The sequence below is a fragment of the Caenimonas sedimenti genome, from assembly GCF_007833165.1.
GTDB lineage: Bacteria > Pseudomonadota > Gammaproteobacteria > Burkholderiales > Burkholderiaceae_C > Ramlibacter > Ramlibacter sedimenti.
Genome location: NZ_VOBQ01000009.1, coordinates 163,801 through 219,730, shown reverse-complemented (window position 1 = coordinate 219,730; position 55,930 = coordinate 163,801). Strand labels below are relative to the sequence as shown.

Annotated in this window: 52 protein-coding genes and 3 pseudogenes (1 of these 55 cut by a window edge); 14 read left to right on the top strand and 41 right to left on the bottom strand. The window is 66.8% G+C overall.

What is annotated here, in order from left to right; genetic code table 11:
* A protein-coding gene (locus tag FN976_RS12665) for a KpsF/GutQ family sugar-phosphate isomerase (RefSeq protein WP_145893385.1) crosses the window boundary here: on the bottom strand, positions 1-920 show its 5' portion. The gene continues 73 nt to the left of window position 1, outside the view; only the first 920 of its 993 coding nucleotides appear in the window; it begins with the start codon at positions 918-920; the stop codon falls past the left edge of the window.
* A 48-nt stretch (positions 921-968) separates the two neighbouring features.
* Between FN976_RS12665 and FN976_RS12660 the strand changes: the two genes are divergently transcribed.
* Positions 969-2,954, top strand: a complete 1,986-nt coding sequence (locus FN976_RS12660) for a monovalent cation:proton antiporter family protein (RefSeq protein WP_145893384.1) — start codon at positions 969-971, stop codon at positions 2,952-2,954.
* 95 nt (positions 2,955-3,049) lie between these two features.
* Here the strand turns inward: FN976_RS12660 and FN976_RS12655 are convergent, their stop codons facing one another.
* The 18 genes and pseudogenes from FN976_RS12655 to FN976_RS12575 form a co-directional block, all read right to left on the bottom strand.
* Positions 3,050-3,499 carry a Crp/Fnr family transcriptional regulator gene (locus FN976_RS12655; protein WP_145893383.1) on the bottom strand — a complete coding sequence of 150 codons (450 nt, stop codon included), beginning with the start codon at positions 3,497-3,499 and terminating at the stop codon, positions 3,050-3,052.
* A gap of 78 nt (positions 3,500-3,577) precedes the next feature.
* Positions 3,578-4,513, bottom strand: a complete 936-nt coding sequence (locus tag FN976_RS12650) for a hypothetical protein (RefSeq protein WP_145893382.1) — start codon at positions 4,511-4,513, stop codon at positions 3,578-3,580.
* A 169-nt stretch (positions 4,514-4,682) separates the two neighbouring features.
* Complete coding sequence (locus FN976_RS12645; protein ID WP_145893381.1) at positions 4,683-5,171, bottom strand: Crp/Fnr family transcriptional regulator; 489 nt, start codon at positions 5,169-5,171, stop codon at positions 4,683-4,685.
* Positions 5,172-5,266: 95 nt separating this feature from the next.
* A complete protein-coding gene (locus FN976_RS12640; protein ID WP_222432808.1) occupies positions 5,267-5,635 on the bottom strand; it encodes a VOC family protein in 369 nt (122 codons plus the stop codon).
* Between the two features lie 32 nt (positions 5,636-5,667).
* On the bottom strand, positions 5,668-7,143 hold the full coding sequence (locus tag FN976_RS12635) for an SRPBCC family protein (protein WP_145893379.1): 1,476 nt from the start codon (positions 7,141-7,143) through the stop codon (positions 5,668-5,670).
* Positions 7,144-7,156: 13 nt separating this feature from the next.
* Entirely contained in the window at positions 7,157-7,597 is a 441-nt protein-coding gene (locus tag FN976_RS12630; protein ID WP_145893378.1) for an SRPBCC family protein, read from the bottom strand.
* 4 nt (positions 7,598-7,601) lie between these two features.
* Positions 7,602-9,311 carry a flotillin family protein gene (locus FN976_RS12625; protein WP_145893377.1) on the bottom strand — a complete coding sequence of 570 codons (1,710 nt, stop codon included), beginning with the start codon at positions 9,309-9,311 and terminating at the stop codon, positions 7,602-7,604.
* Positions 9,312-9,336: 25 nt separating this feature from the next.
* Positions 9,337-10,167: a phosphoenolpyruvate hydrolase family protein gene (locus FN976_RS12620; RefSeq protein WP_145893376.1), complete on the bottom strand. Its 831-nt coding sequence runs from the start codon at positions 10,165-10,167 to the stop codon at positions 9,337-9,339.
* 17 nt (positions 10,168-10,184) lie between these two features.
* A pseudogene (locus FN976_RS29465) lies at positions 10,185-11,408 on the bottom strand (Tm-1-like ATP-binding domain-containing protein); the annotation flags it as partial.
* Between the two features lie 549 nt (positions 11,409-11,957).
* Positions 11,958-12,458 (bottom strand): annotated as a pseudogene (locus FN976_RS29460) (ABC transporter ATP-binding protein); the annotation flags it as partial.
* Positions 12,458-13,276 carry an ABC transporter ATP-binding protein gene (locus tag FN976_RS12610; protein WP_222432807.1) on the bottom strand — a complete coding sequence of 273 codons (819 nt, stop codon included), beginning with the start codon at positions 13,274-13,276 and terminating at the stop codon, positions 12,458-12,460. The pseudogene FN976_RS29460 and the gene FN976_RS12610, both read right to left, overlap by 1 nt.
* 18 nt (positions 13,277-13,294) lie before the next feature.
* Positions 13,295-14,545: an ABC transporter substrate-binding protein gene (locus FN976_RS12605; RefSeq protein ID WP_222432806.1), complete on the bottom strand. Its 1,251-nt coding sequence runs from the start codon at positions 14,543-14,545 to the stop codon at positions 13,295-13,297.
* Between the two features lie 25 nt (positions 14,546-14,570).
* On the bottom strand, positions 14,571-15,740 hold the full coding sequence (locus FN976_RS12600; RefSeq protein ID WP_222432805.1) for a branched-chain amino acid ABC transporter permease: 1,170 nt from the start codon (positions 15,738-15,740) through the stop codon (positions 14,571-14,573).
* Positions 15,737-16,729 (bottom strand): branched-chain amino acid ABC transporter permease, encoded by a 993-nt coding sequence (locus FN976_RS12595; protein WP_145893373.1) that lies wholly within the window; start codon positions 16,727-16,729, stop codon positions 15,737-15,739. Before FN976_RS12595 ends, FN976_RS12600 begins: the two co-directional genes overlap by 4 nt.
* A gap of 103 nt (positions 16,730-16,832) precedes the next feature.
* Entirely contained in the window at positions 16,833-18,119 is a 1,287-nt protein-coding gene (locus tag FN976_RS12590; RefSeq protein ID WP_145893372.1) for a metal-dependent hydrolase family protein, read from the bottom strand.
* Between the two features lie 14 nt (positions 18,120-18,133).
* Entirely contained in the window at positions 18,134-19,447 is a 1,314-nt protein-coding gene (locus FN976_RS12585) for a metal-dependent hydrolase family protein (protein WP_145893371.1), read from the bottom strand.
* 16 nt (positions 19,448-19,463) lie between these two features.
* Positions 19,464-20,258: an alpha/beta fold hydrolase gene (locus tag FN976_RS12580; protein ID WP_145893370.1), complete on the bottom strand. Its 795-nt coding sequence runs from the start codon at positions 20,256-20,258 to the stop codon at positions 19,464-19,466.
* Positions 20,259-20,269: 11 nt separating this feature from the next.
* The gene (locus FN976_RS12575) at positions 20,270-21,166 is read right to left on the bottom strand and encodes a fumarylacetoacetate hydrolase family protein (RefSeq protein ID WP_145893369.1); all 897 of its coding nucleotides are present in this window, start codon (positions 21,164-21,166) and stop codon (positions 20,270-20,272) included.
* Between the two features lie 143 nt (positions 21,167-21,309).
* Here FN976_RS12575 and FN976_RS12570 point away from each other — a divergent pair, with 143 nt between their 5' ends.
* Positions 21,310-21,975: a TetR/AcrR family transcriptional regulator gene (locus FN976_RS12570; protein WP_145893368.1), complete on the top strand. Its 666-nt coding sequence runs from the start codon at positions 21,310-21,312 to the stop codon at positions 21,973-21,975.
* A gap of 72 nt (positions 21,976-22,047) precedes the next feature.
* Here the strand turns inward: FN976_RS12570 and mnmE are convergent, their stop codons facing one another.
* The 10 genes from mnmE to rpmH form a co-directional block, all read right to left on the bottom strand.
* Positions 22,048-23,499: a tRNA uridine-5-carboxymethylaminomethyl(34) synthesis GTPase MnmE gene (gene mnmE / locus FN976_RS12565; RefSeq protein ID WP_145893367.1), complete on the bottom strand. Its 1,452-nt coding sequence runs from the start codon at positions 23,497-23,499 to the stop codon at positions 22,048-22,050.
* Positions 23,500-23,512: 13 nt separating this feature from the next.
* The gene (locus FN976_RS12560; RefSeq protein WP_145893366.1) at positions 23,513-23,893 is read right to left on the bottom strand and encodes a type II toxin-antitoxin system RelE/ParE family toxin; all 381 of its coding nucleotides are present in this window, start codon (positions 23,891-23,893) and stop codon (positions 23,513-23,515) included.
* 6 nt (positions 23,894-23,899) lie between these two features.
* Positions 23,900-24,208 carry a type II toxin-antitoxin system Phd/YefM family antitoxin gene (locus tag FN976_RS12555; protein ID WP_145893365.1) on the bottom strand — a complete coding sequence of 103 codons (309 nt, stop codon included), beginning with the start codon at positions 24,206-24,208 and terminating at the stop codon, positions 23,900-23,902.
* Between the two features lie 51 nt (positions 24,209-24,259).
* Positions 24,260-25,327 (bottom strand): alpha/beta fold hydrolase, encoded by a 1,068-nt coding sequence (locus tag FN976_RS12550; RefSeq protein WP_145893364.1) that lies wholly within the window; start codon positions 25,325-25,327, stop codon positions 24,260-24,262.
* 94 nt (positions 25,328-25,421) lie between these two features.
* Positions 25,422-25,736, bottom strand: coding sequence for a DUF2917 domain-containing protein (locus FN976_RS12545; protein WP_145893363.1), 315 nt, complete (start codon positions 25,734-25,736; stop codon positions 25,422-25,424).
* 121 nt (positions 25,737-25,857) lie between these two features.
* Complete coding sequence (locus FN976_RS12540; protein WP_145893362.1) at positions 25,858-26,916, bottom strand: alpha/beta fold hydrolase; 1,059 nt, start codon at positions 26,914-26,916, stop codon at positions 25,858-25,860.
* A gap of 37 nt (positions 26,917-26,953) precedes the next feature.
* Positions 26,954-28,681, bottom strand: coding sequence for a membrane protein insertase YidC (gene yidC / locus FN976_RS12535; RefSeq protein WP_145893361.1), 1,728 nt, complete (start codon positions 28,679-28,681; stop codon positions 26,954-26,956).
* Complete coding sequence (yidD, locus tag FN976_RS12530) at positions 28,678-28,950, bottom strand: membrane protein insertion efficiency factor YidD (protein WP_145893413.1); 273 nt, start codon at positions 28,948-28,950, stop codon at positions 28,678-28,680. Before yidD ends, yidC begins: the two co-directional genes overlap by 4 nt.
* 2 nt (positions 28,951-28,952) lie before the next feature.
* Entirely contained in the window at positions 28,953-29,357 is a 405-nt protein-coding gene (locus tag FN976_RS12525) for a ribonuclease P protein component (RefSeq protein WP_145893360.1), read from the bottom strand.
* 34 nt (positions 29,358-29,391) lie between these two features.
* The gene (gene rpmH, locus FN976_RS12520) at positions 29,392-29,526 is read right to left on the bottom strand and encodes a 50S ribosomal protein L34 (RefSeq protein ID WP_145893359.1); all 135 of its coding nucleotides are present in this window, start codon (positions 29,524-29,526) and stop codon (positions 29,392-29,394) included.
* Positions 29,527-29,752: 226 nt separating this feature from the next.
* Between rpmH and dnaA the strand changes: the two genes are divergently transcribed.
* From dnaA to FN976_RS12495, 5 genes are all read left to right on the top strand, one after another.
* Positions 29,753-31,165: a chromosomal replication initiator protein DnaA gene (gene dnaA, locus FN976_RS12515; RefSeq protein WP_145893358.1), complete on the top strand. Its 1,413-nt coding sequence runs from the start codon at positions 29,753-29,755 to the stop codon at positions 31,163-31,165.
* A gap of 91 nt (positions 31,166-31,256) precedes the next feature.
* Positions 31,257-32,363: a DNA polymerase III subunit beta gene (gene dnaN, locus FN976_RS12510; RefSeq protein WP_145893357.1), complete on the top strand. Its 1,107-nt coding sequence runs from the start codon at positions 31,257-31,259 to the stop codon at positions 32,361-32,363.
* Between the two features lie 173 nt (positions 32,364-32,536).
* Positions 32,537-35,146: a DNA topoisomerase (ATP-hydrolyzing) subunit B gene (gyrB, locus tag FN976_RS12505; protein WP_145893356.1), complete on the top strand. Its 2,610-nt coding sequence runs from the start codon at positions 32,537-32,539 to the stop codon at positions 35,144-35,146.
* Between the two features lie 93 nt (positions 35,147-35,239).
* The gene (locus FN976_RS12500; RefSeq protein WP_186510865.1) at positions 35,240-36,118 is read left to right on the top strand and encodes an HNH endonuclease; all 879 of its coding nucleotides are present in this window, start codon (positions 35,240-35,242) and stop codon (positions 36,116-36,118) included.
* A 61-nt stretch (positions 36,119-36,179) separates the two neighbouring features.
* Positions 36,180-38,159, top strand: a complete 1,980-nt coding sequence (locus FN976_RS12495) for a DUF2075 domain-containing protein (RefSeq protein WP_145893354.1) — start codon at positions 36,180-36,182, stop codon at positions 38,157-38,159.
* Between the two features lie 66 nt (positions 38,160-38,225).
* On the opposite strand, the gene FN976_RS12490 is transcribed toward FN976_RS12495, so the two are convergent.
* Positions 38,226-40,037: a DEAD/DEAH box helicase gene (locus FN976_RS12490; RefSeq protein WP_145893353.1), complete on the bottom strand. Its 1,812-nt coding sequence runs from the start codon at positions 40,035-40,037 to the stop codon at positions 38,226-38,228.
* Positions 40,038-40,324: 287 nt separating this feature from the next.
* Positions 40,325-40,663 (bottom strand): hypothetical protein, encoded by a 339-nt coding sequence (locus FN976_RS29845; protein WP_186510864.1) that lies wholly within the window; start codon positions 40,661-40,663, stop codon positions 40,325-40,327.
* Between FN976_RS29845 and FN976_RS29840 the strand changes: the two are divergent.
* Positions 40,544-40,795, top strand: a pseudogene (locus FN976_RS29840) (PIN domain-containing protein); the annotation flags it as partial. The gene FN976_RS29845 and the pseudogene FN976_RS29840 sit on opposite strands and share 120 nt — an antisense overlap.
* Here the strand turns inward: FN976_RS29840 and FN976_RS28865 are convergent.
* The 7 genes from FN976_RS28865 to FN976_RS12435 form a co-directional block, all read right to left on the bottom strand.
* Positions 40,691-43,063, bottom strand: coding sequence for an NERD domain-containing protein (locus FN976_RS28865; RefSeq protein ID WP_186510863.1), 2,373 nt, complete (start codon positions 43,061-43,063; stop codon positions 40,691-40,693). The pseudogene FN976_RS29840 and the gene FN976_RS28865 overlap by 105 nt on opposite strands.
* 577 nt (positions 43,064-43,640) lie before the next feature.
* A complete protein-coding gene (locus FN976_RS12460; protein WP_145893352.1) occupies positions 43,641-45,008 on the bottom strand; it encodes an NYN domain-containing protein in 1,368 nt (455 codons plus the stop codon).
* Positions 45,009-45,078: 70 nt separating this feature from the next.
* Positions 45,079-46,038, bottom strand: coding sequence for an NAD(P)-dependent oxidoreductase (locus tag FN976_RS12455; protein ID WP_145893351.1), 960 nt, complete (start codon positions 46,036-46,038; stop codon positions 45,079-45,081).
* A 12-nt stretch (positions 46,039-46,050) separates the two neighbouring features.
* Positions 46,051-46,488 carry a DNA-binding protein gene (locus tag FN976_RS12450; RefSeq protein WP_145893350.1) on the bottom strand — a complete coding sequence of 146 codons (438 nt, stop codon included), beginning with the start codon at positions 46,486-46,488 and terminating at the stop codon, positions 46,051-46,053.
* Positions 46,454-47,074 (bottom strand): nucleotidyltransferase domain-containing protein, encoded by a 621-nt coding sequence (locus FN976_RS12445; RefSeq protein WP_255440364.1) that lies wholly within the window; start codon positions 47,072-47,074, stop codon positions 46,454-46,456. The genes FN976_RS12450 and FN976_RS12445 overlap by 35 nt, the downstream gene beginning before the upstream one ends.
* 186 nt (positions 47,075-47,260) lie before the next feature.
* Complete coding sequence (locus FN976_RS12440; RefSeq protein WP_145893349.1) at positions 47,261-47,974, bottom strand: SDR family NAD(P)-dependent oxidoreductase; 714 nt, start codon at positions 47,972-47,974, stop codon at positions 47,261-47,263.
* Positions 47,975-47,980: 6 nt separating this feature from the next.
* Positions 47,981-48,937: a Bug family tripartite tricarboxylate transporter substrate binding protein gene (locus tag FN976_RS12435; protein WP_145893348.1), complete on the bottom strand. Its 957-nt coding sequence runs from the start codon at positions 48,935-48,937 to the stop codon at positions 47,981-47,983.
* Positions 48,938-49,048: 111 nt separating this feature from the next.
* Between FN976_RS12435 and FN976_RS12430 the strand changes: the two genes are divergently transcribed.
* The 4 genes from FN976_RS12430 to FN976_RS12415 are packed head-to-tail and all read left to right on the top strand — an operon-like array spanning position 49,049 to position 51,657.
* On the top strand, positions 49,049-49,936 hold the full coding sequence (locus tag FN976_RS12430; RefSeq protein WP_145893347.1) for a LysR family transcriptional regulator: 888 nt from the start codon (positions 49,049-49,051) through the stop codon (positions 49,934-49,936).
* 39 nt (positions 49,937-49,975) lie between these two features.
* Positions 49,976-50,884, top strand: coding sequence for a M90 family metallopeptidase (locus tag FN976_RS12425; protein ID WP_145893346.1), 909 nt, complete (start codon positions 49,976-49,978; stop codon positions 50,882-50,884).
* A gap of 33 nt (positions 50,885-50,917) precedes the next feature.
* Positions 50,918-51,229 (top strand): AbrB/MazE/SpoVT family DNA-binding domain-containing protein, encoded by a 312-nt coding sequence (locus FN976_RS12420; RefSeq protein WP_255440363.1) that lies wholly within the window; start codon positions 50,918-50,920, stop codon positions 51,227-51,229.
* The gene (locus FN976_RS12415; RefSeq protein ID WP_145893345.1) at positions 51,226-51,657 is read left to right on the top strand and encodes a putative toxin-antitoxin system toxin component, PIN family; all 432 of its coding nucleotides are present in this window, start codon (positions 51,226-51,228) and stop codon (positions 51,655-51,657) included. The genes FN976_RS12420 and FN976_RS12415 overlap by 4 nt, the downstream gene beginning before the upstream one ends.
* A gap of 25 nt (positions 51,658-51,682) precedes the next feature.
* Here FN976_RS12415 and FN976_RS12410 read toward each other — a convergent pair whose 3' ends face one another.
* Together FN976_RS12410 and FN976_RS12405 are read right to left on the bottom strand one after the other, a co-directional pair.
* Positions 51,683-52,375, bottom strand: coding sequence for a nuclear transport factor 2 family protein (locus FN976_RS12410; protein ID WP_145893344.1), 693 nt, complete (start codon positions 52,373-52,375; stop codon positions 51,683-51,685).
* Positions 52,376-52,377: 2 nt separating this feature from the next.
* Entirely contained in the window at positions 52,378-53,388 is a 1,011-nt protein-coding gene (locus tag FN976_RS12405) for a Bug family tripartite tricarboxylate transporter substrate binding protein (RefSeq protein WP_186510861.1), read from the bottom strand.
* A gap of 106 nt (positions 53,389-53,494) precedes the next feature.
* Here FN976_RS12405 and FN976_RS12400 point away from each other — a divergent pair, with 106 nt between their 5' ends.
* Positions 53,495-54,445 (top strand): LysR family transcriptional regulator, encoded by a 951-nt coding sequence (locus FN976_RS12400; protein ID WP_145893342.1) that lies wholly within the window; start codon positions 53,495-53,497, stop codon positions 54,443-54,445.
* A 22-nt stretch (positions 54,446-54,467) separates the two neighbouring features.
* On the top strand, positions 54,468-54,839 hold the full coding sequence (locus FN976_RS12395; protein WP_145893341.1) for a YbaN family protein: 372 nt from the start codon (positions 54,468-54,470) through the stop codon (positions 54,837-54,839).
* 15 nt (positions 54,840-54,854) lie between these two features.
* Here FN976_RS12395 and FN976_RS12390 read toward each other — a convergent pair whose 3' ends face one another.
* On the bottom strand, positions 54,855-55,859 hold the full coding sequence (locus tag FN976_RS12390) for a hypothetical protein (protein ID WP_145893340.1): 1,005 nt from the start codon (positions 55,857-55,859) through the stop codon (positions 54,855-54,857).
* Between the last annotated feature and the right edge of the window lie 71 nt (positions 55,860-55,930).

The window sequence follows — 55,930 nt, the reverse complement described above, 5'->3', positions numbered from 1 at the left end:
AGCAGCCGCGTGATGCCGAACTGCTCCATCATCTGCGCCGCTTCGACCGCCAGCGCGTCCGAGCGGATCGTGCGCGGGCCGGCATGCATCACGTCAGCGGCGGTCTTGCCGCGCAAGTCGGTCCCGGCCTCGACGAGGCGCCGCAGGTCACCGTCGGTGAAGATGCCCAGCACCTGGCCCGCGCTGTCGACCACCGCGGTTGCGCCGAAGCCGTGCAGGCTCATGCTGCGCATCACGTCGACCAGCACGGCACCTGGCGCGACGCGAGGCACGGCGTCGCCGGTGCGCATGACGTCGCTCAGGTGCGTCAGCAGCTTGCGGCCGAGCGCGCCGCCCGGATGCGAACGCGCGAAGTCTTCCTCGCGGAAGCCACGCGCGTCGAGCAGCGCGACGGCCAGCGCATCGCCCAGCGCCAGCTGCGCCGTGGTGCTCGCTGTCGGCGCCAGGTTCAGCGGGCAAGCTTCCTTCTCGACCCCGCTGTCCAGCACGATGTCGGCGTGCCGGCCCAGGGTGGAAAGGGCATTGCCCGTCATGGCCACCAGCGGCACCCCCAGCCGCTTGAGCACGGGCAGGATCACGGTGATCTCGTCGCTTTCGCCACCATTGGAGATCGCCAGCACCAGGTCGATCGGCTTGATCATGCCGAGGTCGCCGTGGCTGGCCTCGGCGGGGTGCACGAACATGGCGGGCGTGCCGGTCGAGGCCAGCGTGGCCGCCACCTTGCGGCCGACATGGCCGCTCTTGCCCATGCCCATGACGACCACGCGCCCGCGCACCTGCAGCATCGCCTGGACGGCGCGGGCGAATCCCTCGCCGGTGCGTGCCTTCAGGCCCAGCACGGCAGCGGCTTCGATGTCGAACGTTTCCTGCGCCAACCGCAGTGCGCGCGCGGCGTCGAAAGGCTCCGGGGCGGCGGTCATCAGCCGGATTCTATCGGTCCGTCATTCGCGCGAGATAGCATAGGGCCGATGTCCTCCCTGGAACTCACGCTGCTCTACCTGCTGGCCGCCGTGCTGGGGGTGGTGGTGTGCCGCTTCCTGAAGTTGCCGGCGATGCTCGGTTACCTGGCCGTCGGCGTGGTGATCGGCCCCAACGCGCTGGCGCTGGCGCAGGATTCCGAGAGCGTGCGCCACCTGGGCGAGTTCGGCGTGGTGTTCCTGATGTTCGTGATCGGGCTGGAGTTCAACATCTCCAAGCTGCGCGCCATGCGGACGCACGTGTTCGGGCTCGGGCTGTTCCAGGTGGTGGTGACCATCGCCGTCGGCATGGCCGGTTCGCTGTTCCTAGCCGCGCTGGCGCCCCGCCTCTGGAACATGAGCTGGCAGACGGCGCTGGCGCTGTCGGGCGCTTTGGCCATGAGCAGCACCGCGATCGTGGTGAAGATGATGTCCGACCGGCTGGAGCTGGAGTCGGAGCACGGCAAGCGGGTGATGGGCGTGCTGCTGTTCCAGGACTTGGCCGTGGTGCCGCTGCTGGTGCTGATCCCGGCGCTGGGCAGTCCGCCGGAGGCGCTGCTGGGGGCCATCGGCTTGGCCTCGCTGAAGGCGACGGTCCTGGTGGGCCTGCTGCTCACGGGCGGACAGGCCGCCATGCGCTGGTGGCTGACGCTGGTGGCCCGGCGCAAGAGCGAAGAACTGTTCGTGCTGAACCTGCTGCTGGTGACGCTGGGGCTGGCCTGGCTGACGGAGCTGGCCGGGCTGTCGCTGGCGCTGGGCGCCTTCATCGCCGGCATGCTGATCTCGGAGACGGAATACAAGCATCAGGTGGAGACCGACATCCGGCCGTTCCACGACGTGCTGCTCGGGTTGTTCTTCATCACCATCGGCATGCTGCTGGACTGGCGGCCGGTGGTGGAGCATTGGGCGCTGGTGCTGCTGCTGGTGACGGGCCCCGTGCTGTTCAAGCTGGGCCTGGTCACGGTGCTGGCGCGCATGTTCGGCGCGAGCATGGGCGTCTCGCTGCGGACCGGCCTCCACCTGGCGCAGGCCGGCGAGTTCGGCTTCGTGCTGCTGACGCTGGCGCAGAACGAGAAGCTGGTGCCGCCGGCGCTGCTCAACCCCATCCTCGCCAGCATGGTGCTGTCGATGCTGGCCACGCCCTTCATCATCCAGTGGAGCAACCGCATCGTGATGAAGCTGGTGGCCAGCGACTGGATGCTGCAGTCGCTGCAGATGACCAGCATCGCCCGCAAGTCGATCAACGCCAACAAGCACGTGATCATCTGCGGCTACGGCCGCTGCGGCCAGAACCTGGCGCGCATGCTGGAGCAGGAAGGCATCCCCTACATGGCGCTCGACCTCGACCCGGACCGCGTGCGGCAGGCGGCCGCGGCCGGCCATTCGGTGGTCTTCGGCGATGCCTCGCGCCTGCAGGCGCTCGTGGCCGCGGGCCTGGCCCGCGCCAGCGCCGTGGTCGTGACCTACCTGGACGTCGCCGGTGCGATCAAGGTGCTGGCGCGCGCGCGCGAGCACGCGCCGCAGGTGCCGGTGATTGTGCGCACCCAGGACGACCTGGACCTGGAAAAGCTGATGGCCGCCGGCGCCACCGAGGTGGTGCCGGAAACGCTGGAAAGCTCGCTGATGCTGGCCAGCCACGCGCTGGCGCTGGTGGGCGTGCCGATGCGGCGGGTGATCCGCATCGTGCAGGACCAGCGCGACGCCCGCTACAACCTGCTGCGCGGCTACTTCCACGGCGCCGACGACGACACCGTGCAGGAACTGGAGCAGGAGCGCCTGTCGTCCATCACCCTGCCGCTGGGCGCGCGCGCGCTCGGCCGTGCGCTCAGCCAGTTCGCGCTGCACGCGCAAGGCGTGCGGGTGGTCAGCCTGCGGCGCAGCAATGGCAAGGCGGTGGATCCGGACACCGACCCGCCGCTGGAAGACGGCGACACGCTGGTGCTCTCGGGCCGGCCGGAGCCGCTGGCGATGGCGGAGGAGATCCTGTTGCGAGGGTAGGTGCGCTGGGGTTCGCCTGCGGGCTCACCACCAGCCTACGCGTAGTTCGCAGCCCCTCGTAGGCTGGGGTGAGCCCGCAGGCGAACCCCAGCTTTCTAGCTGAAGTGACCGACCAGCACCGCTTCGCGCATGCGAATCGCCAACACCGCCGCCAAGCCCTTGATCAGGTCCACTGCCAGCCGCGGCTGCTTGTTGGCCAGCGCGTTGAAGCGGTCCCACTTCAGCCCCCAGGCCACACCGGCCTGCGAAGGCACGACGGTGGCGCTGCGCGGCTGGCCCGAGAAGAAAGTGCCTTCGCCGACCACGCTGCCCGGTTTGATGGTGGCCAGCACGTGGCCCTGGGCCCGGACTTCGAGTTCGCCGTCGGCCAGGATGAACAGTTCGCGGTCGCTGTCGCCCTCGTGCATCAGGGGTTCGCCGGCGCGCAGGAAGCGCACCGACAGGTAAGGCGCGATCGCCTTCCATTCGTCAGCCGTCAGCTTGCAGGGCAAGGCGTCCTGCGCTTCCAGAGCGCCGATCGCCTGCGCGAGTTGTTGTACGTTCATGCCACCTCCAGCCCGGGCGGGCGCCCAGGGGCGGGAGTGTAAGCGAAAAGTAAGCTCGCGACCGTGCGCGAGACGGCGCTAACGTAACTCGCCGTATTGCGTGGCGCTGAGGCCGGTGGGTTCGGGCTGCTCCGGCATCTCGGTGTCTTCGAAGCCGGTCAGCAGCGTGTAGCTTTGCGGGCCGCTCTTGGCGGAGCCGTCGAAGGTGCGGGCGGTGGCATGGGCGGCTGTCGTGGCGAGCCCGATCTCCGGCTTGGCGGCGGAAGCGGCGGCCGGGCGGGCGGCGGCCGGCTGCGGACGCGCCGCAGGTGTCGCGGGCGTGGCGACCGCCGCCGGCAGCGGCTGGTTGCGCACCGCCGCCGTGGCCAGAGCGCGCTTGAAGGCCTCGACTTCGTCGGGGTGGAGCGGGTCGAATTGCGCCCGGCCGCGTTCGGGCGCCGGCGCCAGTTCGGCGGGCTGGGAGACGCTTTCGGGCTGCGCGACGGGCGGCAGCGAATCGGCGAACGGCATCGAATCCAGCGCGGCCGGCCGTGATGTCGGCCCATGCGAATGCGTGTGGATGGGAGAACGTGACGCCGGGTCGCCGACGGCCACATGCTCGTTGGAGCGCCAGTACACCGCGGTCACGAGGATGTCGTAGCGCGACTTGGCGCCCTGGGCGATCAGCGCTTCGATCTCGGCGAGCCGGCCGGTCTCACCGCCCGCGCCGCGCGACAGGTCGATCATCACCAGGAACTGGCGGCCCCTCGCATCGAGCGACAGCACCTTGAACTTGTAGCTGGAAGACAGCACGCCAGCCCGGACCATGGCCTCGCGGACCACACCGTAAAGCAGTTCGCGGCGCGCCATCCGTTCGTTCTTGCGGTTGGCGGGCTGGGCGTTCGGCTGCAGCATCTGCGCCTGCTTGCTGCCGCTGAACGGCTTGGTGGAATCCATGCGCGAGAGGCCCGAGCTGGAAGGCGGCGGAGCCACCTTGGCGGGCTTTTTGGGCATCAACCAGCTGAAAATGGACATGAGCGGGCTCTCCGGCAACGGCGCCTTTGATAACTTTGGTGTTCGGGCGCCGGAAACTCCAGTGTAAGTGCCGCACTGCGACATTTCAGGGAGATATTTCACGTTGCCTGGCGCCGGGCGCGCGTTGGCGCCCCGTAATGTGAAAAAGTTGCCAGCCGGAGCGGGCCGATCACGTCACCGCGACGCGCTTGGGCCGGTTGGCCAGACGGCGCGACACCAGCGACCCCAGCGCCATGGCGACTTCCAGCGCCAGGGCGGGTTGCCGGTTGCTCAATTCGGTGAAGCGGATGGGCGGCAGCGACCAGACTTTGGCCTGCCCGGCCGCCTGCACGGTGGCCGTGCGCTGCTGGCGGCTGAAGAAAGCGCCTTCGCCGACCGCGGACCCAGGCCCGACGGACGCCAGCCGCAGCCGGCCCTTGTCGTCCTCGTAGTGCACCGTGAGCGTGCCGGTCTCGACGAAGTACACCGTGCGGTCCGTCCCGCCTTGTTCGATCAGCACCTGCCCCTGCTTCATGGCGAACGGCTGGAGATAGGTGCCCAGCAGCTCCCATTGCGTCTGCGTCAGGTTGGGCTGGAACGCGTCGGGCGAATGGTTGTGCGACGCGGCCTGCATCAGGCCATGGATGTCGAAACGGGAGGGAGTGGCGACAGCGTTCATGAGGCGCTAAGGTACGTGTGCGCGCGAACGCCCACAAGCGCTGTTTACTTAGCTTACAGCTGATACGCCGCAGCCACGGTTGTAACCGGGTGCGCTCAGGCTTCGAGCGTCTCGGCCGGGTCGAAGTCCAGCTCGACCTTGGCGCCATTCGGGTCGTGGCAGAACAACTGCCAAGTGAGCGCGCCGGCCTGCCGCTTCAGCTGGTAGGGCACACCGCTGGCGTCGAACCGGGCTTTCGTCTCGGGCAGTCCACGCGCCGAAAACGCCATGTGGTCGATCACGCCGGCCCGTCCCGCGGGCACGGGCCGGTCGCCGTACACATGCAGGATGGGCCGCCCGTCCGCGTACAGCCAGGCGCCGGCGAAGCCCAGGTCCGGCCGGGGCCCCTGCTGCAAGCCGATGAGATCGACGTAGAACTTCACGGTCTCGTCCAGGTTCTCGGCGATCACGGTGAAGTGGTTCATGCCATGGATCATTTTTCTTCTTTCGATTTGCTTCAGGTCACCAGCACCAGCGAGCCCGTGCTTTCCCGCGATTCCAGCCGCCGGTGCGCCTGGCCGGCCGCGTCCAGCGAAAACCGCTCGATGGCGGGCGGCCGGACGGCGCCGCTGCGCAGGGCGTCCCAGACACGCTGCGCGCGCTGCTGCAATTCTCCGCGCCGCGTGACGAAGTCGAACACCACGGGCCGGGTGAAGGTCATCGACTTGGCCAGCAGCCGGTCCACCTCCAGCGGCGGCAACGGTCCGCCCGCCTGGCCGAGGCTGACCCAATGGCAGCGCCGGTCGGCGGCCGCCAGGTTCTCCGCGACGGCCGGCCCGCCCAGGCCATCGACGATGAAGTCGGCGCCGCCGCAGTGGGCCTGCACCGCATCCGCGAAGCGGCCATCGCGCGCGACGATCACGTGCTCGCAGCCGTGGTCGCGGGCGAAGCGCGCTTTCGCTTCGCTGGACACCGTGCCGACGACCGTCGCGCCGAGCGAGCGCGCCCAGCCGCACAGCAGGGAGCCCACGCCGCCCGCCGCCGCGTGCACCAGCATCCGCGTCCCCGGCCCGACGCGGCCCAGGTCGCGCAGCAGGTAGTCCGCCGTCACGCCCTTCAGCAGGATGGCCGCGGCGGTTTCGTCGTCCACCTCGGCCGGCAGCCGCACCACATGCGAGGCCGGCAGCGTGCGGATGCTGCGGTAGGCGCCCGGCTCGGGGCACAGGTAGGCCACGCGATCCCCTGGCAGGAGGCCGCCAACGCCGGTGCCGGCGTCTTCCACCGTACCCGCCGCTTCCATGCCCAGCACGCCGGGCAAAGGCAGCAGGCCGGGGATCCAACCGCGCCGCAGGTAGACATCGATGAAGTTCAGGCCGATGGCGCGCTGGCGGATGCGCACCTCGCCCACGCCCGGCGGCGGGCAGCTGCCGGCGCTCGCTTCCAGCTCCGCGGGGCCGCCGTAGCGGGCCAGCCGCACTTCGCGGCTGGGGAGTGCCATGCCGGCCGCACCCGCCGCGCTGCCGGTGGCGGCGCCGGCGCCCCGGCTAGCAGGCGTGGCTTGCAGGTAGCGCCGCAAGTTCGCGAAGCCGGCCTCGTACACGCCTTCGGCCACCATGTCGCGCAGCTCGCGTTCCTGCCCGGGCGGCGTCGCGAAGCTGGACTCCCAATGCCAGAACGTCCGGTCGCCGTCGGTGACCGGCTTGAGCGTGACCGTCGCCACGTAGCGCAGCAAGGGCACGGTGGCCTCGACGATGGTGTAGGTCGACTTGTATTCGGTATCCGACAACGCCAGCAGCTGCTCGCGGATGCGGTTGCCGTCCTTCAGCGAGAAGCTCCGCACGCAGCCCACCTGGGCGGAGGACTCGCCGTTCTCGATGCAGCTCGCGTCGACCACGTCGTGCCACTGGTCATGGCTGTTGAAGTCGCGCAGCACCGCCCACACGCGCTCGATCGGCGCGTCGATGATGGTGGAGCGGACGACCTTCTGCAGCATCGCGATGCGCTCCTCAGCGGCCGCGGAAGTGCTTCTTGAGCGCGTCGAAGCCGCCCTGGAACACCTGGCCGCCGATCAGGTCCGACAACTCGCGCTCACGCGCCTCGTCGCAATCGAACTCCGCGCTCCACTCGGCGAAGGTGCGGCCGCCATCGGTAACCGGCGTGAGCTTCAGCGTGGCGGTGTAGTTGTCGACGCCCATCGGACTCTCGAGGATGGCGTAGCTGCAGCTGTATTCGAAGTCCGAGAGCGCCAGCAGCCGCTCGCGGATCATGCCGCCGTCGCGCGTGTGGAAATTGCGCACGCATCCCACCTTGTCGGGCGCCTCGCCGTTCTCGATGCGGCTGTCGGCGATGCCCGGGTGCCATTGCGGCAGCGCATTGAAGTCGCGGATGCGCTGCCAGACCGCATCGGCCGGCGCTTCGATCACGCTGGAGACGTAGACGCGGATCATGCGCTCAGCCCTTCTTGGGCGCGTCGGCCGGCGGCAGGGCCGCGCCGTTCGGCGCAACGCCGGTGGCACCGCTCACCAGCTGGTTGATGTTGGCCCCATCGAGCCCGATCTCCTTCAGCAACTGGTCGACGATGGGCGCCTGGGCCCGGAAGCGCAGCGCCGAGTTGACGACACCGTCGGCGAAGTTGTTCTGCGCGCCCACCGGCACGACGCCGCCACCGCCGCCACCGCCCAGCAGGCCATCCACCTGCAGGATCTTGATGCCTTCGATGCGCTCCATCGGCTTGACGGATTCGCGGATGATGCCCTCGGCCTTGTCGACCACGCGCAGGCGCAGTGCCGACGCGCGGGCGTCCGGCGACAGCACGTTCTGCGCCTCGTTCATCAGGCGCACGGCCTCGGCCTCGACCTCGGAGCGCACGCGGATCGCGATCGAGCGGATCTTGTCGGCGCCGGCGTCGGCTTCCGCCTGTGCCAGCACCGCCGCGCCACGGTCGATGCTCGCGGCCTTCTCGGCGCCGGCCGCGCTGGTGAGGCGCAGGGCCTCCCGTTCCGCCGCCTGGGCTGCGCTGATGAGGTCGATGGCCTTGCGGCGCTCGGCCACTTCGACTTCGCGTGTGGTGAACACGCGTTCCTCCGCCGACACAGCAGCGGCGCGCGCGATGTCGGCTGCCGCCTGGGCCTCGCTCTGGTTCTTGCTTTCCAGGGCGACCGCGATCGCGCGCTGCTGCTCGGCGAGGTCCATCGCCTGGCGCCGCAGGATCTCGGCGGCCTGCAGCGCCTTCTCCTTGGCGATGCGCTCCTCCTCCAGCGACTGCTCGGAGCGGATGCGGGCCTGCTCGATGGCCTGGCGGGCGGAAATCTGAACGGTCTCGGCGTCCTGCTCGCGCTCGGCCCGCTCGGTGGCGAGGTCGGCGCGCTGGCGCGCCCGCGCCACTTCCACCTCGCGCTGCTGCGACAGCCGCGCGTACTCGCTCTCTCGGTCGATCTCCAGCGAGAGCTTCTCGGCTTCCAGGTTCTTGTTGCGGATGGCGACCAGCGTGTCCTGCTCGACGTCGTTGCGCTGCTTCTTGCGGTGCTCGATCTGCTCGGTCAGCCGGGTCAGGCCTTCCGCGTCGAAAGCATTGCTGGGGTTGAAGTACTCCATCGAGGTCTGGTCCAGCTGCGTCAGCGAGGCCGCTTCCAGCTCCAGCCCGTTCTTGGTGAGGTCACCGGCGACGGCTTCGCGCACGCGCTTCACGAACTGGCCGCGCTTCTCGTGCAGTTCCTCCATCGTCATCTCGGCCGCCGCGGTGCGCAGGGCGTCGACGAACTTGCCTTCCACCAATTCCTTCAGCTGCTCCGGCGCCAGCGTGCGCATGCCGAGCGTCTGCGCCGCCGCGGCGACGGCCACCGGATCGGCCGCGACCCGCACGTAGAACTCGGACACCACGTCCACTCGCATGCGGTCCTTGGTGATGAGCGCCTTGTCGCGCCCGCGCGCCACCTCCAGCCGCAAGGTGTTCATGTTGACGGGGATCACCTCGTGCAGGATCGGCAGCACGAAGGCGCCGCCGTCGAGCACCACGCGCTGCCCGCCGAGGCCGGTGCGCACGAAGGCGCGCTCCTTGCTGCTGCGCAGGTACAGCCAGTGCAGCAGCCACACCGCGATGCCGACCACGATGGCCGCCACGATGAGTCCCAGGATGAAGGTCCCGAATTGGGCGCCGGTCATGGTTGTCTCCTTGTCATTCAGTTCGTTAGCGCTTGATCTCGACGAAGCGCCGGACGTTGTCGGTGAGGGCCACCTCGGTGGGCAGCCGCTCCATGGAACTCGCGCCGTAGAAGCCGTCGCACTCCAGGCAGCGCTCCAGGATCCAGCGGGCGTCGGCCGGCTCGGCGATCGGGCCGCCGTGGCACAGCACCAGCACGTCCGGGTTGACGGCCCGCGCCGCGGCCGCGTAGGCGTTGATCGGCTCCACGCAGTCGGCAAGCTTCAGTGCGGTCTCCGCGCCGATGGCGCCGCCGGTGGTCAGGCCCAGGTGGGCCACGATGATGTCCGCACCCGCCGCCGCCATGTCGCGCGCGTTCTGTTCGCTGAAGACATAGGGCGTGGTCAGCAGATCCAGCGCGCGCGCCTTGGCGACCAGCTCCACCTCCAGGCCGTAGCCCATGCCGGTCTCTTCGAGGTTGGCGCGGAAGGTGCCATCGATCAGGCCGACCGTGGGGAAGTTCTGGATGCCGGAGAAGCCCAGCGAGATCAGCCGCTGCAGGAAGTCGTCGGCGATCATGAACGGGTCGGTCCCGTTCACACCCGCCAGCACCGGCGTGTGCTTCACCACCGGCAGCACCTCGTGCGCCATCTCGCAGACGATCTCGTTGGCGTTGCCGTAAGCCAGCAGGCCGGCCAGCGAGCCGCGGCCCGCCATCCGGTAGCGGCCCGAGTTGTAGATGACGATCAGGTCCAGGCCGCCCGCTTCCTCGCACTTGGCCGACAGCCCGGTGCCGGCGCCGCCGCCGATGATGGGTTGGCGCGCCTGCACCTTGGTGCGCAGGCGGTCGAGGATGGCTTGGCGGGAGATGCGGGGCATGGGTGCTCCTCTTGGTTTCAGGCCCTGAAGGTGCTCGAGATGGGCCGGGCGGGCTCGCGCGGCGTGGCGACTTCGCGCCAGGCGGCGACCAGCGCGTCGGCGAACGCCTCGTCGTTGATGTGCAGGGGCAGCCGCAGCAGCTTGCGGTCGGGGCCCGGGCGGAAACCCGCTTCGATGGCGGAGAACAGCGCGCGGTCGGCGTCCGGGTTGTGGAACGGCTGTCCCGGCTTGTCGATGGCCGACACGCCGGCCTCGGGAATCAGGAAGCGCACCGGCCCGGTCATCGCGTTCAGCTTGCGGGCGATGAATTCGCCGATCGCCTTGCATTCCTCGGGCGTGGTGCGCATCAGCGTCACCACCGGGTTGTGGCGGTACAGGTTGCGGCCGCGGAAGCGCTCGGGCACCGTGTCGATGGCGCCCCAATTGACCATGTCGAGCGCGCCGCAGGAGCCGACGTAGGGCAGTGCGCGGCGCGCGAACACGTCCATGCGGCCGGGGCCGGCGGACAGCGTGCCGCCGACAATCTCGTCGGCCACTTCCGTGGTGGAGACGTCGATCGCGCCGGCCAGCAAGCCCGAATCGGCCAGCTTCTCCATCGACTGGCCGCCGACCCCGGTGGCGTGGAAGACCAGGCAGTCGTAGGCCTCGCTCAGGCGACGGGTGACGGCCTGGACACAAGGTGTCGTCACCCCGAACATCGTGAGCCCCAGCGCCGGCTTGGTTTCGCTCACCTCGTTGCTGGTGTGCGCCATCATCCCTGCCAGCGCGTGCGCCGCGTTGGACAGCACCTTCTCGCTGATGCGGTTGATGCCGGACACGTCCGTGACCGAATACATCATGCAGATGTCGCTGGGGCCCACGTACGGCCGGGTGTCACCCGAAGCCATGGTGGACACCATCACCTTGGGCAGGCCGACCGGCATGGCGCGCATGCCGGGCGTGACGAGGGCCGTCCCGCCGGAGCCACCCGCCCCGAGCACGCCGCCGACGTCGCGCCGCGCCAGCAGGAAGCGTTCGAACGCCACGGCCATCGCAGTCACGGCGCTGCCGCGGTCGTTGGTGAAGACGGCCGATTCGCCCTGCGGGTGGTGCCGCGCGACCTCGCGCGGGTGGACGCTGGCGGCCGACGGCTTGCCCGAGGTCGACAAGTCCACCGTGACGACGCGCAGGCCCAGCTTCTCCAGGCGCTGGCGCAGGAAGAACAGTTCGCGGCCCTTGGTGTCGAAGGTACCGGCGACGTAGGCGGCGCGGCCGGCGCTGGCGGCGACGGGGAACTCGAAGACTTCGGCGGACTTCGGCCCGTCGGCCTCTTGGGTAGGCTGGGGTGAGCGCGCAGCCGAACCCCAGCGGTGCGGCTCGTCAAGCTGGGGTTCGCGCGGCTCACCCCAGCCTACGGGTGGCGAGCGTTGATCCCACCGGTTCACACCACCCACACTTCGCAATGGCACCACCGGCACCGCATCCGCCTCCGCATGCGCCCGTCGCACCGTGAACACCCGTCCCGGCGATGCCGGCGCCTCAGGAACCGGCGCGGCCTCTTCCTCCTCATCGTTCGAGCGGATCCCCAGCAGCTTCTCCTGCAAGCCCTTGTCCGCCGCCAATTCGTGCGAGGGCAGTTCATGCGCGATGCGCCCGTTCACCATCACGCCGATGCGGTCGGCCACCGCGATGGCCACGCCGAGGTTCTGCTCGATCAGCAGGATGCCGATGCCGCTGTCGGCCGCCAGCTTGCGCAGGGCCTCGGCCACCTGTTCGACGATCACCGGGGCCAGGCCCTCGGTGGGCTCGTCCATCACCAGCAGGCGCGGCTCCAGCAGCAAAGCGCGGCCGATCGCCAGCATCTGCTGTTCGCCGCCGGACAACTGCGCCCCGCCGTTGGCCTTGCGCTCGGCCAGCCGCGGGAACATCGTGTAGACCCGCTCGACCTCGCGCTTGTGCTTTGCCACCAGGCGCAGCGTTTCGTCCACCGTCAGCGACGGCCAGACGCGCCGGCCCTGCGGCACGTAGCCGATGCCGCGCTTCGTGATCTCGTTGGGGTTGCGGCCGAGGATCTCCTCGCCCGCGAGCTGCACGCTGCCGCCGCTGGCGCGCACCAGGCCCGTCACGGCGTTGCACAGCGTCGTCTTGCCCATGCCGTTGCGGCCGACCAGGCCGTACACGCCGTGGTCCAGCGTGAACGTCACGCCTTGCAGCGCGTGGGCGCGGCCGTAGTACACGTCCAGCTCGCGCACGGCCAGCAGCGGCGCGCCGTTCGCCAGGGGTCCGGGGGCGTCTTTCTTGAAGAGGGCCATCAGTGCTTGCCCCCCATGTAAATGGCTTGCACCTGCGCGTCGTTCTCGATCTCGTGGGGCGTGCCATGCCGCAGCACGCGCCCGTTGTGCATCACGGTGACCTGCTCGACCACGCGCAGCGCGATGTCCAGGTCGTGCTCGATCAGCACGTAGCTCATGTGGGCGGGCAGCGAGGTGAGAAGGCTCACCAGCTCGCGCCGCTCGGCCGGCGACAAGCCCGCGGCCGGTTCGTCGAACAGGATCAGCCGCGGCGCGCCGGCCAGCGCCATGCCGATCTCCAGCTGCCGCTGCTGGCCATGCGCCAGGTTCGCGACGAATTCGTCGGCGATGTGGCTGAGGCGGGCGCGTTCCAGCAGCTCCTCGGTGGCGGCGCGGGACGCATGGGCGGCCCCGGGCCGCAGGAAGCTGTAGCGGCCGCCGGCCTGCCCGCGCACCGCGAGGAACAGGTTGTCGCGCACCGACAGCTCACGAAAAAGAAGGGAGGACTGGTACGTGCGCCGGAGCCCCTTGCGGATGCGCTCGTAGGGCGGCAGCTGCGTGATGTCCTCGCCGAAGAAACGGATCCTTCCCGCCGTGGGCGGGAAGTCCCCGGTGATGGCGTTGAACAGCGTGGTCTTGCCCGCGCCGTTCGCGCCCAGGATCGCGCGCTTCTCGCCCGCGGCCACCGTCAGCGTCACCCCGTCGACGGCACGCAGCGCGCCGAAGCTGCGCGTCACGTCGTCGAGCACCAGGGCGTCGTTCGACGCCAGCGCCACCGGCGGCAGCGGGCGCGCCGCGCGCGCACCGGCCGCCGGCCGCAGGGTGGTGATGGAAGCCACGGGTTCGCGCCCTTTCGCTTACGGGCAGGCCGGCACGTCGCGCGAGCCGATCTTGAACTCGGCCTTCGGGATGCCGAGCGTCTGCTCGACGCCGTCGACCTTGGCCAGCACCTTGTTGAACAGGTTGCCTTGGGCGTCCTTCACCACTTCGGTGACGAAGGTGGTGCCGATGGCCTGGCGGTTGGCGTCCAGCTTGACGTCGCCAGTGGGCGTCTTCAGCACCATCTTGTTCAGGCCTTCGCGGTACTTGGCGTGGTTGCCCGAGAGATCGCCGTTGGCGGCTTGCAGGCCTTCCAGTGCCGCCTTCATGTTCACGTAGTAGACGTAGGCGAACAGGGAGGGGCTGGGGTAGCCGCCGGCGGAGACCGGGTAGTTGGTCTTGTAGGCCTCGACGAATTTCTTCCAGTCGGCACCGTCGTAGGCGTCGGCCAGCGGGCCGGCGGACAGCGTGCCGACCAGCGAGTCGCGCCGCTTGCCGCGGTAGTTCAGCACGTCCTGGCTGACCGTGATGGAACCGCCCAGGATCGGCTTGTCGCCGCCGGCCGCTTCGTACTGGTTCAGGAAGTTCACCGCGTCGGCGCCGCCCAGCACCAGCATCAGCGCATCGACATCCTTGGGGATGCGCGCGATGACGGACGCGTAGTCCTTGCCGCCCAGCGGCACCCAGGCCTTCAACGGCACCTTGCCGCCGGCCTTGCAGTACTCGGTCATGAAGCCCTGCACCTGCGAATAGGGGAAGGCGTAGTCCTCGGCGATGACCATCACGCGCTTGTAGCCCTTGGCCATCGCGGCCTTGCCCAGGCCCACCATCCACTGCGCGCCCTCGGTGTTGAAGCGGTAGAAGTTCATGCTGGGGTTTTCCAGCGTGGTCGCCTGCGCCCCCGAGCCCCCGTTGATGAAGGTCACCTGCGGCTGGGTCTTGGAATAGTCCTTGACCGCGATGCCTTCACCGCCGGACAGCGGGCCGACCAGGATGTCGACCTTGTCCTGCTCCACCAGCTTGCGCGCCGCGTTGACCGCGACATCGGGCTTGGCGTCGGACGAGGCCTTGATGATCTCGATCTTGCGGCCGGCCACCACGCCGCCCTTCTCCTTGACCGCCAGTTCGGCGCCGCGCATGCCGTCGGCACCGCCCGCCGCGAACGGCCCTTCCAGGGTCGCCAGCAACCCGATCTTCACGGGCGCGCCCTGGGCCCAGGCGCTTCCGCCGACGGAAGCGGCAAACGCGGCCACCGCCAGGCCGCTCAGCAGGAATCTCTTCTTGACCACGCTTGTCTCCTTGGGAATGTGCGCATCAGCGCATCGATGAAGTGACGGACCCATTGCGCTGCAGGCGGGCGCGAACGCTCGCCCACAGGCCCAGCAGGCCGTCGGGGGAAAACAGGACGATGGCGAGGAAGACCCCGCCGATGACGAGATTGAAGCGTTCGCGGTCGATCACGTCGATGGCGAACGTCTGCAGCAGCACGAAGATGAGGGCGCCGAGAAACGGGCCCACCGGGTGACGCATGCCGCCGAGCACCGCGATCACCAGGATGTTGATCAGCCACGAGGTGCCGATCGAGCCGGGGGTGATGAGGCCGTTGTACCAGACGAGCAGGATGCCACCGACCGCCGCGAGGACACCGGCCACCGCGTACGCCGCGACCCGGTGCGCCGTCACGTTGTAGCCCAGTGCGTTCATGCGGCGCGGGTTGTCGCGGATGCCTTGCAGCGCCACGCCGAAGGGCGCGCGCGCGATGTACTTGACCGCCAGGTAGCCGGCCAGCGACAGCGTGAGCACCAGGAAGTAGAAGGGCAGCGGCGAGCGCCAGTCGACGTCGAACACCGTGGGCGGGTAGACCTTCTGGAAGCCCTGGAAGCCGTTGAACACCGAGTAGTTCTGCAGCGCCAGGTAGTAGAAGGCCACGCCCATGGCCAGCGTGATCATGATGGTGTAGATGCCTTCGGTGCGCACCGAGAGCCAGCCGATCAGCGCGGAGGCGAGCACCGCGATGGCCAGGGCGAACGGCAGCACGATGCCCCAGTGCCAGCCCAGGCTGAGCGAGGTGCCGCTCGTGCCGAGAATGGCCACCGTGTAGCCGGCGACGCCGGCCACCGTCATCTGGGCCAGCGACACCATGCCGCCGTAACCGGAGAGGAACATCAGCGAGAGCGCGACCAGGCCGAGCGCCAGCGATTGCGCGCCGACCTGGAAGGTGATGAAGGGGGAGGCGACGAAGGGGAAGAGGACGAGGCCGAGGAACGTCAGGACGTGGCGTGCTTCGAGGTGACGCCAGAGGAATTTGAGCCAGCGGGGGGCGTCTTGATCCGCGTACGGATCGGTTTCCGTAGGCTGGGGTGAGCCGCGCGAACCCCAGCTTGGCGCGGCCGCCCCGGAGCGCTGGGGTTCGGCTGCGCGCTCACCCCAGCCTACGGAGCCCGCACCGCTGTTCATCGCCTTGCGCCAACGAGCTGCGCTCATGCCGCCTTCCCCATGATCCCGCGCGGCCGGAAGGCCAGCACCAGCACCAGGATCAGGAAGGTGAAGACCACGCTGTAGGTCGGCGCATAGGCCAGGCCATAGGTCTCCGCCAACCCCAGGATCGCCGCGCCGATCGCCGCGCCCACCACGCTGCCCATGCCGCCGACGATCACCACGATCAGCGACGCCAGCAACAATCGCGTGTCCTCGCCCGGCACCATCGACAGTTCCACCGCACCGATCACCCCGCCCAGGCCCGCCAGGCCGGCGCCCAGCGCGAAGGTGATGGCGAACACCAGGTTCACGTTGACGCCGGCCGCCGCGAGCATCGCGCGGTCGTCCACACCCGCGCGGATCATCATGCCGACGCGGGTGCGGTTCAGCAGCAGCCAGAGCCCGACGCCGATCACGATGCCCATGGCCAGCAGGCTGAGCCGGTAGGCGGAGTAGGCGTTGATCAACGGAATGCCGCGGATCGGCCCTTGCAGCCAGGCGGGCGCCTCCATCTGGTGGACTTGCGCGGTGAAGATCCAGATCAACAGGTCCGCGATCACCACCGAGAAGCCGATCGTCACCATGGTCTGCCGCAGGTCCTGGCCCTGCATGTGCCGCAGCACCAGTACCTGCAACAGGATGCCTGCGACCGCCGCCACCAGGAAGCCGGCGGCGATGCCGAGCACCCAGTAGCCCGTCTTCTCCGCGACGATGAAGCCGATGTAGCCGCCCAGCAGGTAGAGCGAGCCGTGCGCCAGGTTGACGTTGCGCATCAGGCCGAACACCAGCGTGAAGCCGCTGGCGACGATGAAATACAGCGAGCCCAGCGTGAGGCCGTTCAACAGCGTGATGAGGAACAGCTTGGCGTTGTCGAACAGGGCCCAGATGGAGAAGACCAGGATGGGGCCACCAATGAGCACCCAGGGGATGGCGCGGCGCTGCCAGCCGGGCGCCCAGCCGCGCTGAAGGTCGTTGGTGGGAAGGACGGCGCTCATCGTGGCACCTCCTGGATCCCAGCCTGCGCTGGGATGACAGCCCGTCGTGCGTCATTCCTGCGCAGGCAGGAATCCAGGGGCGCGCAGCGCCAAAGTGCAGCGCTCATGCCGCCCACCGCATCTCGCGCCCCGCATCCGTCTCCGGCATCTTCGCGAACTGCCCGTCCTTCATCACCGCCAGGATCCGCTTCGGATCCCGCAGGATCCCGATGTTCGCGAGCGGGTCGCCGTCCACCAGCAGCAGGTCGGCCAGGTAGCCTTCCTTCACCTGCCCCAGCTCGTGCCCGCGCATCATGATTTCGCCGCCGTACACCGTGGCGCAGCGGATCGCCTCCGCCGGTGTGAAGCCCAGGTACTTGACGAAGAATTCCAGGTCGCGTGCGTTCTGGCAATGCGGCGTGAAGGCGAAGCCGTAGTCGCCGCCGAACAGGATGCGCACGCCGCGCCGGTGCATGGCCTTGAGCGATTCGATGGCGGCGTCCCATTCGATCTGGTAGCCCATGGCCACCGCCTTCTGATGCGTGATGCCATAGGCCTCGGCCTCGTGCAGCATCGCGTAGAGGATGGCGATGCCGGGCGCGACGAAGACGCGGCCCTTCGCGGCCTCCAGCATGTCCAGCGTTTCCTCGTCGGTGAAGCTCGCGTGGTAGATCACATCGATGCCATGCCGCAGCGCCTGCTTGACGGAAGCGGCGGAGCGCGCGTGCGCGGTGCCGCGCTTGCCGCGCACCCGAACCTCGTCCATGGCGGCGGCCACCTCGGCGTCGCTCATCCAGGTGGTCTCGGCCGGCGAATCGGGCGTGAAGTTGTCGCCGGAGAGATTGAGCTTGATGGAATCGACACCGTACTTCAGGAACATGCGCACGGCCTTGCGCATCTCGTCGGCGGAGTTCACGTTCACGCCGAAGCTGAATTCCGGGAACGGCAGGTGCGGCAGGGTCTCGTCGCCCAAGCCGCCCGGCACCGTGATCTCCTGGCTGGCCGCCAGGTAGCGCGGGCCCGGAATCTGGCCGCTGTTGATCGCGTTGCGGATGACGACGTCGAGCCGCGGCTTGGCGCAGGCGGCGCCCACGCAGGACGTGAAGCCCGCCTCGAGATAGCGCTTGGCCACCTTGGCGCACCACAGCACGTGTTCTTCGAGCGGCATGCTCTGGATGGCGCTCAGGGTTGCCGCGTCGTTCCAGGAGAAGTGGGTGTGCGCCTCGCACATGCCCGGCATCAGCGTGGCGCCGGCACCATCGATCACCGTGGCCGGGCCACCGCTGATCGAACTGCCGCTGCGGCTGACGCGCTTGATGCGGTTGCCTTCGACCAGCACGCTGCCCAGCCAGGGGGAGCTGCCGACGTTGCCTTCGAGGATGCGGACGTTGGTGAAGAGGGTGCTGTCCATGTTCGTGCTCCTCCTCAGGCGGCCCAGCGGGTGGTTTCGGGCCGCGCGCCCGCTGCGGCGTTCGCCCGCATCGGCGGCGCGCGATGGAACTTGCCGTCCTTCATCACCGCCAGGATCCGCTTCTTGTCCTGCAGCACCGTGATGTCGGCCAGCGGGTCGCCGTCGATCAGCAGCAGGTCCGCCAGGAAGCCCTCCTTCACTTCGCCCAGCTGGCCCTTGCCCATGCGCATCATGGGTGCGCCCCAGGCGGTGGCCGACAGCAGCGCCTCGGTGGTCGACATGCCCAGGTGCTTGACGAAGTACTCGAGGTCCTTGGCGTTGCTGCCATGCGGCGTCCAGGCGAAGCCGTAGTCGCCGCCGGGCAGGATGCGCACGTCGCGCCGGCGCAGCGCCTTCATGGATTCGATGGCGTGCTCCAGCTCCTTGAAGTAGCCCATGCCGCGCGCGATGGCCGGCGTGATGCCGAACTCGCTGGCGTGGTGGCAGGTGTTGATCAGCCAGGCCAGGCCGGGCGCGATGAAGTGCGACTTCTTGTTCGCCTCCAGCAGGTCGAGCGCTTCCTCGTCGGCGAAGCTGGCGTGGTAGATGACCTCGATGCCCAGGCGCACGCATTGCTTGATGGAGTGGGTGGACCGCGCATGGGCGGCGACACGCTTGCCCCAGACCTTGGCCTCCTCCACGCAGGTGGCGACTTCCGTCTCGGTGAATTGCGACCGCTCGCTCGACATGCCGGTGATCGATTCGCCCGACAGGTTGATCTTGAGCGTGTCGACGCCGTATTTGCAGAACATGCGGACGCAGCGCCGCATTTCCTCCGCGCCGCTCACCACCGCCCCGAACGCGAACTCCGGTTGCGGCAGGTGCGGCTGCGTCGTGTCGCCCAGGCCGCCCGGCACGGTGATCTCCTGGCTCGCCGCCAGGTAGCGCGGGCCGATGATGGTGCCGTCATTGATGGCGTTGCGGATCACGACGTCGAGCCGCGGCTTGGCCGTGGCGGCACCGACGCACGAGGTCCAGCCCATGTCGAGGTAGACCTTGGCGACCTCGGCGCACCACAGGATGTGTTCTTCCGGCGGCATGCGCTGGATCGAATCGAGCGAAGGCTGGTTGTTCCAGGAGAAATGCGTGTGCGCCTCCACCATGCCCGGCATGAGGAACGCCCCCGCCGCATCCACGGTCGTGACGCCGTTCACCGGCGCTGCGCGCTGGCCGAAGGCGCTGCGCTGCACGCGCGTGATGCGGTTGCCCTGCACCAGCACGTCGCCCTGGAAGGGCGCGTCACCGGAGCCGTCGAAGACGCGGGCGTTGGTGAAGAGCACGTCGGCCATGTTCGGATTTCCTTGTTCAGCGCTGCGCGGGCAGGAAGGACTTGAGTTCGCGCACGCAGTCCTCAGCACGCTCCACCGGCGTCCAGTGGCCGCAGCGGGGCAGGACGACGGTGCGGACGCTCTTGGCGCCGGTCAGCCGCTCGGCCATCGCACGCACGGACTGCGGCGGCGCGACCACGTCTTCGTCGCCCGTCATCAGCAGCACCGGCGCTTCAATGCGCTCGACGGCGGCGGCCGGTGCGGCGGCCAGCGCTTCGCAGCTGCGCGCATAGCCTTCGGGGTCCTGCCGCGTCAGGCTTTCGCGCACGAAGGCGGTGGGGACGGGCAAGCGTTGCCGGGTGTCGGCCGAGATGGAAGCATTGACGAGAGCCAGTGCGATCTCGTGCATGCCGCGGACGCCTTCGTTGCGCGCCTTCTCGGCGCGTGTGCGGATGTTGCCGCGCGCCGTTTCGGGCGGCGCGATCAGCGGCCCGAACAGGGCGAGACTGCGCACCAGGCGCGGCTGTGCGGCGGCCAGGTGCTGGCAAACGATGGTGCCCATCGAGTGGCCGAGGAAGTGCGCGCGCGAGACGTTGAGGCGGGCACAGACGGCGAGCACCGCCTCGACCAGCTTCTCGATCGTGAGCGTGCCTCCAGCTGCCGCGGACCGCCCGCTGCCCGGCAGGTCCGGCCGGATCACGCGGTAGCCCGCCAGCGCCTGCATCACCGGCGTCCAGGTGTTGGACGTCCCGCCCAGCCCATGCAGGCAAACCACGGCATCGCCTTCCCCTTCGTCTTCCACGGCCATGCGATCGATGATGTGCAGCGTCACAGCGTCGGGCCTCAGGCGTAGTCGAAGAGGTTGTCGATGGCGCCGATGCCATCGATCTCGATGCGGAAGCGATCGCCCGCCTGTAGCCACTTCGGCGGGCTGAAGCCCATGCCCACGCCCGAGGGCGTGCCCGTGGCGATGATGTCGCCCGGCAGCAGCGTGATGCCGCGCGAGCAGGTCTCGATCAGCGTGGGGATGTCGAAGATCATGTCGCGCGTGCGGCCGTCCTGCCGCAGCTCGGTGGCGCCGCCTTTGGGCCCCTTGGGAATTAGCCAGCCGCGGATTCGTGTGTCGCGCCCGTCGAGTTCGTCGGGCGTGACGATGCACGGCCCCATCGGGCAGAAGGTGTCGAAGCTCTTGCCCAGCACCCATTGCTGGTGGCGCACCTGGATGTCGCGCGCACTGATGTCGTTGAGCACGGTGTAGCCGAACACGTGGTCCATCGCGCGGCTGCGGGAGATGTTCCGTCCCCGCGTGCCGATGATCACGGCGAGCTCCGACTCGTAGTCGATCTCGCGCGTGATGGCCGGGTCGGGCAGGCGCACGGTGTCGTGCGGCCCGATCACCGTCTCCGGAAATTTCGTGAAGAGGATCGGCCACTTGTCCTCGGCCGGCAGGGTGTCGCGAAAGACGCTGGTGGCGAGCTCCGCCGCGTGCGCGCGGTAGTTGCGGCCGGCGCAGAAGATGTTGCGGCGGGGCAGGGGGATGGGCGCCGCGAGGGTGACGGCTTCCATCGGCAGGCGCGGCCCGGCCTCGCGCGGCAGGCCTTCGCCCGCGGCCAGGCGCTCGATGATTTCGAGCGCGCCGGCGGCCGCGTTCGCCACGGCCAACGGCGTGACCTCGCGGCCATCCGACGAGACGGTGCCCGCCTGGAGCCGCCCGCCCCAGTGCCACGTTGCGATGCGCATGGGTTTGTCTCCTCCGCGCTGCCAATGAAGCCTTGCGCGCCGGCTCCCGGGTGGTTTGAGACTCCAGGGCCATAATGAGACTGGAGTCTCAAAGCGCGCCGGTGCATGATACGCACAAGCGCGGCGCAGCAGCAACCCGGAGAATGCGGTCCGCGCCTACGGAGTTACCCTTGGCACGAGCTAAAAAATACCAGCCGACCGAAGCGCCGCCACCACCGAACACCGGTGTTCGTGCATCGACCTTCAAGTTACTGCTGGATACAGCGATGGACCTGATCCAGCAGGACGGCCACATCCCTTCCATTGCCGAGGTGGCGGTGCGCTCGAACGTCTCGCGTGCCACCGCCTACCGCTACTTCCCCACGCGCAGCGCGCTGATCACGAGCGTGGTCGATGCCTCGCTCGGCCCGGTGCGCCAGCTCACGGACGACGATCGCGATGGCCGCGAGCGCGTCCATGCGATCTTCAAATCCACCTTCCCGCGCTTCCGCAAGTACGAGCCGCAGCTGCGCGCGGCGGCGCAGTTGTCGCTCGAGCAATGGGCACTGCAGCGCGCGGGCCTGCTGGAGGAGGAGCCGTACCGGCGCGGCCATCGCATCCGTATCCTGGAGCACGCGCTGGAGCCGCTCGCGATGCCAGAGGCGGCGCGCGACCGGCTGCATCGGTCACTCTCCGTGCTCTACGGCATCGAGTCGTACGCCATCCTCAAGGACATGTGGGGCCTGGGCGACCGCGAGCTGGAGAAGACGGTGATGTGGATGGTGGATGCGTTGATCGATGCGAGTGTGCGGGAGGGGAAGAAGAAGTAGGCTGGGTTCGCGACAGCGACCCCAGCGTTTTCGGCGCCCGGTGTGCTGGGGTGCGCTGTCGCGCAACCCAGCCTACTTGCCGATGCAGAAGCGGCTGAAGATCACGCCCAGCAGATCGTCGGCCGTGAATTCTCCGGTGATTTCGCTCAGCGCGTTCTGGGCGAGGCGCAGTTCTTCGGCGAGCAGGTCGAGCGACTGCGCCTGCAGCGCCAGCAGGGCCGCCGCTTCCATCAGGTGCGCATCGACACGGCGCAGCGCTTGCAGGTGGCGTTCGCGCGCGATGAACACGCCTTCGGGGGCGGCGTGCCAGCCGGCGATTTCGAGCAAGCGCGTGCGCAGCGCGGCCAGGCCTGCGCCGGTCTTCGCCGAGAGGGTGACGGGCGCGTGCCCCCACCCCGACCCTCCCCCAGAGGGGGAGGGAGGAAATTCAGGCTCCTCCCCCCTTTGGGGGGAGGTTGGGAGGGGGGCGCCGTCCGGCACAACGTCCGCCTTGTTCCACACATCCACCACCGGCACGTCCCCCGCGAGCTTGTCGCGCAGGATCGCCGCAATCCCCGCATCCGCCGCCTGATACGCCGCCTCCCCCGCCCGCGTCAAGTCATGCAGGAACAGCACCGCATCCGCCTTCTCGATCTGCCCCCAGGCCCGTTCGATGCCGATCTGCTCCACCTGGTCCACGCTGTCGCGCAAACCCGCGGTGTCGATCACATGCAGCGGCACGCCTTCGATCTGGATGGTCTGCCGCACGATGTCGCGCGTGGTGCCCGGCACCGGCGTGACGATCGCCAGCTCCGCGCCGGCCAGCGCATTCAATAGCGAGCTCTTTCCGGCATTCGGCTGGCCCGCGATCACCACCTGGATGCCTTCGCGCAGCAGGGCGCCTTGCCGCGCGCGATCGAGCACGCGCGCCAGGTTGTCCTGCAGGCGCTGCAGCTGCCCCACCGCGTCGGCTTTCTGCAAGAAGTCGATCTCCTCTTCGGGGAAGTCGAGCGTCGCTTCGACCAGCATCCGCAGGTTCACGAGCGCGTCGCGCAGGGTGTGGATCTCTGCAGAAAATTCGCCCGCGAGTGAGCGCGTGGCACTGCGCGCCGCCGCTTCCGTCGATGCATCGATCAGGTCGGCCACGGCTTCGGCCTGCGCCAGATCCAGCTTGCCGTTCAGGAAGGCTCGTTGCGTGAACTCACCCGGCTCGGCGACACGCAATGCCATGCCGGCGCCGGCTTCCAGGCAGCGCGCCAGCAACAGTTGCAGGACCACCGGCCCGCCGTGGGCCTGCAGTTCCAGCACGTCTTCGCCCGTGTAGGAGTGGGGTGCGGGGAAATGGATCGCCAGCCCCTGGTCGATGGCGCTGCCATCGGCGGCGCGAAACGGCAGGTAGGTCGCTTCGCGCGGCTTCAGCGGGCGGCCGCAGAGCGCGGCGATGACCGGCTGGATGTTCTTGCCCGAGACGCGCACGATGCCCACCGCACCGCGGCCGGGGGCGGTGGCGATGGCGGCAATGGGGGCGTCGAGGCGGGCAAGCATGGGTCGGTCGATTTCAGGGCAGCCGAAACAGCAGTTCGCGCTCGTGCTTCAGAGCCAGGAGGACCACGAGGTCATCTCCGTGCGCATAGAGCAGCACGTACGGCTTCACGACAAGTTCGCGCAAATGAGGCACACCGTGCGCGGCGGCGAGTGTCCGGGCGCGAGCTGCCATCATCTGCCCCTGCGTCGAACCAGCGCCGAGGAAGCGGGCGGGACGCCCGCCTGCAGGGTTCCAGCGCAGGTGCTCTCGTGCATCCTTCAACTGCGCCAGCAGCACGTCGTAGCGTGCCGCGGCAGTGGTGCTGTCTTGCTGGTGTAAGAACTCCGCAGCGGAGCGGATGTCGCGGACGAAGGATCGAGCAGCCTGAATGCGCGCATCGACCGGCAGCGTCATGCGGTCTCAAGCCTTGTTGCGGGACTCGGCGGGAGCAGGCGCGACAGCCCGGTCGAGTTCAGCTTCATTGAGCACGCGACCGGCTGCGATGTCTTCCAGGCCCTCGAGCGCACCCTGGACCAGCACCAGCCCCGCGTGCTCAGCCTCGAGCGCATGGTAGTAGTCCAGCTTGCGGGCATCCACCAGCGCCACGTAGCTGGCACCGTTCTTGGTCAGCAGCTTTTCGGAACCTTGGCCGACGACGTCTTCGGCCAACTCGGTGAGCCGCGCGCGGGCTTCACTGATGGGAACCACATCACTGGCGCGCAGGGCCATGGCACCTCCTTAATGGATTCATTAATGAATAGTTTAGCCCAAGCACCCTCCTCAGTGCGGCAGCATTCCGGCGTGTCCCGCCCGGGCCACGGCTTCGGCGCGCGTGGCGCAAGCTAGCGCCTTGATGGCGCCCGCCACGTGCATCTCGACCGTGCGGGGGCTCAAGTCCAGCTCGCGCGCGATCTGCTTGTCGGTCTTGCCCGCCGCGACGTGACGCAACACCTCGATCTGGCGCACCGTGAGCCTCGCTCCCGCGGTCCCAGCCGTGCCGCTGTCGCCCAGAAACTCCCCCATCTCCTGGAACACGCGCGGCCAACAGGCCTCGGCCTGCAAAGGCAGATGGTTGTCGCTGTCCAGCGGCACGAAACGCGCGCCCGGGATCAAGGCAGCGACCTTGCGGCCCTGCTCGAAATTGATCGACTGGTCGTTGCGGGCGTGGAAGATGAGTGTGGGGCAAGTGACCTTGCGGGCCTCTTCCTTCACGTTGATGCTGTACATCGCCCGCAGGCTTCGCACCGCCGCATCGGGCGTCGCCGTGGCCACCTGGTAGTCATTGAACTCGCGCTGCAGTTCGGGGCTGGCTCCGGGCATCAGCTTGGAAACGAACACCCGGCTGAATGCAGAACCGCCGCGCCCCCATCCCAGTTGCATGACCTTGAGCAGCGTCTCGGCCTCTTCCAGGATGCGCGGGTCCGGGTTGCCCGAAGTGAAATAGGAAGTGGCGTAAGGCCCGACCAGCACCAGCTGGCTGACCCGCTCCGGATGACGCGCCGCGTAGGCAATGGCAATGGGCGCGCCCTGCGACATTCCCAGCAGCGGAAAACGCTCCAGTCCGAGCACGTCCACCACCGTTTCCAGGTCGTTGACCCAGGCTTCGAAGGAAATGTCGGTGACTTGCCGCGACGACAAGCCGCAGCCGCGCGCGTCATAAGTCACATACTGGCGATTGCGGCTCAGCTCCTTGATCCATGGGCTGTTGAGTCCACTCGCCGGGTCGCGTTCAACATGCGTGAGCCAGGTGGCCGCCTTCACCAGCGGGGCGCCGCTGCCGTACAGGGCCATGGCCAGCTGCACGCCATCGGCGGTGCTGCAAAAGCGGATGTCCTGCCGGATGCTCAAGAAGCGCTCCTGTGGGAATCGGACCAGTGTAGCTGCCCCATGAAAAAAGGCCGCGGAAGCGGCCCCTCTGGCTGGCGACGCGCAACGCGCCGATTCAGGAAACCCGCGCCGACGAGGCCGCCAGACCGTGCACCAGCATGCGACCGGACCGCTCGCTGTGATACGTATCGCCGGCGTCGAGGAGCACGTCCTTGACGTCGCCGTCGTGCGTGATCCACAGGCTGCCGCTCACGCAGGTGACGCTGGTACCGGCAGCGCGCCCGACCACCAGCGTGGCGCCCTTGTCGATGGTCAGCGGGCCTCGCACCGCAGGGACGATGCGCTGGCCGGCCAGCGACCCCGTGCCGCGCAGCGCGCGCACCCAGCTGCTGAAGGGGAACGCTGCGAGGGGGTTGAGGGCGATGTTCATGTCTGTCTCCAAGGTGTGTGTGCGATGGAGAAAGTATGGTTTTCAGGCGCCCGCCCGAGTAGTGTGCGAACTACGGTAGCCGCACCTGGCGGCTACGGTACCGACCCCCGTACCGGCCGCGTCAGTGGGGCAGCAGGCCGGCTTGCGTGGCCCTGGCCACGGCTTCGGCCCGCGTGGCGCAATCCAGCGCCTTCATCGCTCCCGCCACGTGCATCTCCACGGTGCGGGGACTCAGGCCGAGTTGCCGCGCGATTTCCTTGTCGCCCCGGCCCGCGGCGACGGCGCGCAGCACCTCGGACTGGCGCGGCGTAAGGTGCGCGCCCGCGCCGCGCGACTCGTCGCCGAGGAACCTGCCGATTTCCTCGTAGAACACCTGTTCGGCGGGTTCATTCGACAGGATGTGATGGCCTTTGCACTCCAGCGGCAAGAAGCGCGCGTCCGGGATGTAGCCGGCCATCCTGCGCCCCTGCTCGAAATCCACCATTTCGTCTCCGCGCGAATGGAAGACCAAGGTCGGGCAAGTCACCTGCCGGCAGGCGTCCTTGACGTCGATGGCGTAGTTGTTCCTCAGGTAGGCCACGGCCATCTCGGGCGTCATGGAGAGCTGCATGCGCCGCGCCATCTCCTCTTGCTGCTGCACCGTGGCGTTGCCCAGCATCTGGGCCACGAACACATGCCGGAAGACCGACTTGGCGTTGCCCCAGCCGAGTTCGGCGTTCCTAAGCAGCAGCTCCGCTTCCTCCCGCGCTCCGGGCGGCGCTTGTCTGGCGCTGAAGTAGGAACGCGCGAAACCGTTCATGAGGACCAGGTGCGAGACCTGCTCGGGATGGCGGACCGCGTAGGCGACCGCGATGGCCGCTCCCATCGAAATCCCCAACAAGGCGAAGCGGCGCAGCCCGCGGGACGCCACCACCGCCTCCAGGTCCAACAGGAAATCGTCGAACTTGAGGGGTGGGATCCGCCGGTCCGACAGGCCGCAGCCGCGGGAGTCATAGCGCAGGAAGGTGTGGCGCCTGGAAAGTGCCTCGATCCTGTTGGCGCTGTCATCCTGCACATCGCGTTCCAGGTGACTCAGCCAAGTCCCTGTGCGCACCAGCGGCGACCCGCTGCCGGTCTGGGCGGTCGCGATGCGAACCCCATCAGCGGTGGTGCAAAAGCGGATGTCCTGGGGAATGGCCATGGCGGATGGCCAGTGTAGGGGCTGACCTCAGCGCAGCCTAGCTGAACTTCGGCAAATTGAACTCCGGCGGCACCCCCATCCGCACGTTGATCAGCCACTGCTGCGCGATCGACAGCACGTTGTTGGTGATCCAGTACAGCACCAGGCCGGCCGGGAAGAAGAAGAACATCACCGAGAAGATCAGCGGCATGAACCACATCATCTTGGCCTGCAACGGGTCCGGCGGGACCGGGTTCAGCGCCGTCTGCAGCAGCGTGGTGCCGGTCATGATGACGGGCAGGATGTAGTACGGATCAGGCGTCGAAAGATCGCGGATCCAGCCGATCCACGGGGCGTTGCGCATCTCGACCGACGACAGCAGCACCCAGTAGAGCGCGATGAACACCGGGATCTGCACCATGATCGGAAGGCAGCCGCCGAAGGGGTTGACCTTCTCGTCGCGGTACAGCTTCATCATCTCCTGCTGCATCTGCTGCGGGTTGTCCTTGAAGCGCTCGCGCAACTGCATCACGCGCGGGTTCACGGCCTTCATCTTGGCCATGCTCTCGTAGCCCTTGGCCTGCAGCCAGTAGAAGGCGATCTTGATCACCAGCACCAGCGCCATGATCGACCAGCCCCAGTTGCCCAGGACGCCGTGGATCTTGTCCATCAGCCAGTAGAGCGGCTTGGCCAGGATGGTGAAGATGCCGTAGTCCTTGACCAGGTCGAGGCCGGGCGCCACGCGCTCGAGCATCTTCTCTTCCTGCGGGCCGGTGAACAGCTTGCCTTCCACCGCCTGCACGCCCTCGGGCGCCACCGGCTGCAGCGGCGCGATCATGCCCACGGAGTACAGGCTACCGTCGACCTTGCGGATGAAGTTCTCGCGCTTCACGCCGTCCGGCAGGATCCACGCGCTGGCGAAGTAATGCTGCACCATGGCGACCCAGCCGCTGGTGGCGTCCTTCTGGAACTCCATCTTGTTCTTGTCGACGTCGCTGAACTCGATCTTCTGGTACTTCTTCTCTTCCGTGTACACCGCCGGGCCGGTGAAGGTGCCGGTGGGGTTGGTGATGAAGGAGCCGCCCGACGTGCCGGCGCCGCGCACCAGCTGCACGTAAAGCTGCGGGCTCACCGTCTGGTTGCCGACGTTCGCCACCTGGTGCTTGACACCCACTTCGTAGCTGCCGCGCTTGAGCGTGTAGGTCTTGACCAGCTTCACGCCGCCTTGCGCGGGCGACTCGAACTTCAGCACCAGGTCGTTGGCGCCGTCCTTCAGCGCACGGTCGCCGCTGAACGTCATCGGCGACTTGTGGTTGGGGAAGTCGCCGCCGATCAGTCCGCTCTGCGCCAGGTAGATCTTGTCAGGGCTCTGGTCGAGCAGGACGAAGGTGCTGGTCGTCTTGTCGGCGGAGGAGTCGGCCGCATGCTTCAGGAATTCGGTGCGGACCACCGAGCCGCCTTCGGTGTCGAAGGTGACGCGCAGCACGTCGGTGGAGACGGTGATGCGTTCGCGCGGCGTGGCGGGTGCGGCCGGGGTCCCGGGCACGGCACCGGGCAGGACGGCGGTCGCGCCGGCGGTGGGCGGCACGCCCGGCGTGGCCGTGGCCGAAGCCACCGGGGCCGGCAAGCTGGTGTTTCCGCTGGCGGTCGGGGCGGGCGCCGTGGCCTTGGGCGCCGACGGGAAGAACGTGGCCTGCTTGCCGGAGTGGACCTGCCATTGGTCCCACAGCATCACCATCGAGAAGCCGAAGATCACCCAGAGGATGGTGCGGCGGATGTCGTTCATGGAGTTTTCTTTTGTTGTGAGGGCGTGCCCCAGCCGGTGAACAACCGGGGCTTGTCGGCCGGGACGGGATCATGCCCGCCCTCGCACCAGGGATGGCAGCGCGCGATGCGCGCCAGCGTGAGGTAGCTGCCGGCGGCGGCGCCGTGGGTTTCCAATGCCTCGATCGAATAGACGGAGCAGGTGGGCGTGAAGCGGCAGGCGGAGCCCAGCCAGGGCGACAGGAACAGGCGGTAGGCCTTGACGATGCCGACCAGCAGGCCTTGCACGATGTTCATGCCACGGCCTTCTCGAACAACTGCAGCAGTTCGCCCCGCACCGCCTTCTTCAACGCCTCCGACCAGGCACTCGGAAACTGCTCGCGCGGAAAGCCCGTGCGCAGCCGCACCACATGGGCGGCGGTTGGCAGACGGGCTTCGAAAGTCTCGCTCAAGCTGTAGATCTGGCGTTTGATGCCGTTGCGGGTGACGGCGCGCTTGGCCCAGCGTTTGGGGATGACCACGCCCATCCAGGGCGCGCGGACAGCAAACAGGGCCTGCGCTCCAGTCACGGAGTCAGGCCCTGTAGCTTGGGACGGCATCTCCAGCATCAAGCGATGCAGCACGAAATGCGCTGTCCGGGAGATGGTGCCGCCGGCCATGGCTGCCTCGTACTGGGCCCGGTTCTTGAGCCGTTGCACGACAGCCGCGCCAGCTGCGCCCGCGAACGCGGGCTTAGGCGGCCAGGCGCTTGCGGCCCTTGGCGCGGCGCGCATTGATGACGGCGCGGCCACCGCGGGTCTTCATGCGGACCAGGAAGCCGTGGGTACGCGCGCGGCGAACCTTGGAGGGTTGGTAAGTGCGTTTCATATTCGTTCTCGGAACTAGGACTCGGGGGAACCCGGCATTATCGCGGAAAACCCTCAGGACGGCAATTGCGAGGCCTTGCACAGGGCCATGCGGCAAGCTCTGCCGCCCCTCACTTAGCACGCCGCCCGGGGCTTTTCAAGGCCAATTCGCGTTTGTGGATAAGGTGTTTACCGCCTAGAATCCGCCGTTTCGCGCAACAACCATAATCCACAAGGCGAATGAGAGCATGAGCGAGGGGCAACACAACAGCCTGGCGGCACACGCCAGCCTGGGCGCGGGCGACAGCCTGTGGCAAGCCTGCGTCGACCAGTTGGCCCAGGAACTGCCCGAACAGCAGTTCAACACCTGGATCAAGCCCCTGGTCGCCCAGGTCTCCGAAGACTTTTCCCGGGTCACGCTGTTCGTGGCCAACCGCTTCAAACTGGACTGGGTACGGGCCCAGTATTCCAGCCGCATCAGCTCGATGCTGGAGAAGATCTACGGCCAGTCGGTGCAGCTTGAGTTAGCCATCACTCCTCGGGAAGCATCGGCCAAATCTTACTCCAGCCCATCCAGCCCGGTGCCGTCCGCGGCCGCCGAGCCGGCCGAGCTGCAGGAGGACGCCGGCCCCGGCACCTTCAAGAACCGGCTGAACACGGCGCTGACTTTCGACAGCCTGGTCGAGGGCACGGCCAACCGCATGGCGCGCGCCGCGGCCATGCATGTGTCCGGCACGCCGGGCCAGCTCTACAACCCGCTCTTCATCTACGGCGGGGTCGGCCTGGGCAAGACCCACCTGATGCACGCGGTGGGCAACAAGCTGCTGTCCGACCGGCCGGCCGCCAAGGTTCTCTACATCCACGCCGAACAGTTCGTGTCGGATGTGGTTAAAGCCTACCAGCGCAAGACTTTCGACGAATTCAAGGACAAGTACCACTCGCTCGACCTGCTGCTGATCGACGACGTCCAGTTCTTCGCCAACAAGGACCGCACGCAGGAGGAGTTCTTCAACGCCTTCGAGGCCCTGCTGGCCAAGAAGAGCCACATCGTGATGACCTCGGACACCTACCCCAAGGGCCTGGCGGACATCCACGAGCGCCTGATTTCCCGTTTCGATTCCGGCCTGACGGTGGCCCTGGAGCCGCCCGAACTCGAGATGCGGGTGGCCATCCTGATCAACAAGTCGCGCAGCGAGGGCACCGAAATGCCCGAAGAAGTCGCCTTCTTCGTCGCCAAGAACGTGCGCAGCAACGTGCGCGAGCTCGAAGGCGCGCTGCGCAAGATCCTGGCGTACAGCCGCTTCAACCAGAAGGAAATCTCCATCCAGCTGGCCAGGGAGGCCCTGCGCGACCTGCTGTCGATCCAGAACCGGCAGATCGGGGTGGAGAACATCCAGAAGACGGTGGCCGACTACTACAAGATCAAGGTGGCCGACATGTACAGCAAGAAGCGTCCGGCCAGCATCGCCCGGCCGCGCCAGATCGCCATGTACCTGGCCAAGGAACTGACCCAGAAAAGCCTGCCCGAGATCGGCGAGCTGTTCGGCGGCCGGGACCACACCACGGTGCTCCATGCTGTGCGAAAAATCTCGGCGGAGAGGCAAAACGTCACCGAGTTGAACCAGCAATTGCACGTCCTGGAACAGACCCTCAAGGGTTGACGGCCGGGGGCGGGTGGGCCCGCCCCAAGGGTGCGAAAATGCCGGTTTGGCTGAAAAATCCGGCCGAAACTACAAAGATTAGAGGAAGACGATGATCGTTCTCAAGGCAACCCAGGAAAGGCTGCTCTCGGTGCTGCAATCGGTGGCCGGGATCGTGGAAAAGCGCCACACCCTGCCCATCCTGGCCAACGTGCTGCTGCGCAAGACCGGCGGCAACCTGCAGTTCACGACCAGTGACCTCGAAATCCAGATCCGCACCACCGCCGATCTCGATGGCGACACCGGCAACTTCAGCACCACGGTGGGCGCGCGCAAGCTGATCGACATCCTGCGCACCATGCCCGGCGACCAGACGGTGAGCCTGGAGTCCAGCCAGAACAAGTTGATCCTGAAAGGCGGCAAGAGCAAGTTCACGCTGCAGACGCTGCCCGCCGAAGACTTCCCGCTGGTGCAGGAAGCCCCCAGCTTCGGCCCCAAGTTCAGCGTGCCGCAGAAGACCCTGAAGGATTTGCTGAACCAGGTGAGCTTCGCGATGGCGGTGCACGACATCCGCTATTACCTGAACGGCATCCTGTTCGTGGCCGAGGCCAAGCAGCTTTCGCTGGTGGCGACCGACGGGCACCGCCTGGCTTTTGCCTCTTCGGCCCTGGATGTGGAAGTGCCCCGGCAAGAAGTGATCCTCCCGCGCAAGACCGTGCTGGAGCTGCAGCGCCTGCTGTCCGACAAGGAAGGCGCGATCGAAATGCAGTTCGCCAACAACCAGGCGAAGTTCGCTTTCGAAGGCATGGAGTTCGTCACCAAGCTGGTCGAAGGCAAGTTCCCCGACTACAACCGCGTCATCCCCAAGAACCACAAGAACGCGGTGACATTGGGCCGGGCGCCTTTGCTGGCCAGCCTGCAGCGCACCGCCATCCTGACCAGCGAGAAGTTCAAGGGCGTGCGCCTGAACATCGACGGCGGCACCCTGCGCGTGGCGAGCAACAACGCCGAGCAGGAAGAAGCCGTCGACGAACTCGACATCGACTACGCCGGCGACGCCATCGAGATCGGCTTCAACGTCACCTACCTGATCGACGCCCTGGCGAACATGGAGCAGGACATGGTGAAGCTGGAGCTGGCGGATGCCAACAGTTCGGCGCTGTTCACGGTGCCGGACAACGCGGCGTTCAAGTATGTGGTGATGCCGATGCGGATTTGATGCCCCGATGCCTGTCATTGCGGGCTCGACCCGCAATCCATGGCGGCATGGCACCCCTCCACCATGGATCCCGGGTCAAGCCCGGGATGACAGGTTCGCCGGGATGACAAGTACCTACCAACCCGCCGTCACAGGCGGGTTTGGTCCTTCAAGAGATTGAGAAAAAGCCGTCTATGTCCGAAGAAAACAATGTGAACACCGGCCCCGCGGGCGAGGGAAGCTCCAATTTCCAGCCCAAGATCGACACCAACCAGGCCGGCGCGAGCGCCGGCTATGGGGAAGGTGCCATCCAGATCCTGGAAGGGCTGGAGGCGGTGCGCAAACGCCCGGGCATGTACATCGGCGACACGTCGGACGGCACCGGCCTGCACCACCTCGTCTTCGAAGTCGTGGACAACTCCATCGACGAAGCACTGGCCGGCCACTGCGACGACATCATGGTCACCATCCACAGTGACAACTCGATCAGCGTGGTGGACAACGGCCGCGGCATCCCCACCGGCATCAAGATGGACGACAAGCACGAGCCCAAGCGCTCGGCCGCCGAGATCGCCCTGACCGAACTGCACGCCGGCGGCAAGTTCAACCAGAACAGCTACAAGGTCTCGGGCGGCCTGCACGGCGTGGGCGTGAGCTGCGTCAACGCGCTCAGCAAGATGCTGCGCCTGACGGTGCGGCGCGAAGGCAAGATGCACGTGCTGGAGTTCTGCCGCGGCTTCGTGCAGAACCGGATCGTGGAGACCATCGACGGCATCGAAGTTTCCCCGATGCAGATCCTCGGGGACACCGACAAGCGCGGCACCGAAGTCCACTTCCTCCCGGACAACGACGAGATCTTCAAGGAGAACAACGATTTCCACTACGAAATCCTCTCCAAGCGCCTGCGCGAACTGAGCTTCCTGAACAACGGCGTACGCATCCGCCTGCTCGACGAACGCACCGGCAAGGAAGACGACTTCTCGGGCGCCGGCGGCGTGCTGGGCTTCGTGCAGTTCATCAACAAGGGCAAGCAGGTGCTGCACCCCAACGCCTTCCACGCGGTGGGCGACCGGCAGAGCGACCAGGGCACCAACATCGGTGTGGAAGTCGCCATGCAGTGGAACAGCGGCTACAACGAGCAGGTGCTCTGCTTCACCAACAACATCCCCCAGCGGGACGGCGGCACGCACCTGACGGGCCTGCGCGCGGCCATGACGCGCGTGATCAACAAGTACATCGAAGAAGGCGAGATGGCCAAGAAGGCCAAGGTCGAAGTCACCGGCGACGACATGCGCGAAGGCCTCACCTGCGTGCTGAGCGTGAAGGTGCCCGAGCCCAAGTTCTCCAGCCAGACCAAGGACAAGCTGGTCTCCAGCGAAGTGCGCGGCCCGGTGGAAGACATCATCGCCCGCATGCTCACCGACTACCTGCAGGAGCGCCCCAACGACGCCAAGATCATCGTCGGCAAGATCATCGAAGCCGCACGCGCGCGCGAAGCCGCACGCAAGGCGCGCGAGATGACGCGCCGCAAGGGCGTGCTGGACGGCATGGGCCTGCCCGGCAAGCTGGCCGACTGCCAGGAGAAGGATCCGCGCGAGTGCGAGATCTACATCGTCGAGGGCGATTCCGCCGGCGGCTCCGCCAAGCAGGGCCGCGACCGGAAGTTCCAGGCCATCCTGCCGCTGCGCGGCAAGATCCTGAACGTGGAGAAGGCGCGCTACGAGAAGCTGCTGACCAGCAACGAGATCGTCACGCTGATCACCGCGCTGGGCACCGGCATCGGCAAGGCCGCGGTGGAAAGCGGCAAGAGCGGCGTCGACGATTTCGACGTGGCCAAGCTGCGCTACCACCGCATCATCATCATGACCGACGCCGACGTCGACGGCGCCCACATCCGCACGCTGCTGCTCACCTTCTTCTACCGCCAGATGCCCGAACTGGTGGAGCGCGGCCACATCTACATCGCGCAGCCGCCGCTGTACAAGGTGAAGGCTGGCAAGGAGGAGCTGTACCTGAAGGACGGCAGCGAGCTCGACGTCTTCCTGCTGCGCGTGGCGCTGACCGGCGCCAAAGTGGAAACCGGTGGCCCCACCCCCACCACGCTGCAAGGCGACACCCTGGCCGAACTGGCGCGCAAGCACCAGGTGGCCGAGAACGTGATCGCCCGCCTGGGCGGTTACATGGACGCCGAGGCGCTGCGCGCCATCTCCGGCGGCGTGCGGCTGAACCTGGACACCGTGCCCGACGCCGAGGCCAGCGCCGTGGCGCTGCAGGCCGCGCTGCAGGAGATCGACAAGCTGACCAACGCCGCCCCGGCCGAAGTGGCCGGCGAGTTCGACGTGCGCACTGACAAGCCCATCCTGCGGATTTCACGCAGGCATCACGGCAACGTGAAGTCGTCGGTGATTACTCAGGACTTCGTGCACGGTGCGGACTATGCGGCGCTGGCTACGGCTGCGGACACCTTCCGCGGGCTGCTGGGCGAAGGCGCCCTGGTGAAGCGCGGCGAGGGCGAGCGCGCCAAGGAAGAAAAGGTCAGCGACTTCCGCGAGGCCATGCACTGGTTGATCAGCGAAGGCGAGCGGGCGACCTCGCGGCAGCGTTACAAGGGGCTGGGGGAGATGAATCCGTCGCAGCTGTGGGAGACGACGATGGATCCGACGGTGCGTCGCCTGCTGCGGGTGCAGATCGATGACGCGATCGAGGCGGATCGGGTGTTCACGATGCTGATGGGGGATGAGGTGGAGCCGCGGCGGGAGTTTATTGAGACTAATGCGCTGCGCGCGGCGAACATCGACGTTTGAGCGACCGCTGTGAGCTTGGCTGAGTATCAGGACAAGTTCAAGCGCCTCGTCGTCAATATGGCTGGCGGTCGGGCCAGCCCTCATAAGATTTGCATGCTGCTCGCGCTGCTCGATTTGGCGCGTGCTGGTGGCGTGCGTGCAAACCGGATCTACTTCGCTCCGCCGCTATTGGAGCGCTATCACCAGTTCTTCAGCGCAGTTCGCACGCCCGGTGATCACGCGAATCCCTACTTTCCATTTTTCCATTTGAGTGGAAACTTGCGCGGCGGTCAGCCGAGCTTTTGGCACTTGCGGCCATTGCCAGGCCGAGAGGACGTCGTTCGAGCGATGAGTACTGCCCGTAGCCTTGGGGATATCACCGAGAACATCGCGTACGCCGAGCTGGATCAAGAGCTGTTCGCACTGCTCCAAGATCCCGTCTGTTTGGATGCGCTGGGTGAGAGCGTCGCGACTCACTGGCTCGATCGGGGGCTACAGGAGCTGCGGGTCGTAGCGTCCGTCAGCGCTCAAGCGAGCACCTATGAGCGTCAACTTCGAACTGAAACAGTGATCGCAAGTGAAGGGCCACCACCGGAATACGTTCGCAGCCCCGCCTTCCGCAGATTGGTAACAGAGGTGTACGACTATCGCTGCGCAGCAACTGGGGTGCGCATAGTGTTGTCGACCGGGGAGGCCATGGTGGAGGCGGCACACATCCACCCGTTTAGCGAAGCAGGCGACGACGACCCTCGGAACGGATTGGCACTCTGTCCTGATATGCATTGGGCCATGGACAAGCGGCTGATCGCACCCGGCCCGGATCTGAACTGGCACGTTAGTACGACGCTTGACAGCCGCGTGCCAGATTTCGCGCTCCTGGTGGGGTTGGAAGGCAGGCCTATCATCCTTCCTCGTGAGCCGCGATTCACGCCTAAGCGAGAATCGCTTGAGTGGCGGATCAAAAGACTGCGACCATTCCCTAACTCGCCCTAGCCAGATCACGGAGCCAAGATGCGGAGCCGAATCGAGCCTAAACGTGGTTGGCATTGATCATATGAGTCGCGCCTACTACTCGGACTCAATCGAAGCATTCCTGCAGCGGCACCCAGATCACGTACTTGGAATCCTGCTTACGTCTTCGGAGTTCTCCGTTGAACTCCCGCAGCGATTCGCGTGGCAGGAGCAGGTTCGAATCCTCCAGCAGTTGCTCGTTCCTTATTCCGGGCAAGGCAATGTGTACTTTGAGTACGCCGTTCCTCGCCTCGGAAAGCGCATCGATGTCGTCGCACTGATCCGCTCCACTTTGTTCCTGCTGGAGTTCAAGGTAGGAGACCAGCGATTTACCGGGCACGCGCGGGACCAGGTATGGGACTATGCGTTGGATCTGAAGAACTTCCACGAATCATCCCATGACAAGGTTCTTGTCCCTGTCCTAGTCGCCACCGCCGCGCCCGACGGTCTTATCAAACCTGAGAAGAGCGCTATTGATGATGGGGTTTTTCGACCCTTGCTCACGAACGAGCGTACCCTTCCATTGGCATTGCGGGCAGTACTCGAATGGGCAGCTCCAGAACAGATTTGCGCAGAAGAGTGGGAAGCAGGTCGATACAAGCCGACCCCGACCATCATCGAGGCCGCAATGGCGCTCTACGCCGAACATGGCGTCGCGGAGATCTCGCGGAGTGACGCTGGCGTCAAGAACCTCACGGCGACGTCTGCCGCCATCGAGAAGATCGTCAGCGACTGCCGCGCCGGCGGGACAAAGGCCATCTGCTTCGTGACGGGTGTCCCTGGTGCAGGCAAGACACTCGTTGGCCTCAACATCGCCACGAAGCACGCGGAGAAGGGTGAACTGCACAGCGTCTTCCTTTCTGGCAATGGCCCTCTCGTCGCTGTCATGCAGGAGGCTTTGGCTCGCGATCAGGTTCGGCGCGCCAGTGAGGTGGGAGGTACCCTCCGAAAGACCGAGGCCAAGAGCCGAGTCAAGGCCTTCATTCAAAATGTTCATCACTTTCGCGACGAGTACCTACGCGATGGAGGTGCTCCCTCGGATCACATTGCAGTATTTGACGAGGCCCAGCGCGCTTGGAATCTTGAGCAAACAGCTTCGTTCATGCAGCGCAAGAAGAACAGGCCGGGTTTCTCTCAATCTGAGCCTGAATTCCTCATTTCCTGTCTCGACAGGCACAAGGATTGGGCTGTGGTGGTTTGTCTGGTTGGGGGCGGCCAAGAGATCAACACCGGTGAGGCTGGAATCAGCGAATGGGTGCATGCCGTCCGCCGGTCGTTTCCCCACTGGCATATCCACATCTCTCCGGAGCTTGAAGGAAATGAATACGCGGCGCGAGATACGCTGAAAGAGGCAACCAGGCACGCGCTACTTCATGCCGACAATGACTTGCATTTGGCGGTGTCCGTGCGCTCGTTTCGCGCCGAACATCTCTCGACCCTGGTTAAGAAGCTCTTGGACTTGGACGGCCCGGGCGCGCGTGAAATGTTCCTTTCACTTCAGGATCGGTACCCGATCATGCTTTGCCGTAGTGTCCCTCGAGCAAGGGCGTGGATCCGGGAGCAAGCCAGAGGGTCCGAGCGTTACGGTATCGTTGTGTCGTCGCAGGCCCAGAGGCTCAGGCCACATGCCATTCACGTGAAGGCGCCCGTTGACCCTGTTCACTGGTTCTTGCACGACAAAGACGATGTGCGTTCTTCGTATTATCTTGAAGACGTAGCGACGGAATTTCATGTCCAGGGGTTGGAGCTGGATTGGACTTGTGTGGTGTGGGACGGCGACTTTCGGCACAACGGCTCATCCTGGGAACACCATTCGTTTGTGGGCTCGAGATGGCAGCGAATTCTGGCGCAGGAGCGTCGGGGGTTTCAAAAGAATGCCTATCGGGTCCTGCTAACTCGAGCGCGTCAAGGGATGGTCATTGTTGTTCCTGAAGGCGACGAGAGTGACGCAACGAGATCTGCACTCTTCTACGACGGCACTTTCAACTACCTTTCTGGTATGGGCTTTCCCGTGCTTGCATGACACGTACACAGGCGGTAGCAATCACGGCGCCGGGGCATGGCCCGAAGACCGGATCAAATCTGGGGCTTATGGGGGTGACAGCATCTCGCCGAAAGCACCCGTTCCGCTAGCCGTCACGATCAGTCGGTGGGTCGCCCGAGTCGCGGCGACATAGAAAACTCGCGCTTCCTCTTGCGCGTCCTCATTCGCTTCCGGGAGCTGTCCAACACCAGGGAGCGCCACGACCGGGAACTCAAGTCCTTTGCTCGCGTGCATTGTCATGACCTTGACGGTGTCATCCAACGGGCGGAAGTCTCCAGAGCGGTGCCTCACTTGGTGCGGGACACCGTTACGGGCCAACTCCCGCGCGCATTCGTCCATCATCTCGTGGCGGCGGCACAGGACGGCCATGTCGCCCCAGGCGTGCCCTTCGGCATGGGCGTTGGTCAGCAGTTCACGGATGGTTCGCAGTTCGTCCTTCACGGACGGTAGGCGAATCACCATGGGTGCTTGGCCGTCGCGGCCACAGCTGATCGGATGCAAGAGCGGTGTGCCGTCTTCGTCCGCCGCGTCAGGTTGCAGCACGCCCGCCGCCACTTTGCTGGCCAGGTCCAGGATCTGCCGCGTATTGCGATAGTTGATCTTCAAGATGGTCGTGCGGCCCTGAGCCTGGATGCCAAGGCTCTTGAAGCTGAAGCCGCGCTTCTTTCCCGCCTTCTCGTAGATGCTCTGCGCGCTGTCGTACAGCACGAGCAAGCTGTTGGTGGTGGGATCCACCATCTGGACCACGAGCTTGAACCATTCCGGCTGGAAATCGTGGCCTTCGTCGATCAGCACCGCCATGTACTGGCCAGACGGGACCTGCTTGCGGTCAACTGCCTGGATGACGTTCTCGACCATCTTGTCGAACATACGTGGGCCCTGTGGCGGCACCGGCTGACCATACGCGACGAGCTGCTGTCGGCACCACTTGTGGAAGTTGCGCACGTGCACGCGATCCTGCAACCCCTTGGCGTCCATCATGGCGGCCAGCTTCACGGCCAGCGGCTCGTTGTAACAAAGGACCAAGACCGGTTTGGCCGCCGCCGCCTGCGCCAGCTGCAGCGCGCGGTAGCCCAGGATCATGGTCTTGCCGGAGCCCGCCACGCCATGGATGACGCGATGACCGTCGCCCAGGCTGCGGGCCAGCTGCTCCTGTTGGAGGTCCATGACCCGCATGATGTCGGGGAGTTCAGCCTCGACGCTGGCATCGTTGTCGAACAGACCCCCTTGTGAGACGACCCGGACTTCCGGAAACATGATCCACCGGACCCGATCCAGTTGCGGAAGTGAAAGGACTTTGCCGAAGGCATGGGGAAACATGTCCCACAGCCGTTGCTGGAAGGCTTCGGGCTCCACGGATTCCAGCATTTCATCTTGGCAGATGACGAGATGCGGTTCGATCGCTTCGCCGAGACCGGCCGCATCGAACTGCCTGCGCGTGATGCGTGTGAAGACAACGCCGTGTCCCCAGGGAAAGATCAACTTGCCCTGGTGCGGCCCTTCGGCATGAATGAGTTGCTTGTCGCGCTGCAGCGCGTCGATCACTTGGATGGCGCAGTGCCGCGCTTGCGCCAGCGGATTGATCACCGTCTTTGGAATGCCATCGGGCGCGATGTCGAACCGCTGACGGGTGGCACTTCGAATTGTCTCGAGATGCCAGTCCTTCGTCTCCAGGATCAGCGCGCCACGGCGCGGATGGATGATGACGAAATCGGGATGCGTCTGCTTTGGCCCGATGGGCACGTTGTGCCAAAGCAAGTAATCGTCGTCGAGCTTTTGTTCCAGACGCTCCGCCAGGCGCCGCTCGCCGGTCGAATCGAACCTACAGGATCCGAATGCGGGAATGAGTACAGCCACTTCCTCTTGCCTCCACTGCTCGGTGAATCATCAGTTGTCTTGACCGAGTGTGCAAGAGGTGTTGTCGCTTTGGCGCGCCGCGCGATGCCAGCAGCGAGAGGCGCGTAGGGGTGGGCCGGATGTATCCTTCTGCTCCAGGGAGGCTCTCAATGGACCTGGAGCAGCTGCAGAAGACCTTGCGCCAGTTCGCGGCGGAGCGCGGCTGGGAGCATTTCCATACGCCCAAGAACCTCGCCACGGCGATCATGGTGGACTCGGCCCAGTTGGCGCGCACCTTTCTCTGGATGTCACCGGAGCAGTCCGTGGCGGCGACGCGCGACAAGGTCGTGCAGCAAGGCATCGGTGACGAGATGGCGGAAGTGCTGCTGAACATGCTGCAGCTGGCCGATGGCTGCGGCGTCGATTTGCAACGGGCCGTCGATCGGAAGCTCGATCGGAACGCAAGCAAGAACCCTCCCACGCGACCGGGCGTGCTGGCCGGCCCGGCCCGGCCGGCCGTCGAGGAGGTGCACGTCCTGATCGATTGGGAAAACGTGCAACCCAACGACGCCAGGCTTCGCGCTCTCGTGCCCGACGCGTCCCATCTGTGGGTGTTTCATGGCAAGACCCAGAAGGCGCAGGAGCATCACACCGGATTCGGGGAGCGGCGCACGCTAGTGCCGATCACGCGGCCGGGCAAGAACGCGCTGGACTTCCATCTGTCGTTGTACATGGGCTACATCATTTCCAGACATCCCGAAGCGCGCATCGTCGTCATCTCGAACGACAAAGGCTACCTGCCGATGCTGGAGCACGCGAAGGAGCTGGGCTTTCGTGCCGCGTTGATCGGCCTCCCGCATCCTGCGGTCGGCGCCGCGGCGGCAAAGGCCGCGCCCGCCAAGAAGGCTGCGGCGAAGAAGGTGGCAGCACCCGTGGTGGGTGCGGCCAAGAAGGCGGCGGCCAAGCCCCCTCCTGCTGCTGCAAAGAAGGCTGCACCCGCGAAGGCGACAATCGTCGTTACCGACAAGCCGGTCCGGGTCGCTCCGAAACAGACCTTGCCAGTGGCCGCAGCAGCGGGCGCCAGCGTGGTGACCGACAAGGAATACGCGCATGTGCTGGCGGGCGTCCGCAACCACAAGCACCCGCCGACAAAGCAAGCGCGTTTGCTCGGCATGCTGCGGTCGCTGCTGGATGGTGGCAAGCCACCAGCGGAGAAGGTGGCAGCGGCACTCGCGCGGCTCACCGCGGATCGGCATGTGGAGATCGATGGGAATGGGGTCGTGCGAATCACGAGAGATTCGGCCATTGCTTGAGCCGTGCCGGAGGCACAGGTATCCCGACGCATCACAATGGCGCTCTCGAGGCCGATGGACTTGCTGGTGAGCGTGCGGTAGCCATTGGCGTGCAGCGCGGCCATCGGCAGTTGCATGATGGCTTTGTAGGCAGCGTCGAAACGGTTCTAGGCTCTGCATCACCGCGATGCCCGCGCGCTCCAGCATCGCCTGCAGCTTCTCCAGCGGCCACCACTGGCGCGCCAGCACGGCCATCTCGCCCAGCCGCCGGCCCTCCGCGTGCATCGCCTGGATCGTTTCGCTGACGGAGCGCAGCTCGGCGTCGACGCTGGCGAACTTGCGCAGCATGGGGATTGGCCCGCTGCGGCCGGCTGAATCGGGCAGCACCAGCGGCACCTCGTCGCCGTCCGTCAGCTCGCGCGCCTGCAGGATGGGGCGCGCGCACTCCAGCGCCACGGCCAGCACCTCGCGGGTGTTGCGGTAGTTGATCTTCAGCACCTCGGTGCGGCCGCGCGCCTCCACGCCCAGCCTGGCAAAACTCAGCTTGCGCCGCGTCTTCTGGTAGATGGATTGCGCGTCGTCGTAGAGCACCAGCAGCGACTTGGTCGCCGGGTCCACCATGCGCACCGCCGCGGCGATCCAGGCGTCGGCCAGGTCGTGCGCCTCGTCGATCAGCATGGCGGCGTATTGGCCCGGGGGCACGCGGGCGCTCGCGATGCCGTTGCAAGCAAGCTGCGCCACCGCTTCGTAGAAGGCGTTGTCCCGTGGGCCGTCGACGCGGCCCAGCTGGTAGGTGCGGACCAGCTCCGCCGCCCAGCTGTGGAAGGTGCGCACGTGCACTTGCGGGCCGGCGCCCTTCAGCCGCAGGATGGCATCGATGCGATCGGCCAGCGCCTTGTTGTAGCAAAGCACGAGGATGGGCTTGCCGGCCCGCGCCGCCGCCTGCAGCTGGATGGCGCGGTAGACCAGCAGCATCGTCTTGCCGGAGCCGGCCGGGCCGTGGATCAGCCGGTGGCCTTCGCCCAGCGTGCGGGCGATGGCTTCCTGCTGCAGGTCCATCACCTGCAGCACGTCGCGCACGACCAGCGCGGGGATGGGCGCATCGAGCGGCAGCGCCTTCTGTTCGCCAATGCGCAGTTCGGGGAACAGCAGGGCGCGCACCAGCGCCAGCTGCGGCAGCGTGAGCGCGGGCCGCCAGTGCACGACGAACATGCCCCACAGGCGCTCCTGGAAGCGCAGGGCGTCCACGTCGTCCGCCAGGTCGTCGGCCAGCAGCACTTTGACGGGTTCGAAGACCGCGTCGAAGTTGGAAGCGTCCGGGAGGTCGGCGCGTTTGATGTGCGTGAGCGCGGCGCCCCAGCCCCAGGGGATGATCACCTTGCCCTGGTGCGGGCCGGCGGGGTGGCACAGCTCGGGGTGCTTTTCCAGCAGGCGGTGCACGTCCATCGCGTAGCCGCGCGCTTGCGAGAGCGGGTGGGCCACGGCCACCAGGCCGCGCTCGGTCTGCAGCTCCACGCGCATGGGGTTGGCGTCGCGCAGGGTGCTCAGCTTCCAATCCTTCACTTCCAGGATCAGCAGGCCGCGCTGCGGATGCAGGATGACGAAGTCGGGCTCGCGGCTGGAGCCCAGGATGGGGATGTTGTGCCAGACGGTGTAGTCGTCCTCGAGGTGGCGCGCCAGCGCTTCGAAGAGCTTTTTCTCGCCGCCGCGGATGCGGTCTCGGATTCGTGTTTTGCCTTGGGGGAATACTGCCACCGCCCGTGCCTCCTGGGGGGAGTCTAGCCAGGGTGGGGGTTGCGGCCAAGGGGCATGTCGCTACTATTCAGCTGATTGGAGGGGCTCGGATGGGCAGTGGAACGAGCGCGGGTGAGGTCAACGTATCGGTACGAGAAATGTTGCCGACCCTTGGATTTGTCGAGGACTGGCAGGCATTTGCCGATCGGCTACCTGCCTACACGCTCAAGTCAGGATCGCTGGACATTTGCGTTACCGAAGTGAACAACTTGAGATTCGAACGGCTTACTCGTGACTGGGCGCTATGGGTCGAAGGGCGTCCTGTTTGAGATGCCTCTGGAGACTAGAGGGCTTGAGGAGACTGTGCTTCGACTCTCCACCGGAATAGGGCTGAGTTCAGACGAGCTTGGTCCTATCGGTTGGGTCGTACGAGACGAGAGCTAGCAACGCGGCGATCACGTGCTCAACACAAGTACGATGCTCTTGCGGACGGTGAGGGGTGGCACGCGTGCATCCGTCGATCTACGGGGAGTTGAGTCGGTACTACGAGCTCAGTCCGGCGGATTGGTTCGGAGTGTCGGTGCTCTCGTAGGAGGTTTCACTCTTCCAAGGACGGCTTAGTCTCCGCTCTTTCCCCCGTGACCCAGTATCGAATTGCCAACTCACCAGCTTGGTCGACGACCATTTGCTCACGCGTACAGAGAAACAGGATTTGCCCGACCAAGCGGGTTCCCAAGGTGCCGACATCGTCCTGACCCTGTCCAAAAACGTGCCCGTTCATTTGCATGCCCCGGATGAGAAAAGTGACGTCGCGCTGCCGCACACGCAATCCGGCGGACGAGAGGCAGGCCTCGCAAACCCGGGGGGCAGTCACATTGAGCTGAAAGGGCGTGGTTGCCAGGTCGACGCTCAGCGCCTTGAGGACCTCCCTCATGTCCTTCGGGGCGAACATGGGTGCCTTGGTGAGTGAACACACTTCCTTCACCACCTGAAAGACTTCCCCTTCTCCTGCCCAGCGTGAATCCGGCTCGTCTGGCAGCGGCCGCCCTTCCACCTCATGGCGCGCGGGGTCCAGCAGCCGGCCTCCCGATCCGCTTGCCCATGCCAGGCGGGCCAGGTTCAAAGAGGTGAAGAATGGGCGGAAGCCGGAGCAACCGTTCCAATTCTCAAGAGAATCCGGGAAGTCGGTCTTCAATCGCGATGCGACCTGACCTCCACTCAGCCCCACTGGGGACTCATCCACCAGCTGCCAGAGTAGATGCGCAATTTCGGACAGCTCGCTGGCGCTGGCGGGCCTGGAGACTCTCGGCGGTGGGGCAAGCGGCTGCGTGGTCGGAGCAGAGGCCGGGGCCTTGGCAACCGATGAGGTTCCGTTCGTCGCGGTAGATTCGGCGCGTTTGGGTTCGACTGTCGCCGGTGAAGAAGGTGTCGCGTCGCTGGCGACCGCCGCGGGGTAAAGCGCCTCACCGACAAAGAGCCGCTCGGGAATGAGAATGTCTGCCGATGCCTGGTAGGCGGCGGACGGAAATCCAATCGCCAGCACCGTCGTCCGACGGTCATGCCGGCGAAGCTTGCGCAGGAGCGGTGTGAAGTCGGCGTCGGCGGAAAAGACGATGAACTCTTCATACCCAGTGTCGTGCTGCAGCAGATCCACGGCGTCGAGGACGAGGTGAATGTCCGTGCTCGTCTTGCCTTGGCTGGTGACGGGAGGGCAATCGACAATTTCAAAGCCGGCGCGCAAGAAAGCATGCCGGTAGCTTTGATACCAGGTGGGATTCAGGTAGCACCTTCTCACCAGCACGCGGCGTCGCGCGCGCTCGTCGTGAGGTTCTGGCAAAGGCAATGAGTCCGTCAACCACCGGAGCCACACGTCAGGGTGGCGGGCAAACCGTTCTGCGGCACCGGGCTGCAGCTGCCGCAGCGATGTGAAGACATTGTCGAAGTCGACGAAGAGGGCGCTCTTCATGGGTGAGTCTGATCTTAGCGCCAGAGTGCCAGCCAGCCTACCCAGGAAAGCGGGCGCTGGTTGCGCGCGCTCAACCTGTCAGTTTCGCGGCCCGAAGCTGCAAGACGATGGCAGCGTTGTCCTTGTCTCCATGGCCATCGGCGACGGCTGCCTGGAGCACCGCCGCGTGTGTGTCCGAGAACGGCAGCTGCACCCCTGCTCGATCCGCGGTGTCCAGCATCAACCGCACATCCTTCAAGTGCTGCCTGATCCGCGACCGCGGCGCAAAGTCCCCGCTCACCATCAATGGCCCCTTGACCGCCGCCGCATCCGACCGCGCCGGCGTCGCCAGCACCAGCTCCAGGAACTTCTGCGGCGCAATCCCCTGGCTCTCGGCGAACACCAGGCCTTCCGCGAACACCGCGCGGTTCAGGCCCAGCACCAGGTTGGTCGCCAGCTTGGCCTTGGCGCCCATGCCGGGAGGGCCTGCGTGGATGCACTGGGCGGCGAGTAGGGCCAGTAGCGGTTGGGCTGACTGCCAGGCTGCGTCTTCGGCGCCGACCAGGGCGGTGGCTTCGCCGGCGGCGATTTGCTGGCTGGAGCCGGAGAGGGGGGATTCGATGAAGGTGATGCCTTGCTGCTTCAGGCGCTCGTTGAGAGCTTCGAGCTGCGCGGGGTCGCCGGTGCTGCAGTCGATGATGCGGTGGACTGAGACCTCCTGGATCCCAGCCTTCGCTGGGATGACATCCTTTTCTGGGGAGCCCTGGATTCCCGCCTTCGCGGGAATGACGGGGCAGAGCAGCCCACCCTCACCCTCCACCACCTCCAGGACCCCCTGCGTGTCGAAGACGGCCAGCAGCACCGTGCGCACCCGCGCGCCCAGCTCCGCGAGTGAATTGGCGGCCTCGCCGCCCGCCTGCGCGAAGGCCGCCATCGCCTCCGCACTGCGGTCGTAGCCCAGCGTGCGCAGGTCGGCGGCGCGCAGACGCGCGCCCAGCGCCTGGCCGACCAAGCCCAGGCCGACGATGCCGATGGTTTCTTCATCGCCCATGGGTCGCGTTCCTCAAAGCAGGTCGGAGCGGTGGCCTTGCAGCCAGGCGCGCACGTGGTCCTGCAAGTCCCTTGCACTTTGCAGCGCCTCGACGGCCGCCGCTTCAGGCACCAGGTCGCCGGAGTAGTCCGCCAGGTTGCGCTGCTTGCGCAGCGCGTCAAGCACGATCACCTTGGCGTTCTCCAGGCCGATGGAGCTGGGCAAAGTCTGGATCGCGGTCTGGTGGTGGCCGGGCTTGCTGGTGAGCGTGCGGTAGCCGTTGGCATGCAGCGCGGCCATCGCCAGTTGCATGATGGCCTTGTAGGCCGCATCGAAGCGGTTCTCGGTGCTCAGCCCCGGCAGCTGCGCGTCCGCAATGTTCCGTTGCGCGGCCGCCAGCAGCTTGGCGATCTGCGCCTTGTCTGGCTGGACGGCATCAAGGCTGATGCCCAGCAAGTTCTTCAAGGTCATCTTCGCCTCCGATGAGGAAGATCTTGGGCTTGGCCAGCACATCGGCCAGGAAGGCGTCTTTCTGGTTTGCCTTGTCGGCGAATTCCAGCGGCGACAGGATCTTGGCGTTGATCTCCCGGCCCAGCACTGCTTCGGTGGGGTGCAAAGCTTCCACGATCCGGCGGAAGCCGGTGTCGCCTACGATCATCATGTCGATGTCGCTGCCCGCCGTCTCCTGGCCCCGCGCCATCGAGCCGAACACGAACGCGACTTGCAGTGAAGCCGCCAGCGGCTCCAGGGCTTGTGCCAGCACGTCGGCCATGCCAGAGGTCTTGCGCAGGATGCTGGCCAGCTCCTTGAAGACGGGCGAGGCGGTGTTGGCGCTGTACACGCGTTGGTTGCCGCGCGTGTCGCGATTTAGCAGCCCCACCTCGGCCAGCTTGGTCAGCTCGCGCGTGATGGTGCCGGCGGGCAGGCCGGTGCGACGCGAGATTTCGCGGCCGTGGAGGGCCTCTTCCGGGCGCAGCAGCAAGAGGCCGAGCACGCGCCGCCGGTACTCGGGGAAGAGGATGGTTGCGAGGCTCATATGATGCAATGAAGGCGCCAATTGTCGCTTTATTTGCAGCAGTTGAGAAGGTGCTCGCGCGACGTTTCGTCATTTTCGGTACGGGTCGGTATTGCCGCAACAAATACCGAAAGTCCAAATAGATCAACAACTTAGAGATCCCATTCAGCCAGGAATGAAGGCCTCTGGAATCTGAGCACCCGTCGCATCGCCGATGCGTTCATCCCCTCAAGCCTCCAGCGACGCGCCGCCGCACACCTGGATGTCCTGCCCCGTGATCGCGCCCGCGCTCGGGCCGAGCAGGAAGGCCACCAGCGCCGCCACCTCCTGCGGATCGATCAGCCGGCCCATGGGCGTGGGGCGCGGCGGGACGGCCTGGCGGGCCGGGTCTTGCAGCATCGCAGTGGCGGTGGCGGCCGGGGAGACCACGTTGACGGTGACGCCGGCGGGCGCCGCCTCGGCTGCCCAGCTGCGCGCCAGAGCCACCAGGGCCGCCTTGGTGGCCGCGTACTGACTGCGCCCCGCCATGCCGCGCGCCACGCGGCTGCCCACCAGCACCACGCGGCCGCGGCGCGCCTGCATCATCGGCGGCAGCATGCGGTTGGCCAGGCGCGTAGCGGCCTGCACATGCAGGTTCCACATGCGTGCGCCGGCATCGCCATCCAGCTCGCCCAGGCGCGCCACGCGCAGGATGCCGGCGGCGTGCACCAGGGCCTGCGCTGGTTCTTCGCCCGCTGCTTGCTGCGCAGCGGCTTCGCAGGCGGCGGCATCGCACAGATCCACCGTCGTCGCCTTGAAGTGCGGGTGTTCGATCTGCGGCGGCGCGATGTCGAGGCCGGTGACGCGCCAGCCGCCCTGCAGCAGCTGCCGCGCGATGGCCTGGCCGATGCCCGAGCTGCTGCCCGTGACCACGGCCAGTGGGCTTGCTTCAGTTGACTTCACAAGGCTTCACTCCACACGGATGTTGCCTTCGGTGATGATCTTCTGCGCCTTGGCCATGTCGGCCTCCTGGAACTTGGCGAAGTCGTCCACGCTGCCGGGCGAGAACACCAGGCCTTGCGCGCTGAACTTGGCCTGGATCTCGGCGGCCAGCGCCTTGTTGGTTTCGGCGTTGAGCTTGTTCACGATGTCTTGCGGCGACTTGGCCGGCGCCCACAGTCCGTACCAGCTGTAGAACTCGTAGCCGGGCAGCGTCTCGGCCACGGTGGGCACCTCGGGCAGGTTGGGCGTGCGCTTGTCGGAGGTGACGGCGATCACGCGCAGCATGCCGCTCTTGTGGTACTGCAGGGAGCCGAGGATGGGATCGATGAAGCCGGCGATCTGCCCGCCGATCAAGTCCTGGAACGCCGGCGCCGTGCCCTTGTAAGGCACCACGGTGTATTCGATGCCGGCTTGGCGCTTGAGCAGCTCGGTGGCCATGTGGCCGCCCGAGCCCACCGAGCCCACGGCAAAGGTCAGCTTGCCCGGGTTGGCCTTGGCATAGGCCTGCAGTGACTTGATGTCGGTGACCGGCAGGTTCTTGTTGATGGCCACCGAGAGCGGCGCCTTGGCGACCAGGGCAATGGGCGCGAAGTCCTTGTTGACGGCGTAGGGCACCGACTTCATCGTCATCGGCGCACTGATGAAGGTGCTGGCGTTGAAGAGCAGGGTGTAGCCGTCGGGCGCGGCCTTGGCCACGTAGTCGGCGCCGATGATGCCGTTGCCGCCGGGCTTGTTCTCGACGACGAAGGGCTGGCCCAGTTGCTCCTGCAGCTTCTGGGCGAGGGCGCGGCCGAGGGTGTCGAGCGTGCCGCCGGGCGGGAAGGGGATGACGACCTTGACCGGCCTGGTCGGATAGCTTTGCGCCGTGGCGGTGAGGGTGGCGAAGGCGAGGGCGGCCGCTGCGAGGATGCGCGCGATGGGCATGGGACTTGTCTCCTGATGCTGGATTTGTGGTGCCATCTTGGGCGGCGTCTGGGATCAAGTCAATTCATGCTTTTTGATCCAACTATCATCCGGCCAGATACCAGCGCGCCCATGGACTACCGCCAGATTCAGTACTTCGTGTGCCTCTATGAAGAGGGCTCCGTCACGCGCGCCGCCAGCCGGTTGAACATCGTGCAACCGGCCTTGAGCATGCAGATCGCGCGGCTCGAGGAAGCGCTGGGGCGCCAGCTGTTCGTGCGCAGCAACCGTGGCATGGTGCCCACCGCGCACGGCACGCAGATGTATGCGCTGTTCATGCCGGTGCTGGCCGACTTCGAGCGGGCGCGGGCGCAGCTGCTGTCGTCCGGGGGTGAGCTGGCGGGGCACGCGCGCATCGGGCTGCCGGCGAGCATCGCGCAGGACGTGCTGGCGGAGGCGCTGGTGGAGTTCTCTGCGCGGTTTCCGCGGGTGACGGTGTCGGTGACGGAGGCTTACAGCGAGGCGCTGATCCAGGGCGTGGCGAGCGGGCAGCTGGATACCGCGATCGTGAATCGGCCGCGGCGTTTGGCGTTGCTGGCGGAGCCGGTGCTGGACGAGGAGTTCGTGCTGGCGGTGGGGTTGGCGCATCCACCCTTGCCGGTCCGCATGCCCTTGCGCGATGCGCTGAAGCTGCGCCTGGTGCTGCCGACGCGGCAGCATGGCTTGCGGGCGGCGCTGGAAGGGTTCGCGGATGCGGCGGGGCTGCAGATCGCCTGCGCGGTGGAGGTGGATTCGCTTGGCGCGATCGCGCAGATCGTGGAGCGCGGGGAGCATGCGACGCTGCTGCCGCGCACCGCGTTGCGTGGGTGGCTGGCGGCGGGGAGTTTGCGCGAGCATCACGTGACGCGGCCGGTGTTGCGGCGGCATCTGGTGTCGCTGGCACATCCGAGAAGGCCGGTACCGGCGCAGGCCGCGGGGTTGCTGGAGGTGGTGGTGCGGCGGTTGCGGGAGAAGACCTGAATCCGCGAGGGGCCGCTTGAAAACGCGCCGGTGAAGCTCATGTACTCTTCGTACCAACTGCAGGGCGATGTGGCCATGCGCAAGCTGTCTTCGTTCGCGGCCTCCCTCCTTCGCGCGGCGAAGCACCGCGCCAGCGCCTGGCTTCCCGCGGGCTCCTCGGATACCGAGTTGCCGGCGCAATGGCGGTCGTGGCTGGACCAGCATGTCGAGTTGCGCGCCAGGCTGCCCGAAGCGCTCCGGCTGCGGCACGATTCGCTGGTGCTGGAGTTCGTGGCGCGCAAGCCCTTCATCGGTTGTGCCGGGCTGGACGTGACGGAGCAGATGCGCGTGGTCATCGCGGGCCACGCCTGCCTGCTCGTGCTGGCGCGGGGCATGCGCGCCTACTCGCACGTCCGCGAGATCCTGCTCTACCCAGGTCAGTTCGTGGCCAGGCGCCTGGACGCCGTTGGCGATGGCCTGGTTCATGAACACGTGCAGGTCCTGCAAGGCGAGTCGTCGTCCCTCGGCCAGGTCGTGCTGTCATGGGCCGACGTGCAGCATTCCACCGGCTTTGGCCACAACCTCGTGGTCCATGAGTTCGCGCACCAGCTGGACCAGGCCAAGGGCCGTGCCAACGGCGCGCCGTTCACCGTTGCAAGCCAGGCGCGGCGCCAGCGGTGGGCCACTATCATGAGCCGCGAATTCGAGCAGCACCAGCGCAACGCCGCGTTGGGCGAGCAGACGCTGCTCTCGCACTATGGAGCGACCAACCCTGCCGAGTTCTTCGCGGTGTGCTCCGAGGTGTTCTTCGAGTTGCCCCAGGCGATGCGCTACGTGCATCCCGCGATCTACGAGGAGCTGAGCCAGTACTACGGGCTCAGCCCGGCGGAATGGTTCGGAGCGGCGGTTCGGCCCGTCACATTGCCACACATCCAAGCCTCGGCCGGAGGCGCTCGGCCCATCTGGTAAAGTAAGGATTCCTTACTTCGGGGAAATCCTGCCGTGCTCGCCAAGATCACCTCCAAGAACCAGCTCACCTTGCCCAAAGCGGCCATCGCCGCCGTCGGCGCGGTCGACTACTTCGACGTCGAAGTCCGGCAGGGGCAGATCGTGTTGACCCCGGTGCGCATCCAACGGGGCGATGCCGTGCGGGCCAAGCTGGCCGAGCTGGGGCTCAGCGACACCGACATGGCGGATGCCGTCACTTGGGCGCGCGGCGGCGCTCCGGCTCACGGCGCAGCCGAGCCGTCCACGGGATACGCGCCGGCAGCAGCGCCCAAGGCGGCCGGCAAGAAGCCCGCGCGTCGGAAGTGACTGCGCCGCCGCGGGTGGTGCTCGACACCAACGTGATCCTGTCAGCGTTGCTGTTCGCTGGCGGGCCTGCCTCGCGCTTGCGGGCCGGCTGGCAAGAGGGGCGCTTCCTCCCGCTTGCCAGCACGGCGACCGTGCGCGAGCTGGCTCGCGTGCTGGCCTGTCCGAAGTTCAAGCTGTCCGCGAGCGAGCAGCAAGACCTGCTCGCCGACTACGTGCCCTGGGTGCAAGTGGTCCGCGTGCCCGACCCTCCACCAGTGGTGCCGGCGTGCCGCGATCCGTTCGACTTGGTGTTCCTGCACGTGGCCGTCACGGGAAAGGCCCGAATGCTCGTGACCGGAGACAAGGATCTGCTGGTGCTCGATGGGTCGCGCGGCTTGTGCCCGGTGGTGACCGTCGACGCGTTTTGCCGGGAAGTGATGGTGCGATAGGTCGGGGGAGAGGGAGCAAGGCCCGTCAGACCTGCTCTGAATCTTCGCGCGCGTAACGCCTGCTGCCCGATCCTGGGTTGGCATAGTGGAACGGCGGCACGAACACCGCCGGCCAGGGCTCGTACGCCACGCTCGGCGGCAAATCCGGCGGCAGATGTGCGCGCACCCCACCGGCCGGCGACTTCGCCTTCGCCCATCCTTCATCGAAGGGCGTGTGGTACGTGCGATAGAAATGCAGCTTGCGGATCCGCCAGATGCCATCCTCGCCCTTGCGGTACCGCATCTCGTAAGGCCCTTCGCCCCACACGGCGCTCTTGCCGAACTCGGCGATCTGCATGAAGCAGCGCCAGCGACCGCTGGCGTTGCGGCCGTCCTGGTCGATGTTCACGATGCCCTGCACGATCAGGTGGTTGTACAGCTGGCCCCACAGCAGGCCGTTCTCGTCGCTCTTGGCCGGGCCCTTGCCCAGCAGCTCCTTGAACAGCACGGCCGCCTGCTTCTTGCCGATGTAGACGCCCAGCGCCGAGATCTCGATGCTGCAGTCGTCGGTGAACAGGTCCAGCGCTTCGTCCCACAGCGCCTTGTCGAGGTAGTAGCCGTAGGCGCGCGTGAGCTTGTTGATGGCCTCGGTGTCTTCGGCGGTCTGCACGCGGCGCTCCAGCGCGTCGATGCGTGCCAGCAGCGCCTGCATGGCTTCTTCGGTGATCGTCGTGGTCATGCTCACTGGTCCAGCTTGATGCCGGTCTGCTTGATGATGCGGCCCCACACCTCGTGGTCGTTGCGCACGAGCGTGGCGAACTCGCCCGGCGTGGTGCCGGTGAAGTCCACGCCCTGCGGCTCGAACTGCGCGCGCAGCTCCGGCTTGCGCAGCACCGCCACGATGGACTTGTTCAACTTGTCGAGCGTGGCGGGCGGCAGGTTCGCCGGGCCGAAAAAGCCCATCCAGCCGGTGATGTCGAGCGCCGGGAAGCCTTGCTCGCGCGCCGTCGCCACGTTCGGCAATTGCTTGATGCGCGTGGTGCCGGTGACGGCCAGGGCCTTCAGCTTGCCGCTCTGGATATGCGGCAGCGAAGTGACGAGCGCATCGAACTGCAGCTTGGTGAAGCCGCCCAGCAGGTCGCGCATGGCGTCGGCCGAACCCTTGTAGGGGATGTGGTTCAGCCTGGCACCGGCCTGATTCAGCATCTCGATGTAGAAGTGGCCGTTGGTGCCGGGGCTGGGCGAACCGGCGGGCACGGCGTCGGGCTGCGTCTTGCTCCAGGCGACCAGCTCCTTCAGGTCGTTGACCGGCACCGACGGGTGCGCCACCAGCACCGAGCCGCTGCGGTAGACCTGCGTGATGGGCGTGAATTCGGCGAACGGGTCGAACGGCGGCTTGCTGAACATGTGCGGCACCTGGGTGTGCGTGGTGTTCAGGCCCAGCATGATGGTGTGGCCGTCGGCCGGTGCGCGTGCGACCGCCAAGGCCGCCGGCACGCTGGCGCCGCCGGGGCGGCTCTCCACGATGATGGCGACGTTGTCGAGCAGGGGCGCCAGGTGGTTGGCGATCGCGCGGGCCAGGATGTCGGCGGGGCCACCGGGTGGGGCGGGGATGACGATGCGGATGGGGCGGCCGGCGACGGGGAAGGTGTCTTGCGCGCGGGCGTTGATCGCGGCAAAGGGTGCGAGGGCGGCGGCGCCGAGCGCAAGGATGTCGCGGCGGCGTGGTGCGGCGCGGTGGGGATCGTGCATGGCTTGGTCTCCGCTGTTCTGGTCTTGCCGGGATCGTAGGCGCCGGGCTCGGCTGCGCATAGCGCGCTTTTCTCGTGGGGTGTCAACCCGCCGTTAACATGGCCGCATGGCCACCGCCCCCAGCAGCGTCCCCCTTTCCATCGGCCGCCGCCTGCGCTTCGCCCAGCTGGAACTGGTGCATGAAGTCGCGGAGTGCGGCAACCTGGCCGAGGCGGCGCAGCGCCTGCACATCACGCGGGCCGGCGTCAGCAAGGCCATCAAGGAGCTGGAGCGCTCGCTGGGCCAGGTGCTGTTCGAGCGATCGCGGCAGGGCATGACGCCCACGGCCGCGGGCTTGCGCGTGGCCAAGCACGCGCGGCTGCTGGTCAACGAGCTGCGGCACTTGACGGAGGAGGTGGCGGCCAGCGGCGCCAGTGCTGGCGGCTTGTTGCGTCTCGGCATGCCGCCCTTCGTGGCGGAGCACGTGGCACCCGCGGTGCTGCGCCGGCTGCGTGATGGCGCCGGCGGCGCCGTCGACACGATCCAGGTGCACGAAGGCCGGCTGCATTCGCTGATCGAGCAGCTGCTGCGCGGCGAGGTGGATGCCGTGCTGTCGCTGTATTCGCCGCGCGCGGTGGATGCGCTCGATCTCTCCATGCTGGACATCCGGCCGTTCCTGAAAGTGCCGATGGTGGTGATCGCGTCGCCGCAATTGGGCGTGGCGCGCAAGAAGCACCGCTGGCCGGACTTGCTGCGCTACCCCTGGATCCTGCCGCCGGCCAGCACGCACCAGCGGCGCTCGCTCGACGAGATGTTCACCGCGCGCGGCAACCGGGCTCCGGCTCCGGCGGTGGAGTCGGGTTCGCTCGCGGCCAATGTGCGGCTGGCTTCCGCGGGGCTGGGGCTGGCCGTGGTTCCGTTGATGGCGGCGGAGGCCGAGATCAAGGCCAGGCGGCTGGTGGTCGTGGACGTGGGACCCGCGTTGCCGGAGACCGTGGTGGCCCTGATGTATCGCCGGGTGTCGGCGATCTACATGGATGCGTTGCGGGCGCTGGATGCGGCGGTGATGGCGCGTTGACTCCCGGCACAGAATCATCCGCATGATCCCGCGGCCACTTTCCCAGCTGCTCTGGCGCACCCTGGCCGTTGCGTGCGTCGCCCTCGGCATGATCGGCGTGGTGCTGCCCGGCTTGCCGACCGTGCCCTTCCTGCTGGTGGCCGCCTGGGCTGGCGGCAAGGGCTGGCCGCAACTCGAGGCCTGGCTGCTGGCCCACCCGCGCTACGGCGCATCGATCCGGCAATGGCGGGAGCGCGGCGCGGTGCCGCGGCGTGCCAAATGGGCGGCCTCCGGGATGATGACGCTCAGCGCCGTCGTGCTGCTGCTGTCGCCCCTCGCGCTGTGGCTGCGCGTGGCGGTTCCGATGGCGATGGCTTGCGTGGCGGTGTGGTTGTGGATGCGGCCGGAGGCTTGAGGAGAAAGTCCCGCCTCAGGTACCGGTGTTGAAGACCAGGCGCTTCAACGGGATCTGCCTTCCGCCTGGCAACGTCAGCGTCGCCGTGGTTGCGCTGGTCGCCTGGAACGTCACCGACCCGATCGGCGCGAACAGCGCGGCGGGCGCCTTGTAGTTGCCATTGAGCGACTGCCCGCCGGCGTTCTGCACCAGCGGCAGCGTGAACGACGACGCGCTGGCCAGCGAACCCGTGGCCAGGTACCAGACCGGCTGGCCGCTCGCTTCGTACATGAAGCTGCCCAGCATCACGGTGTTGCCCTGCACCTCGAGCACGAACCCGCGGCCGCTTTCCGATTCGTTCCACCAGGTGCCGTTGTTGAACTGGGCGTTCGACGCGGCAGGGCCGCTGCCGGCGCGGAACAACTGGATCTGGATGTTGCGCCCGCCACCGCCCGTCATCTCCACCACGATCGTCCCGGTGGTGCCCGTGGTGAACAGCAAAGTCACCTGCGCCACCGTCTGCGTGGTGCCGGGCGCCTGGTAGCTCCCGGTCAGCGTCTGCCCGCCCGCGTAGCGGATCAGCGCGCCTTGGTAGGTGCCGTCGGCCTGCAGCGTGGCCAGGCCGGTGTACCAGGTGGCCGAGCCGCTTTCTTCGTACATGTACGCGCCCAGCGAGATCTGGTTGCCCTGCCGGTCGATGAAGAAGCCGCGGCCGCTCTCCTGCGGGTTCCACCACATGCCGTTGGCGGGGGCCGCCAGCCCATAGTTGCCGGCGGTCACCGAGGACAGGCTCACGTCGTCGATGTAGAACGTGGTGGGTCCGCTGCCATCGGTGATGGCACTGAAGCGCAATTCCACCGTTTGCCCCTTGTAGGCGCTCAGGTTCACCGCGCCCTGCTTCCAATTGGTGGCCGCGTTCAGGTTCGAGTAGCCATCGCCCAGGCTGCCCAGCCTGGTGCCGGCCTGGTCATACACCTCGATCAGGAACTGGTCGTACAGGACCGTCTGCGTTTCGCCGGTGACGATCCAGTACCAGAACACCGCAGACGGCGTCGCCGGGGACGGGGAAGGCCGCCTTCAGAACCACCTCGGGCGCGGGTGCGGCGGATGGT

Excerpts from the sequence above, each read along its gene's own strand:
- FN976_RS12425 (WP_145893346.1), top strand. The coding sequence starts at position 49,976 with ATGTACTCTTCGTACCAACTGCAGGGCGATGTGGCCATGCGCAAGCTG.
- FN976_RS12600 (WP_222432805.1), bottom strand. The coding sequence starts at position 15,740 with ATGAGCGCAGCTCGTTGGCGCAAGGCGATGAACAGCGGTGCGGGCTCC.
- FN976_RS12455 (WP_145893351.1), bottom strand. The coding sequence starts at position 46,038 with ATGGGCGATGAAGAAACCATCGGCATCGTCGGCCTGGGCTTGGTCGGC.
- yidC (WP_145893361.1), bottom strand. The coding sequence starts at position 28,681 with ATGAACGACATCCGCCGCACCATCCTCTGGGTGATCTTCGGCTTCTCG.
- FN976_RS12555 (WP_145893365.1), bottom strand. The coding sequence starts at position 24,208 with ATGGCCCTGCGCGCCAGTGATGTGGTTCCCATCAGTGAAGCCCGCGCG.
- FN976_RS29845 (WP_186510864.1), bottom strand. The coding sequence starts at position 40,663 with ATGCTCCTGCGCCTTCTGGGTCTTGCCATGAAACACCCACAGATGGGA.
- FN976_RS12650 (WP_145893382.1), bottom strand. The coding sequence starts at position 4,513 with ATGTCCATTTTCAGCTGGTTGATGCCCAAAAAGCCCGCCAAGGTGGCT.
- FN976_RS12640 (WP_222432808.1), bottom strand. The coding sequence starts at position 5,635 with ATGAACCACTTCACCGTGATCGCCGAGAACCTGGACGAGACCGTGAAG.
- FN976_RS12395 (WP_145893341.1), top strand. The coding sequence starts at position 54,468 with ATGATCCCGCGGCCACTTTCCCAGCTGCTCTGGCGCACCCTGGCCGTT.
- FN976_RS12405 (WP_186510861.1), bottom strand. The coding sequence starts at position 53,388 with ATGCACGATCCCCACCGCGCCGCACCACGCCGCCGCGACATCCTTGCG.
- rpmH (WP_145893359.1), bottom strand. The coding sequence starts at position 29,526 with ATGAAACGCACTTACCAACCCTCCAAGGTTCGCCGCGCGCGTACCCAC.
- FN976_RS12595 (WP_145893373.1), bottom strand. The coding sequence starts at position 16,729 with ATGAGCGCCGTCCTTCCCACCAACGACCTTCAGCGCGGCTGGGCGCCC.
- FN976_RS12590 (WP_145893372.1), bottom strand. The coding sequence starts at position 18,119 with ATGGACAGCACCCTCTTCACCAACGTCCGCATCCTCGAAGGCAACGTC.
- FN976_RS12500 (WP_186510865.1), top strand. The coding sequence starts at position 35,240 with ATGCTGCTCGCGCTGCTCGATTTGGCGCGTGCTGGTGGCGTGCGTGCA.
- FN976_RS12620 (WP_145893376.1), bottom strand. The coding sequence starts at position 10,167 with ATGCCCCGCATCTCCCGCCAAGCCATCCTCGACCGCCTGCGCACCAAG.
- dnaN (WP_145893357.1), top strand. The coding sequence starts at position 31,257 with ATGATCGTTCTCAAGGCAACCCAGGAAAGGCTGCTCTCGGTGCTGCAA.
- FN976_RS12400 (WP_145893342.1), top strand. The coding sequence starts at position 53,495 with ATGGCCACCGCCCCCAGCAGCGTCCCCCTTTCCATCGGCCGCCGCCTG.
- FN976_RS12410 (WP_145893344.1), bottom strand. The coding sequence starts at position 52,375 with ATGACCACGACGATCACCGAAGAAGCCATGCAGGCGCTGCTGGCACGC.
- FN976_RS12435 (WP_145893348.1), bottom strand. The coding sequence starts at position 48,937 with ATGCCCATCGCGCGCATCCTCGCAGCGGCCGCCCTCGCCTTCGCCACC.
- FN976_RS12460 (WP_145893352.1), bottom strand. The coding sequence starts at position 45,008 with ATGAAGAGCGCCCTCTTCGTCGACTTCGACAATGTCTTCACATCGCTG.
- FN976_RS12495 (WP_145893354.1), top strand. The coding sequence starts at position 36,180 with ATGAGTCGCGCCTACTACTCGGACTCAATCGAAGCATTCCTGCAGCGG.
- FN976_RS12630 (WP_145893378.1), bottom strand. The coding sequence starts at position 7,597 with ATGATCCGCGTCTACGTCTCCAGCGTGATCGAAGCGCCGGCCGATGCG.
- FN976_RS12560 (WP_145893366.1), bottom strand. The coding sequence starts at position 23,893 with ATGACGCTGCCGGTCGATGCGCGCATTCAGGCTGCTCGATCCTTCGTC.
- FN976_RS12450 (WP_145893350.1), bottom strand. The coding sequence starts at position 46,488 with ATGACCTTGAAGAACTTGCTGGGCATCAGCCTTGATGCCGTCCAGCCA.
- FN976_RS12625 (WP_145893377.1), bottom strand. The coding sequence starts at position 9,311 with ATGACCGGCGCCCAATTCGGGACCTTCATCCTGGGACTCATCGTGGCG.
- FN976_RS12540 (WP_145893362.1), bottom strand. The coding sequence starts at position 26,916 with ATGGCCATTCCCCAGGACATCCGCTTTTGCACCACCGCTGATGGGGTT.
- FN976_RS12545 (WP_145893363.1), bottom strand. The coding sequence starts at position 25,736 with ATGAACATCGCCCTCAACCCCCTCGCAGCGTTCCCCTTCAGCAGCTGG.
- dnaA (WP_145893358.1), top strand. The coding sequence starts at position 29,753 with ATGAGCGAGGGGCAACACAACAGCCTGGCGGCACACGCCAGCCTGGGC.
- FN976_RS12570 (WP_145893368.1), top strand. The coding sequence starts at position 21,310 with ATGCGGTCCGCGCCTACGGAGTTACCCTTGGCACGAGCTAAAAAATAC.
- FN976_RS12585 (WP_145893371.1), bottom strand. The coding sequence starts at position 19,447 with ATGGCCGACGTGCTCTTCACCAACGCCCGCGTCTTCGACGGCTCCGGT.
- FN976_RS12635 (WP_145893379.1), bottom strand. The coding sequence starts at position 7,143 with ATGCTGCAGAAGGTCGTCCGCTCCACCATCATCGACGCGCCGATCGAG.
- FN976_RS12430 (WP_145893347.1), top strand. The coding sequence starts at position 49,049 with ATGGACTACCGCCAGATTCAGTACTTCGTGTGCCTCTATGAAGAGGGC.
- FN976_RS12660 (WP_145893384.1), top strand. The coding sequence starts at position 969 with ATGTCCTCCCTGGAACTCACGCTGCTCTACCTGCTGGCCGCCGTGCTG.
- mnmE (WP_145893367.1), bottom strand. The coding sequence starts at position 23,499 with ATGCTTGCCCGCCTCGACGCCCCCATTGCCGCCATCGCCACCGCCCCC.
- FN976_RS12645 (WP_145893381.1), bottom strand. The coding sequence starts at position 5,171 with ATGAACGCTGTCGCCACTCCCTCCCGTTTCGACATCCATGGCCTGATG.
- FN976_RS12655 (WP_145893383.1), bottom strand. The coding sequence starts at position 3,499 with ATGAACGTACAACAACTCGCGCAGGCGATCGGCGCTCTGGAAGCGCAG.
- gyrB (WP_145893356.1), top strand. The coding sequence starts at position 32,537 with ATGTCCGAAGAAAACAATGTGAACACCGGCCCCGCGGGCGAGGGAAGC.
- FN976_RS12575 (WP_145893369.1), bottom strand. The coding sequence starts at position 21,166 with ATGCGCATCGCAACGTGGCACTGGGGCGGGCGGCTCCAGGCGGGCACC.